This window comes from Corynebacterium sp. 122RC1 (genome assembly GCF_024580955.1).
GTDB classification, from domain to species: Bacteria; Actinomycetota; Actinomycetes; order Mycobacteriales; family Mycobacteriaceae; genus Corynebacterium; species Corynebacterium kozikiae.
This window is the reverse complement of record NZ_JANIKD010000011.1, coordinates 1-57,671: the sequence shown is the minus strand read 5'-3', so window position 1 is coordinate 57,671 and position 57,671 is coordinate 1. Positions and strand designations below refer to the sequence as shown.

49 protein-coding genes and 2 tRNA genes (1 of these 51 running past the window's edge) are annotated in these 57,671 nt (G+C 61.3%); 34 read left to right on the top strand and 17 right to left on the bottom strand.

Annotated features, from left to right (window positions below; genetic code table 11):
- Both NQ050_RS06770 and NQ050_RS06765 read right to left on the bottom strand, forming a co-directional pair.
- Window positions 1-509 carry the 5' portion of a DUF1542 domain-containing protein gene (locus tag NQ050_RS06770; RefSeq protein ID WP_257038550.1) on the bottom strand. Its footprint begins 322 nt before the window's first position, so the window shows 509 of its 831 coding nt (coding positions 1-509); the start codon lies at window positions 507-509; the stop codon falls past the left edge of the window.
- A 172-nt stretch (window positions 510-681) separates the two neighbouring features.
- Window positions 682-906 carry a hypothetical protein gene (locus tag NQ050_RS06765; protein ID WP_257038549.1) on the bottom strand — a complete coding sequence of 75 codons (225 nt, stop codon included), beginning with the start codon at window positions 904-906 and terminating at the stop codon, window positions 682-684.
- A 241-nt stretch (window positions 907-1,147) separates the two neighbouring features.
- Here NQ050_RS06765 and NQ050_RS06760 point away from each other — a divergent pair.
- The 7 genes from NQ050_RS06760 to clpX all read left to right on the top strand — a co-directional run bounded on the left by NQ050_RS06760 (window position 1,148) and on the right by clpX (window position 9,131).
- A tRNA-Gly gene (locus tag NQ050_RS06760) sits at window positions 1,148-1,219 on the top strand.
- A 494-nt stretch (window positions 1,220-1,713) separates the two neighbouring features.
- Window positions 1,714-1,787: transfer RNA gene (locus tag NQ050_RS06755), tRNA-Pro, on the top strand.
- Between the two features lie 89 nt (window positions 1,788-1,876).
- Window positions 1,877-3,265 carry a trigger factor gene (gene tig, locus NQ050_RS06750; protein ID WP_257038548.1) on the top strand — a complete coding sequence of 463 codons (1,389 nt, stop codon included), beginning with the start codon at window positions 1,877-1,879 and terminating at the stop codon, window positions 3,263-3,265.
- Between the two features lie 321 nt (window positions 3,266-3,586).
- Window positions 3,587-4,183 (top strand): ATP-dependent Clp protease proteolytic subunit, encoded by a 597-nt coding sequence (locus tag NQ050_RS06745; protein WP_257038547.1) that lies wholly within the window; start codon window positions 3,587-3,589, stop codon window positions 4,181-4,183.
- Between the two features lie 31 nt (window positions 4,184-4,214).
- Window positions 4,215-4,829: an ATP-dependent Clp protease proteolytic subunit gene (locus NQ050_RS06740; RefSeq protein ID WP_257038546.1), complete on the top strand. Its 615-nt coding sequence runs from the start codon at window positions 4,215-4,217 to the stop codon at window positions 4,827-4,829.
- Window positions 4,830-5,207: 378 nt separating this feature from the next.
- Window positions 5,208-7,655: an aminodeoxychorismate/anthranilate synthase gene (locus NQ050_RS11245; protein WP_257038545.1), complete on the top strand. Its 2,448-nt coding sequence runs from the start codon at window positions 5,208-5,210 to the stop codon at window positions 7,653-7,655.
- Window positions 7,656-7,850: 195 nt separating this feature from the next.
- Window positions 7,851-9,131, top strand: a complete 1,281-nt coding sequence (clpX, locus tag NQ050_RS06730; protein WP_257038576.1) for an ATP-dependent Clp protease ATP-binding subunit ClpX — start codon at window positions 7,851-7,853, stop codon at window positions 9,129-9,131.
- Window positions 9,132-9,230: 99 nt separating this feature from the next.
- On the opposite strand, the gene NQ050_RS06725 is transcribed toward clpX, so the two are convergent.
- Complete coding sequence (locus tag NQ050_RS06725; protein WP_257038575.1) at window positions 9,231-9,956, bottom strand: TetR family transcriptional regulator; 726 nt, start codon at window positions 9,954-9,956, stop codon at window positions 9,231-9,233.
- A gap of 891 nt (window positions 9,957-10,847) precedes the next feature.
- Here NQ050_RS06725 and NQ050_RS06720 point away from each other — a divergent pair.
- The 5 genes from NQ050_RS06720 (at window position 10,848) to NQ050_RS06700 (ending at window position 18,071) form a co-directional block, all read left to right on the top strand.
- A complete protein-coding gene (locus NQ050_RS06720; RefSeq protein WP_257038544.1) occupies window positions 10,848-11,825 on the top strand; it encodes a malate dehydrogenase in 978 nt (325 codons plus the stop codon).
- A 246-nt stretch (window positions 11,826-12,071) separates the two neighbouring features.
- Entirely contained in the window at window positions 12,072-14,753 is a 2,682-nt protein-coding gene (locus NQ050_RS06715; protein ID WP_257038543.1) for a valine--tRNA ligase, read from the top strand.
- Between the two features lie 48 nt (window positions 14,754-14,801).
- Window positions 14,802-16,229 carry a folylpolyglutamate synthase/dihydrofolate synthase family protein gene (locus tag NQ050_RS06710; RefSeq protein WP_257038574.1) on the top strand — a complete coding sequence of 476 codons (1,428 nt, stop codon included), beginning with the start codon at window positions 14,802-14,804 and terminating at the stop codon, window positions 16,227-16,229.
- Window positions 16,226-16,660 carry a DUF4233 domain-containing protein gene (locus NQ050_RS06705; protein WP_257038542.1) on the top strand — a complete coding sequence of 145 codons (435 nt, stop codon included), beginning with the start codon at window positions 16,226-16,228 and terminating at the stop codon, window positions 16,658-16,660. The genes NQ050_RS06710 and NQ050_RS06705 overlap by 4 nt, the downstream gene beginning before the upstream one ends.
- 253 nt (window positions 16,661-16,913) lie before the next feature.
- Window positions 16,914-18,071: an MFS transporter gene (locus NQ050_RS06700; RefSeq protein WP_257038541.1), complete on the top strand. Its 1,158-nt coding sequence runs from the start codon at window positions 16,914-16,916 to the stop codon at window positions 18,069-18,071.
- A 70-nt stretch (window positions 18,072-18,141) separates the two neighbouring features.
- On the opposite strand, the gene NQ050_RS06695 is transcribed toward NQ050_RS06700, so the two are convergent.
- Window positions 18,142-19,065 (bottom strand): pirin family protein, encoded by a 924-nt coding sequence (locus NQ050_RS06695; protein ID WP_257038540.1) that lies wholly within the window; start codon window positions 19,063-19,065, stop codon window positions 18,142-18,144.
- A 106-nt stretch (window positions 19,066-19,171) separates the two neighbouring features.
- Between NQ050_RS06695 and NQ050_RS06690 the strand changes: the two genes are divergently transcribed.
- From NQ050_RS06690 to NQ050_RS06625, 14 genes are all read left to right on the top strand, one after another.
- Window positions 19,172-19,333 (top strand): hypothetical protein, encoded by a 162-nt coding sequence (locus NQ050_RS06690; protein WP_257038538.1) that lies wholly within the window; start codon window positions 19,172-19,174, stop codon window positions 19,331-19,333.
- Window positions 19,334-19,418: 85 nt separating this feature from the next.
- A complete protein-coding gene (ndk, locus tag NQ050_RS06685) occupies window positions 19,419-19,829 on the top strand; it encodes a nucleoside-diphosphate kinase (RefSeq protein ID WP_257038536.1) in 411 nt (136 codons plus the stop codon).
- Window positions 19,830-20,236: 407 nt separating this feature from the next.
- A complete protein-coding gene (locus tag NQ050_RS06680) occupies window positions 20,237-23,902 on the top strand; it encodes a translation initiation factor IF-2 N-terminal domain-containing protein (protein WP_257038535.1) in 3,666 nt (1,221 codons plus the stop codon).
- Window positions 23,903-24,179: 277 nt separating this feature from the next.
- A complete protein-coding gene (gene rplU, locus NQ050_RS06675; RefSeq protein WP_257038533.1) occupies window positions 24,180-24,485 on the top strand; it encodes a 50S ribosomal protein L21 in 306 nt (101 codons plus the stop codon).
- A gap of 42 nt (window positions 24,486-24,527) precedes the next feature.
- A complete protein-coding gene (gene rpmA / locus NQ050_RS06670) occupies window positions 24,528-24,800 on the top strand; it encodes a 50S ribosomal protein L27 (protein ID WP_257038532.1) in 273 nt (90 codons plus the stop codon).
- Window positions 24,801-24,965: 165 nt separating this feature from the next.
- Window positions 24,966-26,483 carry a GTPase ObgE gene (gene obgE, locus NQ050_RS06665; RefSeq protein ID WP_257038531.1) on the top strand — a complete coding sequence of 506 codons (1,518 nt, stop codon included), beginning with the start codon at window positions 24,966-24,968 and terminating at the stop codon, window positions 26,481-26,483.
- A 210-nt stretch (window positions 26,484-26,693) separates the two neighbouring features.
- On the top strand, window positions 26,694-27,797 hold the full coding sequence (gene proB / locus NQ050_RS06660; protein ID WP_373456439.1) for a glutamate 5-kinase: 1,104 nt from the start codon (window positions 26,694-26,696) through the stop codon (window positions 27,795-27,797).
- A 169-nt stretch (window positions 27,798-27,966) separates the two neighbouring features.
- On the top strand, window positions 27,967-29,274 hold the full coding sequence (locus NQ050_RS06655; RefSeq protein ID WP_257038528.1) for a glutamate-5-semialdehyde dehydrogenase: 1,308 nt from the start codon (window positions 27,967-27,969) through the stop codon (window positions 29,272-29,274).
- Window positions 29,271-30,014: a nicotinate-nucleotide adenylyltransferase gene (gene nadD, locus NQ050_RS06650; protein WP_257038527.1), complete on the top strand. Its 744-nt coding sequence runs from the start codon at window positions 29,271-29,273 to the stop codon at window positions 30,012-30,014. The genes NQ050_RS06655 and nadD overlap by 4 nt, the downstream gene beginning before the upstream one ends.
- Window positions 30,015-30,246: 232 nt before the next feature.
- Window positions 30,247-30,705: a ribosome silencing factor gene (rsfS, locus tag NQ050_RS06645; protein ID WP_257038526.1), complete on the top strand. Its 459-nt coding sequence runs from the start codon at window positions 30,247-30,249 to the stop codon at window positions 30,703-30,705.
- Window positions 30,706-30,733: 28 nt separating this feature from the next.
- Window positions 30,734-31,405 (top strand): histidine phosphatase family protein, encoded by a 672-nt coding sequence (locus NQ050_RS06640; RefSeq protein ID WP_257038525.1) that lies wholly within the window; start codon window positions 30,734-30,736, stop codon window positions 31,403-31,405.
- A gap of 2 nt (window positions 31,406-31,407) precedes the next feature.
- Window positions 31,408-32,280: a DegV family protein gene (locus tag NQ050_RS06635; RefSeq protein ID WP_257038524.1), complete on the top strand. Its 873-nt coding sequence runs from the start codon at window positions 31,408-31,410 to the stop codon at window positions 32,278-32,280.
- A gap of 101 nt (window positions 32,281-32,381) precedes the next feature.
- Entirely contained in the window at window positions 32,382-33,020 is a 639-nt protein-coding gene (locus tag NQ050_RS06630; RefSeq protein ID WP_257038523.1) for a ComEA family DNA-binding protein, read from the top strand.
- A 13-nt stretch (window positions 33,021-33,033) separates the two neighbouring features.
- Window positions 33,034-34,407, top strand: a complete 1,374-nt coding sequence (locus NQ050_RS06625) for a ComEC/Rec2 family competence protein (RefSeq protein ID WP_257038522.1) — start codon at window positions 33,034-33,036, stop codon at window positions 34,405-34,407.
- A gap of 148 nt (window positions 34,408-34,555) precedes the next feature.
- Here the strand turns inward: NQ050_RS06625 and NQ050_RS06620 are convergent, their stop codons facing one another.
- The 3 genes from NQ050_RS06620 to NQ050_RS06610 all read right to left on the bottom strand — a co-directional run bounded on the left by NQ050_RS06620 (window position 34,556) and on the right by NQ050_RS06610 (window position 37,925).
- A complete protein-coding gene (locus NQ050_RS06620) occupies window positions 34,556-36,433 on the bottom strand; it encodes a cation-translocating P-type ATPase (protein WP_257038521.1) in 1,878 nt (625 codons plus the stop codon).
- 359 nt (window positions 36,434-36,792) lie between these two features.
- Window positions 36,793-37,029 carry a heavy-metal-associated domain-containing protein gene (locus NQ050_RS06615; protein WP_257038520.1) on the bottom strand — a complete coding sequence of 79 codons (237 nt, stop codon included), beginning with the start codon at window positions 37,027-37,029 and terminating at the stop codon, window positions 36,793-36,795.
- A gap of 155 nt (window positions 37,030-37,184) precedes the next feature.
- The gene (locus NQ050_RS06610) at window positions 37,185-37,925 is read right to left on the bottom strand and encodes a Crp/Fnr family transcriptional regulator (RefSeq protein WP_257038573.1); all 741 of its coding nucleotides are present in this window, start codon (window positions 37,923-37,925) and stop codon (window positions 37,185-37,187) included.
- A gap of 268 nt (window positions 37,926-38,193) precedes the next feature.
- Between NQ050_RS06610 and holA the strand changes: the two genes are divergently transcribed.
- The 3 genes from holA to NQ050_RS06595 are packed head-to-tail and all read left to right on the top strand — an operon-like array spanning window position 38,194 to window position 40,185.
- Window positions 38,194-39,132, top strand: coding sequence for a DNA polymerase III subunit delta (gene holA / locus NQ050_RS06605; protein WP_373456437.1), 939 nt, complete (start codon window positions 38,194-38,196; stop codon window positions 39,130-39,132).
- Between the two features lies 1 nt (window position 39,133).
- Window positions 39,134-39,529 carry an ankyrin repeat domain-containing protein gene (locus tag NQ050_RS06600; protein WP_373456440.1) on the top strand — a complete coding sequence of 132 codons (396 nt, stop codon included), beginning with the start codon at window positions 39,134-39,136 and terminating at the stop codon, window positions 39,527-39,529.
- Window positions 39,530-39,534: 5 nt separating this feature from the next.
- Window positions 39,535-40,185, top strand: coding sequence for a LysE family translocator (locus NQ050_RS06595; RefSeq protein WP_257038515.1), 651 nt, complete (start codon window positions 39,535-39,537; stop codon window positions 40,183-40,185).
- 78 nt (window positions 40,186-40,263) lie between these two features.
- Here the strand turns inward: NQ050_RS06595 and rpsT are convergent, their stop codons facing one another.
- Together rpsT and NQ050_RS06585 are read right to left on the bottom strand one after the other, a co-directional pair.
- A complete protein-coding gene (gene rpsT, locus NQ050_RS06590; RefSeq protein ID WP_257038514.1) occupies window positions 40,264-40,527 on the bottom strand; it encodes a 30S ribosomal protein S20 in 264 nt (87 codons plus the stop codon).
- A gap of 257 nt (window positions 40,528-40,784) precedes the next feature.
- Window positions 40,785-41,369, bottom strand: coding sequence for a type II toxin-antitoxin system PemK/MazF family toxin (locus tag NQ050_RS06585; protein ID WP_257038512.1), 585 nt, complete (start codon window positions 41,367-41,369; stop codon window positions 40,785-40,787).
- 207 nt (window positions 41,370-41,576) lie between these two features.
- Between NQ050_RS06585 and lepA the strand changes: the two genes are divergently transcribed.
- Window positions 41,577-43,424 carry a translation elongation factor 4 gene (lepA, locus tag NQ050_RS06580; protein WP_257038510.1) on the top strand — a complete coding sequence of 616 codons (1,848 nt, stop codon included), beginning with the start codon at window positions 41,577-41,579 and terminating at the stop codon, window positions 43,422-43,424.
- 29 nt (window positions 43,425-43,453) lie between these two features.
- Here lepA and NQ050_RS06575 read toward each other — a convergent pair whose 3' ends face one another.
- From NQ050_RS06575 to NQ050_RS06560, 4 genes are all read right to left on the bottom strand, one after another.
- The gene (locus NQ050_RS06575; protein WP_257038509.1) at window positions 43,454-44,191 is read right to left on the bottom strand and encodes a DUF2786 domain-containing protein; all 738 of its coding nucleotides are present in this window, start codon (window positions 44,189-44,191) and stop codon (window positions 43,454-43,456) included.
- A 128-nt stretch (window positions 44,192-44,319) separates the two neighbouring features.
- Window positions 44,320-45,258: an AEC family transporter gene (locus tag NQ050_RS06570; protein WP_257038507.1), complete on the bottom strand. Its 939-nt coding sequence runs from the start codon at window positions 45,256-45,258 to the stop codon at window positions 44,320-44,322.
- A 9-nt stretch (window positions 45,259-45,267) separates the two neighbouring features.
- Window positions 45,268-45,990: a YggS family pyridoxal phosphate-dependent enzyme gene (locus NQ050_RS06565; protein ID WP_257038506.1), complete on the bottom strand. Its 723-nt coding sequence runs from the start codon at window positions 45,988-45,990 to the stop codon at window positions 45,268-45,270.
- Window positions 45,991-46,219: 229 nt separating this feature from the next.
- Window positions 46,220-47,350 (bottom strand): ATP-binding protein, encoded by a 1,131-nt coding sequence (locus tag NQ050_RS06560; protein ID WP_257038505.1) that lies wholly within the window; start codon window positions 47,348-47,350, stop codon window positions 46,220-46,222.
- Window positions 47,351-47,521: 171 nt separating this feature from the next.
- Here NQ050_RS06560 and NQ050_RS06555 point away from each other — a divergent pair, with 171 nt between their 5' ends.
- A complete protein-coding gene (locus NQ050_RS06555) occupies window positions 47,522-48,847 on the top strand; it encodes an alpha/beta hydrolase (RefSeq protein ID WP_257038503.1) in 1,326 nt (441 codons plus the stop codon).
- A 334-nt stretch (window positions 48,848-49,181) separates the two neighbouring features.
- Complete coding sequence (locus NQ050_RS06550; protein ID WP_373456471.1) at window positions 49,182-50,090, top strand: bile acid:sodium symporter family protein; 909 nt, start codon at window positions 49,182-49,184, stop codon at window positions 50,088-50,090.
- On the opposite strand, the gene NQ050_RS06545 is transcribed toward NQ050_RS06550, so the two are convergent.
- From NQ050_RS06545 to NQ050_RS06530, 4 genes are read right to left on the bottom strand one after another with little or no spacing between them, the layout of a single operon-like run.
- Window positions 50,087-51,574 (bottom strand): ABC transporter ATP-binding protein, encoded by a 1,488-nt coding sequence (locus NQ050_RS06545; RefSeq protein WP_257038501.1) that lies wholly within the window; start codon window positions 51,572-51,574, stop codon window positions 50,087-50,089. The genes NQ050_RS06550 and NQ050_RS06545 overlap by 4 nt on opposite strands.
- Window positions 51,571-52,428: an ABC transporter permease gene (locus NQ050_RS06540; RefSeq protein WP_257038500.1), complete on the bottom strand. Its 858-nt coding sequence runs from the start codon at window positions 52,426-52,428 to the stop codon at window positions 51,571-51,573. Before NQ050_RS06540 ends, NQ050_RS06545 begins: the two co-directional genes overlap by 4 nt.
- Entirely contained in the window at window positions 52,425-53,471 is a 1,047-nt protein-coding gene (locus NQ050_RS06535) for an ABC transporter permease (RefSeq protein WP_373456438.1), read from the bottom strand. The genes NQ050_RS06540 and NQ050_RS06535 overlap by 4 nt, the downstream gene beginning before the upstream one ends.
- Entirely contained in the window at window positions 53,471-55,018 is a 1,548-nt protein-coding gene (locus NQ050_RS06530; RefSeq protein ID WP_257038499.1) for an ABC transporter substrate-binding protein, read from the bottom strand. Before NQ050_RS06530 ends, NQ050_RS06535 begins: the two co-directional genes overlap by 1 nt.
- Window positions 55,019-55,117: 99 nt before the next feature.
- Here NQ050_RS06530 and NQ050_RS06525 point away from each other — a divergent pair, with 99 nt between their 5' ends.
- Both NQ050_RS06525 and NQ050_RS06520 read left to right on the top strand, forming a co-directional pair.
- Window positions 55,118-55,621 (top strand): hypothetical protein, encoded by a 504-nt coding sequence (locus tag NQ050_RS06525; RefSeq protein ID WP_257038497.1) that lies wholly within the window; start codon window positions 55,118-55,120, stop codon window positions 55,619-55,621.
- A 92-nt stretch (window positions 55,622-55,713) separates the two neighbouring features.
- The gene (locus NQ050_RS06520) at window positions 55,714-57,627 is read left to right on the top strand and encodes a BCCT family transporter (RefSeq protein WP_257038496.1); all 1,914 of its coding nucleotides are present in this window, start codon (window positions 55,714-55,716) and stop codon (window positions 57,625-57,627) included.
- Window positions 57,628-57,671: the final 44 nt, after the last annotated feature.

Genomic DNA, 57,671 nt, shown 5'->3' with positions numbered 1-57,671 from the left:
CAGCCTGCAGGGACGGGGCGCCCCGCCACCATGCCGCCTGGGTAGTAGTTCGGGGTCTGTGAGGTGGCGTGCGGGGACGCGGAGACTTGGCGCCCTTCCACATCAATGGTGCGGGATTCGGTCACTTTGCCGGCTTGGCGCTGGCCCTCAAGAGGTGGGATTTCGGGGCCGATTGGCATGCCCATGATTTCCCGGGCTGCATTGATGTAGTGCAGGCCTTCGAGTGCCGATTCGCGGGCAAGCTGAGCCTGGCGCACGGTCTGGGCGGTGGAGATTTGCGAGGACGCTGCGTTGTAGCGCTCGGAGGCGTCGGCGATGGCTTGGGTGGAGGCGGCGTCACTACCAGCCAGGCTCAATACCTGGGAGCCTAGGCGGTCGATCCAGCGGCGGGCGTCTGCGATTGCGTCTTCGAGTTGTGCGGTTTCTTGTTTCTTGGAATTGCCGCCTGCGCGGGACACCAAGAACACCAGACCGCCAACTACGAGGGCGATCAGTAGCAAGCCTTCCATGGCGCTTCATCCTTCATCTTGATATTGGGGAGGGTGGCAAATTGTGCCATCACAGTGCCTAACGGGCCGGCGAAAGAATTAGTTCCATCGAAAAAGTGCAGTGGCCAAGAGTTGAGCTGAACAACTCTTAGCCACTGCCTATAAAGGGCTTGATGTTTGAGCGCTTGTGTCTTTAGGACTGTGGTTGGAACTGCTTATTGCTGCGCGCATCCACCCACTGCTTTACCTCCTCGGAGTCCCACAACGTTAAGCCGTGGAACTTTCCAACGGGGGAGGGAGCTCGTCCGCGGCCGGCGTAACTGGTGAACGTGCCGCGAGCGGTGCCAGAGAATGCTGCACAATCGACGGCCGTCCAGAGTTCACGCCCAGTTTCTGAGTCAATGATTTTCGGCGTCATACCTTTCATTCTAAAGGTGAGGGGGTGGTGCAGCACACTTTGCGCAAGGTGAAAAGCCAGAATCGGGGGTAGGGAAAGCCGTGATAGTGGGTGTGCAATTGATTGCTTCTAGGGGTAATTGGACCGATTTAGTAGGTGTTCAGTAAGTGTCAAGAAGCAATCATGCCAACGCCGAAGCAAATGTCCGATTTGCTTTATAGCGGTGAGATTGTCTAAACTTGGTAAGTCGTCATTAGGGCATGGGAATGTCGTATAGTGGCTAATACCTCAGCCTTCCAAGCTGAAGACGCGGGTTCGATTCCCGTCATTCCCTCTGGTCAAAGGCTCGTCTCGTGGAAACGTGGCGGGCCTTTTGCGTTGCTTGGAATTGATTTCGTCTGTTTGTGTATCAGTTGGATTTTGCACCGATTGCGTGGATATGCCACATGTCAGATCTCCCGTGAAGCCTCTTGAGCTGCAACTTTGCTATGAAAAACTTTTTCAACGGGGGTAGCGCTTCTGTGTCCAAACGTGCCGTAAAGGGTGTGTCACCATCCTGACTCCCATTCTCAACCGACTCCGACAAGAGGTGAGAGCCGGAAGCAGACGCCGGGGCGTCGGTACGCGCAGCGTTGTCCTTGAATACCCTCACTGTGCTGCGGGTTTTGAATTCTTTTGCCGTCTCCGTATAGTTATCGCTCGGAAGGTGCCAAGGCCCTGGTCCCGAAGGCCCTTCCGGCAGTGTGATTACGGTTTGTTCAGAGCGCGTTTTTCCAAAACGGCTGGCAATATGTAAACTGCTTACGAGCCCCAACGAGGGATCGGAAACGGGACGTGGCGCAGTTTGGTAGCGCACCTGCTTTGGGAGCAGGGGGTCGCAGGTTCAAATCCTGTCGTCCCGACGAATGTCCCTCCACTTTGGAAAGTTTCTTTCAGGTGGAGGGATACGTCATTTCTACGCCAATTATTGATTAGACCAGGAGAAATACTCGTGAAGAGTTCTGTCGAGAAGCTGAACGATACCCGCGTGAAGCTCATCATCACCGTGCCTTTCGATGAGCTGCAGGGTGACATCAACAATGCGTACGCGGCCATCGCCCAGCAAGTCTCCATCCCAGGATTCCGCCGAGGCAAGGCTCCACGCCAGCTTATCGACGCCCGCTTCGGCCGCGGCGCCGTACTGGATCAGGTCATCAATGACATCCTCCCTTCGCGCTACCAGGCAGCCGTTGAGGAGAACAAGCTCGCCGTGATCGGCCAGCCGCAGATCGACGTCACCAAGTTGGAAGACAACGAGCTTGTTGAATTCACCGCTGAGGTAGACGTTCGCCCAGAGATCACCATCCCAGACTTCTCCAAGATCGCAGTTGAGGTGCCCGAGCTCAAGGCTGACGACGAGGCCGTAGACGCAGAGATCGACCGCCTCCGCGAGCGCTTCTCCGAACTGAAGGACACCAAGCGCAAGCTCAAGACTGGCGACTTCGCCATCATCAACCTCTCCGCTGCAATCGACGGCAAGGAGATCGAGGAGTCCAAGGCCGAGGGCCTTTCCTACCAGGTTGGTGCCGGTGACCTCATCGACGGCCTGGACACCGCCCTTCGCGGTCTGAAGACCGGCGAGTCCGCAGACTTCGAGGCTGAGCTGCAGTTCGGCGAGCACGCCGGCGAGAAGGCAACCGTCACCGTGACCGTTGAGCAGACCAAGGAGCGCAAGCTTCCTGAGCTCGATGACGACTTTGTGCAGGAAGCCTCCGAGTTTGACACCGTTGAGGAGCTGCGCGAATCCGTGACCGAGCAGGTCAAGGAGCAGGCAAAGGCTGACCAAGCTGCCGCCATCCGCGACGAGGTCCTCAAGGCTGCCCTCGAGCAGGCCGAGTTCCCACTCCCAGAAGGCCTGGTGGACGAGCAAGCTCACGCACAGCTCCACCAGATCTACGGCGAGCTGGCTCACAACGACGACCAGATCGACACCCTCCTCGCAGCCCAGGGCACCAACCGTGCTGATTTTGAGGCAGAGAACCGCGAGAACGCCGAGAAGGCCATCCGCAACCAGCTCTTCCTCGACGCTCTGGCCGAGCAGGAGGAGCCCGAGGTTTCCCAGCAGGAGCTCACTGACCACATCCTGTTCACCGCCCAGTCTTACGGCATGGACCCCAACACCTTCATCGCGCAGGTGTCCCAGTCCGGTCAGATCGCTCAGCTCTTCGCCGACGTCCGCCGCGGCAAGGCCCTGGCCATCGCCATCACCCGCACCTCCGTGAAGGACGAGGCCGGCAACAAGGTTGATCCAGCCGAGTACTTCGGTGAGGAAGAAGTGGAAGAGGGTACTGATTCCGCTGAGACCACTTCTGAGGCAACTTCTGAGACCAAGGAGTCTTAAACCTCAGATCTCCGCAAAGGAGCCCTTCGGGGCTCCTTTTTGCTTTTCGCGCTGGTTATGGTGCCCATGCTGCTCATGCTGCGGGGCGCTTGTGTGGGCGAGATTGTTGGGCGTGGCTTTGGGCCAACCGGGTGAACGTCGGCAGCGCGAACGCTGAGAGCGAACAGGGCGGTAGCCGGGAAGCTCTAGGCGGTAATCTGGGTTGCATTGATGGCAGGCGGGCAACCATGCTGTTGAGGAGTTTCGGCACCAGGCCAGGACCCCAACCCCAGCGATTGCCCGCAGTGCCATAGAAATCAACGGCAAATATTTAGGAGCACCATGACTGACAAGATCTTGATGCAGGCTGGCTCAGGTATGAACCTGAGCGACTCCGTGTATGAGCGCCTGTTGCGCGAACGCATTATTTTCCTGGGGACCCAGGTTGATGATGAGATCGCGAATAAGCTCTGCGCGCAGATCCTGCTGCTTTCCGCCGAGGATCCAACGCGTGACATTTCGCTTTACATCAACTCCCCAGGCGGCTCCGTGACTGCCGGCATGGCTATTTATGACACCATGCGTTACTCCCCATGTGACATCGCAACCTATGGCATGGGTTTGGCGGCGTCGATGGGCCAGTTCCTGCTCTCCGGCGGCACCAAAGGCAAACGCTATGCTCTGCCGCACGCTCGCATTATGATGCACCAGCCTTCCGCAGGCGTTGGCGGTACTGCGGCAGACATCGCCATTCAGGCTGAGCAGTTTGCGCAGACTAAGCGCGAGATGGCTGAGCTGATCGCTGAGCACACCGGTCAGACCTTCGAGCAGATCACCAAGGACTCCGACCGTGACCGCTGGTTCACCGCCCAGCAGGCCAAGGAGTATGGCATCGTTGACCACGTTATCGAGTCCGCTCGCGGCCCGCTGTCCAACTAAGCACACTGCCTAACCAGGAGGAACTCCCACAATGCAAATGCCATCCGCACGCTATGTGCTGCCATCCTTCATTGAGCAGTCTGCATACGGCACCAAAGAAACCAACCCTTACGCCAAGCTCTTCGAGGAGCGCATCATCTTCCTGGGCACCCAGGTGGATGACACCTCGGCAAACGACATCATGGCGCAGTTGCTCGTACTCGAGGGCCTCGACCCAGACCGCGACATCACCATGTACATCAATTCCCCAGGTGGCTCCTTCACCTCGCTCATGGCAATCTATGACACCATGCAGTACGTGCGTCCCGACGTGCGCACCGTCTGCCTCGGCCAGGCTGCTTCCGCCGCTGCGGTGCTGCTTGCCGCAGGTGCACCGGGCAAGCGCGCGGCCCTGCCAAATGCGCGCGTCCTGATCCACCAGCCTGCCACCCAGGGCACTCAAGGCCAGGTGTCTGACCTGGAGATTCAGGCGGCCGAAATCCAGCGTATGCGTACCTTGATGGAGCAAACGCTTTCCCGCCACACCGGCCGCAGCGCCGAGCAGATCGCCATTGACACCGACCGTGACAAGATCCTCACCGCCGAAGAGGCAGTGGAGTACGGCATCATTGACCAGGTGTTTGATTACCGCAAGCTCAACGGCTAACACTTCGGATGAGCTGGAGGCGCCTCGCACAGTGAGTTGTGCGAGGCGCCTTTGCGGGTTCCGGGCCAGTGGTGGGCGGGTGTGCAAGCGTTGGTCGATAGCTCAAAGTCGATAGGCCGTGGCGTTGGTCGATAGGGCGGCGGGTTTTGGGGAAAATCGGGTCCTATCGACTTTTAGCTATCTACCAACGCGCCCCTGACCCCAATTCCAACCCTTCACCTTCGCCAAATGTACGGGGTTGTAGTGGTGATCCGCACCAAACCTGACTGTTGAAGGATCGGGCGGGAAAGTTCGGCGCAGTCGGCATACAACAAGGCATGGCTCGACGGTTTACTCGGCATGGGAACACTTTAGACCACAGCCACTAAGGTGACTTGTGTGATCCTCGTTGTTGATAACCATGATTCTTTTACCTTTAACCTGGTGGAGCTTCTGCGGGGGCTGGGCGAGCAGCCACATGTGATTGCCAACAACGATCCTCTCCCAGACCTCAGCCGTTACACCGCCGCGATCCTCTCACCGGGGCCCGGCCGCCCGGAGCACCCCGAAGATATCGGCATCAGCACCGCCGTCCTCGCCTCCGGGATTCCCGTGCTGGGCGTCTGCCTGGGCTTTCAAGCGATCGCGCATTTCCATGGTGGCACGGTGGAGCTCGCCCCAACCCCGGTGCATGGCTTTGTGGATACCATCACGCACACGGGTTCGCCGCTGTTCGCCGGCATCCCGCAGAGTTACGAGGTGGTTCGCTACCACTCGCTCGTCGTGGGCCGCACAGACATGGAAGTGCTAGCCACCAACGGCGAAGGCATCATCATGGCTGGGGTGATCGGCAATCATTGGGGCGTGCAATTCCACCCCGAGTCGATCTGTTCCACATTCGGCGAGCAGCTCATTGCCAATTTCCTCGCGCTCGCCACCCCCACCTGGCACCGCGAGCGCCGCAACACCCACGCGGACCCGCTGAGTGTGTTCCGGGCGGCGTCGGAAGGCAAAGAAAACGCAGTGCTCCTGGAGTTCGGGGGAGAGGCGATCATCGCAGTTTCCGACGCCCCCAGCGTCACCTTGGACGCAGTGCAGGTGCGGGCGGCGAGGTCCGAGGCGGAGAGAGGAGTGGGGCCTGGTTGGTTTGGCTGTAAGGAATATGAGGGGAGCGAGCGCTTCTTCTATGCCGCAGAAGTGATCGTGATCCGTGAGAGTGAGGTGGAGCTGATCGCCACGCAGGCAGGGCCCTGGTTTACACAGGCCTGGGCAATGATCGATCACGTAGCGGGCACCAAGTTGGCGTTGGGGCATCTGCGCTTTGGCGCGCTGGAGATGCGGGACACGCATGAGCGCTACCTGGAGATGATCGAGCAATGCCAGGAGCTAATCCGCCAAGGGGAAACCTACGAGGTGTGCTTGACTACGCAACTATCCTGCACCGTTGAGGGCGACCCGCTGGCGGTGTACGCGAAACTGCGAAACGTCACCCCGGCACCGATGCGCAGCTTCCTCCGCCTGGGTGATTTCGCGGTGGCGAGCGTTTCACCCGAGCGTTACCTCAGTATTCGTTGTGGCGCTGGTGGTGGCGTTACTGGCCGAGTGATTTCCAGCGAGCCCATCAAGGGGACCCGGCCGCGCGGGAATACACCGGGAGAAGACGCGCGCCTCGCCGAAGATCTGGGCAGCAACCCCAAGGATCGGGCGGAGAACCTGATGGTGGTGGACTTGGTGCGCCATGACCTCGCGCAGGTGGGCCGCAACGTGCGCGTGCCCGAACTCTTCGCGGTACGCACCTTCCCAGGGGTGCACCAGCTGGTAAGCACCATCGAGGCAGACCTGGTGGCGCCCATCCAGCAGTCGGTGCGCGTGCCGTTTCCCGGTGGGTCCATGACCGGCGCGCCGAAACAGCGCACCATGGAGATCATCAACGAATTGGAATCCGGCCCGAGGGGTGTGTATTCGGGATGCATTGGCTGGGTGAGTGAGTTGGGAGAGGCAGACCTCGCCATGGCCATTCGCACCGCCGTCATTCACAATGGGCGCCTGAGCTACGGAGTGGGTGGGGCGATCATCGCGCTCTCGGAGCCAGCCAAGGAATACCAAGAGCTGCACACCAAGGCCCGCCCGCTGCTCGAACTCGTGGGCCAACCCTTCCCCGGAGTGGAGGTAGTGGAATCCTTCATTGTGCGAGAAGGGGCGGTGCAGGGCTGGGACCTGCACATTCAACGACTGCGACGCGGATGCGCCCTCATGGGCATTCCCATCGGTGAGGAAGCTGAGCAGGCGCTGCGCACGCTGCGGTTTCCCGAAGGCACCTGGTGGCCGCGGCTATCCATGAGCGCTGGCGGATTGCAGGTGACGCTGCGGGAAGTGCCACAATTGCGCGAGGAAACTGTGTTGGGAGCAGTGGAGTGCGAGATCGCACACCCCGAGGTGAAGGGGCCGGAGTTTGCATTGCTCACCAGGTTGCGTCGGAAAGGCGAGCAAGTGTTACTGCGGCGGCGCGCCGGGCTGGAGAGTCGAGGGGTGGAGCTGATCGCCGCGGAGACAACCTCCGGAAGCCTAGTTGCCTTTGACTCCCAGGGGATGGTGGTCATGGATGCGCCGCGGTTGGCGTCGGTGACCGAGGCCCTGGTGCGGGAGATCGCGCAGGCGATGGAAATCCCCGTGCGTGCGGAGGCGCTGACCCTTGGACAGTTGCAGCAAAAGGAGGTGTGGGTGCTGAATGCGGTGCATGGAATCACCCCTGCGCGCTGGGCCGACGGCACCCCGAATCCTGTGAATGCGCAGCGGCTTGCGCAGTTTCGGCGGCGCCTCGAACACTCCGGTTGGCAAGCCGTGTAAAGTACGTATGATTGCTTTGGGGTGATCACGAATAACACCGGGAACAAATCGTGCCTTGACGCGTTGCAGCGATGGAGCGCGTTGGGGAATGGGTATCCGGTGTGGCACAGCTTCGCCGTCCAGAACGCAACCGCGGCCCCAATAAGCCCAAGAAATGGCAGCACACCACACGCCAACAGTGGCAGAAAGATAGGCATAGCACACATGCAGGAAACCGCTGATCTGCTCAAATGCTCATTTTGTGGCAAGAGCCAGAAGCAGGTGAAAAAGCTCATCGCCGGTGGCGGCGTGTACATCTGCGACGAATGCATTGAGCTGTGCAACGAGATCATCGAGGAAGAGTTCTCCAAGGCGGAGCAAGAGACCAAAGATACCGGCACGAAGCTCCCCAAACCTTCAGAGATTTCGGCGTTCCTGGACACCTATGTGATTGGCCAAGAGGCGGCGAAGCGCACTCTCGCCGTTGCGGTGTACAACCACTACAAGCGCGTGCGCACTGAGGAGGCCCGCGCGGCGTCCGGCCGAAAGCCCAAAGAGGATGAGGCGGAGCTGCAGAAGTCCAACATTTTGCTGCTCGGCCCAACCGGCTCCGGCAAAACTTACCTCGCGCAAACTCTTGCGCGCCTGCTGGACGTGCCTTTCGCCATTGCTGACGCAACCAGCCTCACCGAAGCGGGCTATGTGGGTGAGGACGTGGAAAACATCCTGCTCAAACTGCTGCAGGCCGCAGATTTTGACGTTGCTCGTGCGCAGCGCGGCATCATCTACGTTGATGAGGTAGACAAGATCTCCCGCAAGTCTGACAACCCCTCTATCACTCGCGACGTTTCCGGCGAAGGCGTGCAGCAAGCCCTACTGAAAATCCTTGAGGGAACCGTGGCTTCTATCCCGCCGCAAGGTGGACGCAAGCACCCCAACCAGGAGTTCATCCAGCTGGATACCTCCAACATCCTGTTCATCGTGGCCGGCGCTTTCGCTGGCCTGGAGAAGGTGATCGAGGAGCGCCGCGGCAAGAAAGGCCTCGGCTTCGGTGCTGAGCTCACCACCAAGCAGGAGCGCGACGAGGTAGACATCTTCAAGGAAGTCCGCCCCGAGGACCTGGTGAAATTCGGCCTGATCCCAGAGTTCATCGGCCGCCTACCGATCGTTGCCACCGTTAGCAACCTGGACCAGGCATCGCTGGTGAAGGTGCTTACCGAACCGAAGAACTCCCTGGTGCGCCAGTACCAGCGCCTGTTTGAAATGGATGGCGTGGAGCTGGTCATCGAGCAAGATGCCCTCGAGGTAATCGCTGACCAAGCTCTTGAGCGTGGCACCGGCGCCCGTGGTCTTCGCGCCATCGTGGAGGAGCTGCTCCTGCCGGTGATGTATGACATCCCGGACCGTGAGGACGTCGCCCAGGTTGTGATCAATGCGGCCGTAGCCCGCGGCGAGGCCGAGCCGCAGCTCGTGGAGTTTGAAGAAAAGAGCGCGTAACCACGCCCCAAGGCTCCCGTAATTCACCAGGTGAAGGATGGGGCGCGGTGGGAGGGGCTGAAAAAGAGATCCTCCGGGCTTTCGCCCGGAGGATGACGTTTATTCAAATGGGTCCGCGCCGATTTCGTAGAAGCCGTCGCCGTCGTGAGATAGCGAATCCTCGGTGACGTCGCGGGTGACCAGATAGCTTACGCTTTCTGTGGACTTCAGGTTGCTGGTGAGAAACGCCAGGACGGTGTCCACCACCAGGCGCTTCATGCCCTCGGTGTTTTCCTCATCCATGTAGTCCATGCCGTAGAGGTGCATGGTGGTGTAGCGGGCGTTGATGCGGAAGTGCGCTAGGGAAGCGATCAGGGTGAAAATGTCTTGGGCGGCAATACCTGGGCGGAAGGCGCCTGAGTCCTGACCAACCATGAGCAGCTTGTCGAGCTGGAGGAACGTGGGGGACTGGTCGAGGAGCGAGTTGGCGTCGCTCATCGTGCCGTGGTGGTAGATGTTTTCGATAGCCAGCAGGCGGGCTGCCTGTGGATGATCTACGTAGCAACCGAACACTGCTTCCACAACCTTGCGGATGCCTTCCACTGGCACGTTGGAGTCAATTTGCATCTCCAATGCGGTGGGGCGCAGAAGCTGGATAGCACGGATGATGCACTGGTTATATAGGCCGCGCTTGTCCCCAAAGTGGTAGTGAATCATGCGCTTAGACATCCCAGATTCCCGCGCGATCTCCTCCAGACGCGTCTTTGCAAACCCCAAGGTGGCAAACGACTGCAGCGCGGTTTCCAACACTGCTTCCCGGGTTGCCTCAGAGGGTGCGTCATCCATGCCGGTCTGGGCACTGCCCTTGGCTCCAAACGCAGCAGAGGAATTCTCCTGCCCCTCAAAGTCAGCGGGGAACACGGATCCAGTCCCGGATTCGGACTCGGGGTTTGAGTTTGGGTCTACCCGTTGTTCTGAAAAGCGCACGGATCAATCAATCCTTTTCAATCAAGAGCTTTCTATCTTTGGTTGTTGCGGTGTGCTTGCCGGAGCTGAGGTAGGAACCTTAAGGGCTGCGTTGAGCGAAAAGCGTGAACTGCGAAACCCTTGTGACCTACCGTGTGAAGTTTTGATGGGAACATTCCCGGATTTGCTGCACGCTCGGTGGAGCGCGCAGTACCTTGATGGCCTTGACTTTGGAAAAAGAGGCGCAGGAACCACAACGCCAACCATAGACGAATTTTTGCCTTGCACCTACAAAGGGCATCTATCCGTGCCCCACTGGCGCCTTTTGGGGGTGAAGCGGCATGGAATTTCAGTAAAAAAGTCACAACACTTTTGGAAAAGTTTGTTTTGTGTCCGAATGAGAGGGGATTCACATGTGATTTTTCTCCTTATCGTTTCTACCTGCAAAAATGCATACTTGTGCGGCAAAGAAACGTGAGGCACGATACCCTAGGGGCAACGCTTTGACGCGGCTCACTCAGCAACATGGCGTGCGCTTTGTGCGGGCGTTTGCGTGAAAAACACCACACGCACACTTCCCCCAAAAGTGCATAAAAATTCGCGCAGTGAATACCTACACGGTGGCTCCCGAAGTGAACCTTGCAGGGAGCCGCAGTGAACTACGGTGGACCACGGTGGACTGCGGTGGACTGCGGTGAGCCACAGTGAAGCAGGAACTACATCAGCTAGGCGCCCACAATCCCGGGGGCCAGAACACACAAAGGTTGGAACATGACTGAAGTTGCCAAGAAGGTTGTTGTTACCGGCGCCGCCGGCCAGATTGCTTACTCCCTGCTGTGGCGTATTGCTAACGGTGACGTCTACGGCAAGAACGTTCCCGTCGAGCTTGAACTCCTTGAGATCCCCGCTGCCACCCAGGCTGCTGAGGGCGTGGCCATGGAGCTGCTGGACTCCGCATTCCCGCTGCTGCGCGGCATTAACGTGACTGACTCCGCAGACAAGGCTTTCGACGGCGCCAACGCTGCTTTCTTGGTCGGTGCGAAGCCGCGCGGCAAGGGCGAGGAGCGCGCTGACCTGTTGGCTGCGAACGGCAAGATCTTTGGTCCACAGGGCAAGGCAATCAACGACCATGCTGCGGACGACATCCGCGTGCTCGTGGTGGGCAACCCTGCGAACACCAACGCGCTGATCGCAATGCACGCAGCACCTGACGTACCAAATGAGCGCTTCAACGCCATGATGCGCCTGGATCACAACCGCGCGCTCAGCCAACTGGCCACCAAGCTTGGCCGCGCAACTACCGAGTTCGAGCAGGTTGTGGTGTGGGGTAACCACTCCGCAACCCAGTTCCCAGACATCACCTACGCCACTGTTGGCGGCGATAAGGTTGCTGACCTGGTGGATCAGGACTGGTACCTCAACGAGTTCATCCCACGCGTTGCAAAGCGCGGCGCTGAGATCATCGAGGTCCGCGGAAAGTCCTCCGCAGCTTCCGCAGCCTCTGCCGCTATCGACCACATGCATGACTGGATCAACGGCACCGAGCAGTGGGTCTCCGCGGCTATCCCATCCGACGGCTCCTACGGCATCCCAGAGGGCATCATCGTGGGTCTGCCAACTGTCTCCCGCGCTGGCCGCTGGGAAGTTGTCCAGGGCCTCGAGGTTTCCGACTTCCAGCGTGAGCGCATCGACGCCAACGTCAAGGAGCTCCAAGAAGAGCGCGAGGCCGTTGCTGACCTGCTGAAGTAGGCCAATCAGGCCGTGATTGGGCCTGTGAGCAATGGGGCGTCCCCTGAGGGGCGCCCCCTTTTTGCGTCGGTTGTGAAATCCTCGTATCCCAACGGCGCCGACGTGCTGGGCTTGGGCGCTTGGGCTTGGGTGCTGGGCTCCATCCCCAGGCCGCCCCATCACCGCCGAGCTCGATCCTGAGCCCGATCCCGACCCCACCGAACCTGAACCCGAACCTGATTTGCCCAGCCGGTTAAGATGGGACGCATGACTGTTGAAAACCGTGCGGATCGTTTGCCAGCTAGTTGGGACCCTCAGGCCCACGAGTCCACTTTGTATGAAAACTGGGTGGCCAAGGGCTATTTCCATGCTGACCCTACGAGCGAGAAGCCGGCTTTTTCCATTGTGCTCCCTCCGCCGAATGTGACGGGCCAGCTCCACATGGGCCATGCTTTGGACCACACGTTGATGGATGCGATTGCGCGCCGGAAGCGTATGCAGGGCTATGAGGTGCTGTGGTTGCCTGGTATGGATCACGCGGGTATTGCCACCCAAACCAAGGTGGAGGCGATGCTCAAGGAGACCGAGGGTAAGAGCCGTTGGGATTATGAGCGTGATGAGTTCATTGCCAAGGTGTGGCAGTGGAAGCAGGAGTACGGCGGCACCATCGGCAGCCAGATGCGCGCCATCGGTGATTCCGTGGATTGGGAGCGCGAGCGCTTCACCCTGGATGAGGGCCTTTCCCGTGCGGTGCAGACCATCTTCAAGATGCTTTATGACCGTGGGTTGATTTACCAGGCGAATCGCTTGGTGAACTGGTCGCCTGTCCTGGAGACCGCGGTGTCCGACATTGAGGTGGTCTACAAGGACGTTGAAGGTGAGCTGGTTTCTATCCGTTACGGCTCCCTCAACGATGATGAGCCCCACGTCATCGTGGCCACCACCCGCGTGGAGACAATGCTCGGCGACGTTGCGGTGGCTGTGCACCCTGAGGATGAGCGTTACAAGGACCTGGTGGGCACCACCTTGCCGCACCCGTTCCTGCCCGATCGGCAGATGGTTGTGGTCGCGGATGATTATGTGGACCCGGAGTTCGGCACGGGCGCCGTGAAGATCACCCCGGCGCATGACCCCAATGACTATGCCCTCGGCCTGCGTCACAACTTGGAAATGCCAACCATCATGGACTCCAAGGGCCGCATTGCAGGCACCGGCACCGAGTTTGACGGCATGGACCGCTTCGAGGCCCGCGTGAAGATCCGCGAGGCGCTGGCAGAGCAGGGCCGCATCGTTGCGGAAAAGCGCCCCTACGTGCACTCCGTCGGCCACTCCGAACGCTCCGGCGAGCCTATCGAGCCGCGACTTTCCCTGCAGTGGTGGGTCAAAGTTGAAGAGCTGGCAAAGATGTCCGGCGATGCCGTCCGCGAGGGCGACACGGTGATCCACCCCAAGGCCTCCGAGCCGCGCTACTTCGAGTGGGTGGACGATATGCATGACTGGTGCATTTCCCGCCAGTTGTGGTGGGGCCACCGCATCCCAATCTGGTACGGCCCGGACGGCGAAGTGGTGTGCGTTGGCCCGGACGAGCAGCCACCGGCGGGCTACACCCAGGACGAAGACGTGCTGGACACCTGGTTCTCCTCTGCGTTGTGGCCGTTTTCCACCATGGGCTGGCCGGATGCCACCCCTGAGCTGGAGAAGTTCTACCCCACGAGCGTACTGATGACGGGCTATGACATCCTCTTCTTCTGGGTTGCCCGCATGATGATGTTCGGCACGTTCGCGGCAAAGGAGACCCCTGAGCTGCTGGGGCAGGGCAATGACGGCCGCCCGCAGATTCCGTTTACCGACGTTTTCCTGCATGGCTTGGTCCGCGACGAGCACGGGCGAAAGATGAGTAAGTCCCTGGGCAATGGCATTGATCCCATGGACTGGGTGCGCGAATATGGCGCCGACGCCCTGCGTTTCACCTTGGCCCGCGGTGCGAACCCCGGCGTCGACCTGCCGGTGGGTCCAGATGCCGCACAGAGCTCGCGTAACTTTGCCACCAAGCTGTTCAACGCAACGAAGTTTGCACTGATGAACGGCGCGCACACGGGGCAGTTGCCGCCGCGGGAGGAGCTTACCGACGCCGACCGGTGGATCCTCGACCGTCTGGAGCAGGTGCGCGTGCAAGTGGATGACTACTTGGATCGCTACCAATTTGCCAAGGCTAACGAGGCTTTGTATCACTTCACCTGGGGCGAGTTCTGCGACTGGTACTTGGAGATCGCCAAGGTGCAGATCCCACGCGAAGGCCACAGCGCCACCGGTGCGAATACCCAGATTGTGCTGGGCAATGTGTTGGACACGGTATTGCGCCTGCTCCACCCCTCAATGCCATTCGTCACCGAGGTCTTGTGGACGGCGCTCACCGATGGAGAGTCGCTCAACCTTGCACAGTGGCCAGGCGTGGCCAATGGTGATGCAGACACCGAAGTGGATGAGGTTGCCGCGCGCCGCATGGAGGACCTGGAGAAGCTCGTCACCGAGATTCGCCGCTTCCGCTCGGACCAAGGCGTGAAGCCCTCCCAAAAAGTGCCCGCGAGCTTGGACTTTATTGCCTGCGATCTGGGCGCGCAGGAGGAGACCATCCGCTCGCTCGCGCGCATCGACGCCCCTGGTGCGGACTTTGCCGCGTCGGCAAGCATTGAAGTGCGCCTGAGCCAAGCAACCGTGACCATCGCACTGGACACCTCCGGCACCGTGGACAAGGAGGCTGAGCGCAAGCGCCTGGAGAAAGACCTCGCGGCGGCGAACAAGGAGCTGGAGACCACCGGCAAAAAGCTGGGCAACGAGTCCTTCCTGGCCAAAGCGCCGGAGGCCGTTGTGGCCAAGATCCGCGAGCGCCAGCAGGTTGCGCAAGAAGAGGTGGCGCGCATCAGCGCTCGCCTTGAGGAGCTGAGCTAAGTGGACCGCGTGCGGTTGAGTGAAGAAGGCCTCTCCCTGGATCTGGCAATGCCTACCGACGCCCCCGAGGCGGCACAGGAGGCGGTGTCTCGGGAGGTGACGTCGGAGGATTTAGCAGCGCTCGCCAAGGTTGAGGCGGAGCTGGATCAACGCTGGGCGGAGACCAAGATCGACCCTTCGCTAGAGCGGATTGAGCTGCTAATGGACCTGTTGGGCTCGCCAAACCGGGCGTTCCCCGCGATCCATGTGGCGGGGACAAACGGCAAGACGTCCACGGTTCGCATGATCGAGGCACTGCTGCGTGCTTTCCACCGGCGCACCGGCCGCACCACCAGCCCGCACCTGCAGTTGGTCACGGAGCGCATCGCCATCGATGGCCTGCCCATTCACCCGCGCGACTACGTGCGTACCTGGGAGGAAATCAAGCCCTACGTTGAGATGGTGGACGCCCGCAGCGACGTGGCGATGAGCAAATTCGAGGTGCTCACCGCCATGGCCTACGCGGCGTTTGCCGACGCCCCCGTGGACGTTGCCGTGGTTGAGGTGGGCATGGGTGGCAAGTGGGATGCCACAAATGTGATCAACGCCGATGTTTCCGTGATTACCCCAATTGGCCTGGATCACACCGACTACCTGGGGGACACCATCGAGCAGATCGCCGCGGAAAAGGCGGGCATCATCAAGTCGCGCTGGGATGCCGACGACCTACTCACCCCACCGGACAACGTGGCCATCATCGCTGAGCAAACCCCCGAGGCTATGCGTGTGGTCCTCGAGCAGGCCATCGCGGTGGATGCATCCGTGGCCCGAGCGGGCCAGGAGTTCGGCGTGGTAGAGGCCACCGTGGCCGTGGGGGGTCAGCAGCTGACGCTTCGCGGTTTGGGTGGTGAGTACACTGACATCTTCCTCCCGCTTTCCGGCGCGCACCAGGCTGCGAATGCCGCGGTGGCGCTTGCCGCAGTGGAGGCGTTTTTTGGCGCCGGTGCCGGCCGCCAGTTGGACCAAGACACCGTCCGTGCGGGCTTTGCACAGGTGAGCTCGCCGGGCCGCCTGGAGCGCGTGCGCACCGCACCCACGGTGTTCATTGATGCCGCCCATAACCCCCACGGCGCGAAGGCCTTGGGTGAGGCCCTGGAGCGCGACTTTGAGTTCACCAAGCTTATCGGCGTGGTTGGGGTACTTGGGGACAAAGATGCCCAAGGCATCCTGAACGCGCTTGAGCCGCACCTTGCGGACATCGTGTGCACCCAAACCTCCTCCCCGCGCGCCCTGGAGGCGGAAGCGCTGGCGGAATACGCCCGTGACATCTTTGGTGAGGAGCGCGTCCACGTGGAGCCCTACCTGCCTTCCGCCGTGGAGCTGGCTGTGGAGTTGGCCGAAGACACAGATGTTCAATCCGGCGCCGGCGTTGTCATCACCGGCTCTGTGGTGACAGCGGGCGAGGCCCGCACCCTATTTGGAAAGGAACCCGCATGAGCCATGGAAATAGTGCCCGCGACGAAGTGGAATACGGTCCACTCGGCCCGGGCCACGCTCCCGTCAAAGACCCAATGAAGGGCCTCGTTGGCGTGATGAGTGCCACCATGATGATGGAGGCGATCACCTTCTATCTGGTGCTCACGGTGATCCTGCGGGTGGAAAACGGCGCGCTGTGGACTCCACTGAACTGGGGTTACGTCACCGTGCTGGCCACCGTGATGCTGGTGATGAGCTTCCTGCAGCGCAAGCCCTGGGCAATCCCAGTGAACATCGCCCTACAGGTGTTCGCTCTTGGCGGGGTGTTCATCCACTCGTCAATGGCCGTCATGGCAATCCTGTTCATCGTGGTGTGGGTGTACCTGTTCTACCTGCGCCGCAACCTTATCGAGCGTATGAAGCGAGGGCTGCTTACCACCCAGCACATGTAGGCCAATTCGAGGCAGGCTTTCTTGCGCACACGGTAACAATCCCGAGTCCTTTGCGCATGATTGCACTGAAACGTGCTCTAAGTCACGTCCGGTGCGCGATAGTGGAACAATCCCTCAATACATGGGCTCCCGGGCAGCGCTGCACGTTGGTCTGCGCGGTGGGTCTTGGGCCCTGGGGCCTGGATATTGGGTCTTGGATCTTGGGCCGTGGATATTGGGGGACCGGTGTTGCCATGAGGGAAGGAGTTTGCCTGTGCGGGATCGCTCGCCTCAATCTGCAGCCTTGCTCCCCGTGTATGTGGGCGGGTTCGTGGGGCCGTTTTCAGCGCAAGCAACCTCTGCAATTCTGCCCACGGTGGCTACCACGTTTGGCATTGGCGTGCATCAGGCGGGCCTGGCAATCACTGTCTACTTGGTGCCTTTCGCGGTCCTCATGCTTATTAGCGCAAGGATCGTGCGCGGGTTCGAGCCCCGAAACGTGGTAAACCTTGCGTATGTGGTGACGTTCCTCGGCGCGCTCATCGCGCTGTTGAGCCCCTGGTGGCCCATGTTCCTGGTGGGCCTGGCGATTATGGGAACGGCAAACGCATTCACCATGCCATTGCTGCAAAACATCCTGCAGGCAATGGTGCCACCCCACCAGCTCGCACCCAGCCTGGGCACCTATGCGGCCGCCCAGGCTTTTGGCATGTTCACCTCGCCGCTGCTCGCCGGCTTTGCCGCCAAAGTGAATTGGCAACTCACCTACCTGGTGGTGATCGCCGCCGTGCTGTTTATCCTGTTCAAGGGCCTACCCAAGGTGGGCCCGGCAACTCCATCGGGTGAGCACGGATTGCCTGAACCCGAGTCAAAGGTCCCCGTACTGGGCACGATCATCCATATCCTGGCTACCTCGATTTGGGGCTTTTGTACCCTCGGCATCGGTGCTCTGGTGGGGCTGAACGCCGCGACGCGCTTCAACCTGGACACCGGGGCAACAGGCGCAGTGGTGATGTCCGGCGGGCTAGCCACCTTCATCCTGGGCCGGCCCAACGGTGTACTCATCAACCGGCTCGGGGCGAGGAGCACGCTGATTGTGAGTGCGGTGGGCTCCTCAGTAGGCATCTGGGGAATCGACCACGCTCCGAACGTCTGGGTTCTCGTAGCCATGTGGGCCATCGCGCTCGTCTCTGCGCAGGCAGCCATGCTGGCGGTGATCATCACGGTCCTTGGTGCGCCTGGCGGCAAATCGCTCAACGCTACCGTACAGGCCTTCCGCTTCTTCTCCTCAGCGGCGGCGCCGTTGGTGTTGCTCCCGCTCTATCTTTCCGGCGGGGACCAATCACACCTGGCGTTCAGTATTCCCGCGGTTTGTGTGCTGGTCGCGGGCGCCTTGGAAGCCTGCAACCCGGTGCTTCGCCGCCGAAAGTAGCGCGAAACCCCCAAAGCCACGGTGCTGGGTGGGGCCTTGGGGGCGTCGGAAATCACTGGAAATCCCTGCTTTAGCGCTTGCGATTGAACTTGCCGCCGCGCAGCTTGAGGCGGGCGTTCGGCATCACGGGTGCGGGCAGGGGATCAGGACCACCGCCGACGTAACCGTGTGTGGTGCCAAAGCGATCCCCGTGCGCCATCCACTCTTCGCGGTACAGTTCGATTTCCTCATGCGTGCGCCCAATGAAGTTCCACCACATGATGAACTCTTCCTCAAACGGAGTGCCGCCGAGCACCACAACGCGGGCGCGGTCCGGGCCGGGATTCTCCAGCACAACCTCGGTGGGGCCGGGGGCGATGTAGCCGAGGTCGTGGCGGTTGAGCTCGGTGCCACCTTGGCCGTCCACCAGCACCGGGCCGGCATCCACCAAAATGCCGTGCTCATAGGTGGGGTCCAGGTCCAGGGTGATCGAGGCACCCGGATCGATGCGAACCTCCGCGCCCAGCAGCGGGGTGTGGGTTTCCACCGGGGAAGTGACACCCAGCATGGAGCCCAGGAACACCAGGGCCTCGCCGCCTTCAACCTCGGTGGTTGGCGTATGGAACACATCGAGGCGGCGTTCCATGTGGCGTGCGTGTTCCGGCAGTACCACCCAAAGCTGTACTCCGTGGAGGCGCTCGGACTGGGATACTTCGGAGTGGCAGATGCCGGAGCCGGCGGTCATGATGACGAGGTCGCCGGGGCGGACCATTTCATGGCGATCACCGGAATCGTCATGCTTGATGGAACCCTCCAGCAACCAACTCACGGTTTGTAGCCCCGTGTGGGGGTGTGGTGGGACGTCCATCTTGGTCTCCTCCGGGCCATAATGGTCCGCAAAACACCAAGCGCCGATCGTTGCGCGGTCGCGGTGAGGCAACGTGCGCTGCACATCCATTGCTCGCTGGCCACCCAAAGGAACGGTGCGCGGGCTGATAATCTCCACTGCAGTCATACCCACCATTGTTCCACCAAGCTCGGAATGTTGTGGCGGAGGTGTTGGGGTGGGGGTGTTTGCTTGGCGTTGCTGGGATTGCTTCGTGCGCGTGATTGGAGGAGCCGTGAACAAACTTTGGATGCTCTACGCTGGTTTTGCCGTGCTCTTTTTGGTGTTGAGCGTGGCTACCGTGCTCACCGGCAGGCCACTGTGGTGGATTGGGTTGTTTCTTTCCTCCGCGATCGGGTGTGCGGTGTGGGCATTTCTCATCCGACGCATGCGCTAGGCGCCAGTGCTTCGGGGGTGCGGCGGGGGATATACGGGGTTTGGGGGAGGGGTGCGGGAAGTGGGATGCGTTAGAGTAAGAAACTATGACTGAACGCACACTCATTCTCATTAAGCCAGACGGTGTTGAGCGCGGCCTCATCGGTGAAATCATCGCCCGGATTGAACGCAAGGGCCTGAAGTTTGCCGCCCTTGACCTGCGCCTCACCGACCGCGAGACCGCTGAGAAGCACTACGCCGAGCACGCTGACAAGCCATTCTTCGGCGAGCTGGTTGAGTTCATCACCTCCGCACCACTGATCGCTGGCGTTGTTGAGGGGCCACGCGCAATCGAGGCATGGCGCCAGCTCGCCGGCGGCACCGACCCTGTCTCCAAGGCGACCCCAGGCACCATCCGTGGTGACTTTGCACTCGAGGTAGCAGAAAACGTGGTTCACGGTTCTGACTCCCCAGAGTCCGCTGAGCGCGAGATCTCTATCTGGTTCCCTAACCTCTAAGAACGTAATCGCTGGTGGTGCACCACCACGGTAGTGTTTCAGCCTCCTGAGCTTGCATTATTGCGGCTCGGGAGGTTTTTGGCGTCTGTGCCCTTTGCTGTGCCCTGCGTTGTGCCCCACAACTGGCCCGTTTAAAAATTTTCCCTAAGAGAATGCGCAATTACCTCAGGTGCAGGGGCTCATGGGCGGTTGTTTGTGCCACAATAGAAGGCAGCGTGCGCGCCTCAGGCTGCGGACACGCGAACAGACTTAACCAGAACAACTCAATAACCTGCACAAACGCGCCTGTGTGGCGGCGGTGACCAATGCTTGCATTTCAAGCACGCTCGTTGAGAGCCCCAATTTTTGGCAGCCAGCGCCCGGGTGTAAGCAAGTTTGCGAGGCAGAAACTTCAAAGGAGAGATGCAGTGGCTGCATCAACCAATACACGTCGTCGTGCCGTGCGGAAGGGGCCCCAAACCCCTGAAACCCAAACCCCTGAAACTGGGACTGCTGAAGTCGCCGCTGTCCCAGCAGACGCCCCCGCCAAGAAGACCGCTGCGAAGAAGACCGCTGCAAAAAAGTCCGCCGCGAAAAAGACCGCAGCAAAGAAGGCAACGAAAGCAGCGAAACCCAGCGCCGCTACATCAGCCATATCCATTGACCGCGGCGAGTTTGGCACCAAGACCCGCGTCTACCAAGCTGCGAAAATGCTCAATTTGAGCTCCAAGGAACTCCTGGCCACACTCGCCGAGCTTGGCATCACCAAGGCGGCTACCTCCTCACTCGACCTCGCCGAGGTCCACCGCCTCATCGACTTCCTCGAATCCGGCAAACCTACAACAAGCACAGAGGCTCCTGAAGCCGCCGAAGCAACCGCAACCCCCAAATCATCCGAATCACCCGAGGCACCCGAGGCGCCCAAGGCCAAGACCAAGAAGAAGGCCGCCAAGCGTGCCGCAAAAGCTCCCGCTGCTGAAACGGGTTCCGACGCCGCCAGCGCCGCAGATGAGGACGCCCAACTGCGGCATCGGGTGGAAAAGAATGTAGAAAACGAGATCAGCCAGATCGAGCAGAAGGTTGAGCGCGAGCTCGCCCAGCGCACCGAAAGCACCGAAAGCACCGAAAGCACTGAAAGTGCCGAAAGCGCAGACGCCGTGGAGACGAGTGCAGTGGAGGTGGTGGCCTCGTCGGAACGCATTGCTTCTGAGGAGGAGGCGCAACTGCGGCATCGGGTGGAAAAGAACGTGGAAAATGAGATCCACCAGATTGAGGAGAAGGTCGAGCGCGAGCTTGCCGAGCGTGCGGGCAGCCAGGAAGCTGCGGGGGAGCCTTTTGCGCTGGCGGTCGAGGAAGAGCTGGACGCGGAGCCGCTTGAGGACGTCACTCCAGAGATCACTCTTGCGCCGGTAGCGGAGCAAGTTGCGCAGCCGGTGTTTGCCACCCCGCTGTTTGTAGCGCCTGATCTGGAGGCGATCGCCGAGAACTGGGAGGGCGAAGACACCGAGGACGCTGAGTTTGCCGGTGGCGCTGGGGACGCTGAGGACACCGAAGATACTGAGGAAAAGGCAACGCGGGGGCGGCGTCGGGGCAAGCGTGGCACCGGTAGGGGAAGGGGCCGCGGCCGCGATCGCTCGGATTCAGAAGTCACCTCCGATGAAGAAGATGCCGAAGACGAGGATTCCCTGATCTCCGAGCCGAAGGCAATCCGCGGATCGACTCGCTTGGAGGCACAGCGTCGGCGCCGGGCGGAAATGCGTGAAGAGCAACGCAAGAAGCGCCACATCGTTTCCGAGGCCGAGTTCTTGGCGCGCCGCGAGTCCGTGACCCGCACGATGGTGGTGCGGGAGCGCGAACGCCTGGATGCGCCGGGATCCGTCACGCAGGTTGGTGTGCTGGAAGATGACATGCTGGTGGAGCACTTTGTCACCTCGGACACGCAGGCGTCCATGGTGGGCAACATCTACCTCGGACGTGTGCAAAACGTGCTGCCAAGCATGGAGGCGGCGTTTATTGACATCGGCAAGGGCCGCAACGGCGTGCTTTATGCCGGTGAAGTGGACTGGCGCGCCAAGGGCCTTGGTGGGCGCAACCGCAAGATTGAACAGGCCCTCAAGCCCGGGGACGCCGTCCTGGTGCAGGTGAGCAAAGACCCCATTGGCCACAAGGGCGCGCGCCTGACCACCCAGATTTCCCTGGCCGGGCGCTACCTGGTGTATGTGCCGGGCGGGCGCACCGCGGGTATTTCCCGCAAACTGCCGGCGCCGGAACGCAACCGCCTAAAGAGCATCCTCAAAGAGGTGGTGCCGCAGGACGGTGGCGTGATCATCCGCACCGCTGCGGAAGGCGTGCCCGCTGAAGCGATTGCCGCGGACGTGCAGCGCCTGCATACCCAGTGGGAGCAGATCCAAGAGCGTACCAAGGAGCAAAAAGAGGCTAAGTCAGCCAAGCCGCAAACGCTGTACGAAGAGCCAAACATGCTGGTGAAGGTGGTTCGGGACATCTTCAATGAAGATTTCACCACCTTGGTGATCGATGGTCGCCGCGCCTGGAACACCGTGCACGCCTACGTCTCCTCCGTGGCCCCTGAGCTGGTGGATCGCCTGGTGCGCTACGACCGCGATGAGCACGACGGCGTGGATGCCTTCGAGGAATACCGCGTGGAAGAGCAGCTCAAGAAGGCGCTTTCCCGCAAGGTGTGGCTACCCTCCGGCGGCACGCTGGTGATCGACCGCACCGAGGCCATGACCGTCATTGACGTCAATACCGGCAAGTTCACCGGTGCCGGCGGCAACCTGGAAGAAACGGTGACCCGCAACAACCTGGAGGCCGCTGAGGAAATCGTGCGCCAGATGCGCCTGCGTGACCTGGGCGGCATGATTGTGGTGGACTTCATTGACATGGTGCTGCCTGAAAACCAGGACCTCGTGCTGCGCCGCCTCACCGAGGCGTTGGGCCGCGACCGAACCCGCCACCAGATCTCCGAGGTTACCTCCCTGGGCCTGGTGCAGATGACCCGTAAGCGCCTGGGCACCGGCCTTTTGGAAACCTTTGCCACCGAGTGTGAGCACTGCCAGGGCCGCGGCGTGATTATCCACGACGATCCGGTGGAGCATCGCGACCCAGAAGCCAAGGTCAGGGAGCATAAACGACGTCCAGCTCCAGCGCATGACCCCGCGCAACACCCTGCCGCTGTGGCCATGCATGAGCACCAGCAGCACCAGCAGACGAGCAAACGCACGAGCGATGAGGAGCTCGCCGAGGCCGTGTTGGGCAGCGAGTTGTTCACGGAGGAAGAGCCGCAGGACTTGGAAGAGCGGCAGGTTGAGGCTGCCCAGGCCACTCAGCCTGAGAGTGACGAGTCTGAATCCGGTGTGCGGAGGACCAGGCGACGTCGCTCCCGCCGAAGCACCCGCGAGCAGACCCCGCAGGCCGCAGACGTGCTGGACATCGTGGATGCCGCCTTGGAGCGTGCGGAGGAGGAAGAACCGGACGAGCCATCCGGGCGCGACCACCTGCCGATTGGGGCCGCGGACAAGAACCTACAGCCCACCACCTATGAGGAGGCCAAAGCCGCTTTCGACTCCTCGCCGCGCCGGCGCCGCAAGGTGCGCGGAAACTCGGTGTCCGACGTGGAGCCAAAGCCGGAGGACTTCCAGAAACCAGCTTCCGAACCAGCTTCCGAAACGGTGGGCGAGCAGCTTTCGGCAGAGGTGGCCGAACGCGAGCCCGCCGCAGGTAAGGGCCGCCGACGCCGCCGCGTGAGCACCGCTGCGAAGAAGCCAAAGGTTGAGGTTGGGTCTGAGCTTGCGGCCCAGGACGCTACCGACGACAACCTGGCAGCACCCCAAAGCGCTCCCGCGAGCTCGGGGCGCGAACGAGGCCGACGCCGCGCCGTCCGCAAGACAAGCCGCAGCAGCCAGGGCTCAAGCCTGAAACAGGGCACTGCAGACAGCACTGCCGCCACCGCCACTGATGATGGGGCCGCTCCCGCGGACCGCAAAGCGAAGGAAGCCACAGCGCCCCGCGCCACGGGGAGCGCTCGGGGATCGCGTGCGGCAGGGGGTCGTCGGCGGGCAGTGCGGCGCAGCTAATGCCGTGAGTAGCCTGCAGTCGGATCCTTGCGCGGGAGCTGCGCGTGAGGGCCGCTGGCAAAGTTTTGCCCCGTAGGGCTGGTTTGTCTTTTCCAACCTTACGGGGTAGTCTTTGAAAGTCGCTGTTTTCACCTGCGTGTGCCCCGCCATGTGCGGAAGGCGCTGCGAGTGAGAACGCCAAACTTTTTCTTTTCAGTAATCATCAATCAAATGTTTCAGGTAAACGGTGCGTTGTTGCCGGACCTGAGCCGAGTAACAGATAAGGGGTAGCCCTCGTATGTACGCGATCGTCAAGACCGGCGGCAAGCAGTACAAGGTTGCCGAAGGTGACCTCGTCAAGGTCGAGAAGATCGAGGGTGAGCCAGGTTCGTCCGTGGCTCTCACCCCGGTTCTGCTCGTGGATGGCGCAAACGTAACTTCCAAGGCTGAAGAGCTCGCTAAGGTGAGCGTTGCAGCCGAGATCGTCGAGCACACCAAGGGCCCGAAGATCAAGATCCTGAAGTACAAGAACAAGACCGGCTACAAGAAGCGCCAGGGTCACCGTCAGAAGCTGACCGTGGTCAAGGTCACCGGCATCAAGTAAGGCTCACCGGGCCGCAATTTTCCTGTAAGGAGGGAAACCGAAATGGCACACAAGAAGGGTGCATCTAGCTCCAACAACGGTCGCGATTCCGAGGCAAAGCGCCTTGGCGTGAAGCGATTCGGTGGCCAGAAGGTCAACGCCGGCGAGATCCTCGTTCGCCAGCGTGGCACCAAGTTCCACCCAGGCGAGAACGTCGGTCGCGGTGGCGACGACACTCTGTTCGCCCTCAAGGCAGGCGCTGTGGAGTTCACCACCAAGCGCAACCGCCGCACGGTCAACATCGTGGAAAACGTTGTGGAGACCGCAAGCGCATAAGCTGCACAACTTGAAAACCGACCCGGCCGTTGCACACCCGCACGGCCGGGTCGATTTCATTCCACTCACATTCCACTAGGCTGAAAACACCTGAAAACACCTGAAAACATTCAGCCTTCGCGCAATATCGCACTCCAAAATTTTCGGCCCTAGGAGGCACAACCAATGGCACGTTTCATCGACCGCGTGGTCTTGCACCTCAAAGCAGGCGACGGTGGCAACGGCTGCGCCTCCATCCACCGTGAAAAGTTCAAGCCCCTCGGCGGCCCGGATGGCGGCAACGGCGGCCACGGCGGAGACATCATCCTCGAAGTCTCCTCCCAGGTCCACACCCTGCTTGACCTGCACTACCGCCCCCACATCAAAGCCGGGCGCGGCGCCAACGGCGCAGGTGATCACCGTAACGGCGCACGCGGCGAAGACCTCGTGCTCGAGGTGCCCCCTGGAACAGTAGTCCTCTCCGAGACCGGTGAGACACTGGCCGACCTTACGAGCGTCGGCATGCGATTCGTCGCCGCCGAAGGTGGCTACGGTGGCCTCGGCAACGCAGCGCTCGCGTCCAAGGCACGCAAGGCGCCGGGCTTCGCGCTCAAAGGGGAGCCAGGCGAGGAACACGATGTGGTGCTGGAGCTAAAATCCATGGCCGACGTTGGCCTGGTTGGCTTCCCCTCCGCCGGCAAATCCTCGCTGATTTCCGTGCTCAGCGCCGCCCGCCCCAAGATCGGCGACTACCCATTCACCACCCTGCAACCCAACCTCGGCGTGGTGGAAGTGGGAAACGAGACTTTCACCATCGCAGACGTCCCCGGGTTGATCCCCGGTGCTTCAGAGGGCAAGGGCCTGGGCCTGGACTTCCTGCGTCACATTGAGCGCACCGCCGTGCTGGCGCACATCGTGGACACCGCCTCCTTGGAACCCGGCCGCGACCCGGCAAGTGATATTGAAGCGTTGGAAAACGAGCTCGCCGCGTACCAATCCGCGCTGGATGAAGACACCGGCCTGGGTGACCTCATGAAGCGCCCGCGCATCATCGTGCTCAACAAAGCCGACGTCCCAGAGGCCCTCGAGCTCGCCGAGTTTGTGAAAGCTGACCTGGAGGAGCAATTCGGGTGGCCGGTGTTTATCATCTCAGCGGTTGCCCGCAAAGGCCTGGACCCGCTGCGCTACAAGCTTCTGGAACTGGTCCAGGAGCACCGCGCAGCGCAACCTGCGGCCGCGGTGGAGGAGCGGGTGATCGTGCGGCCAAAGGCAGTAGATGCGAGGTCGAAGAAGAACCGCAAAGACTTTGAGATCAAGGCCGATCCTGAGATCGAGGGTGGCTTTGTGGTGCTCGGCGAGAAGCCGGAGCGCTGGATCATCCAGACGGACTTTGAAAATGACGAAGCCGTGGGCTACCTCGCGGACCGCCTGGCCCGCATGGGCGTGGAGGAAGAACTTTTCAAGATGGGTGCTCGCGCCGGCTGTACCGTGACCATTGGCCCCGTGACCTTTGAGTGGGAGCCCACCACCGCCGCAGGCGTGGACCCCACCCTCACTGGCCGCGGCACCGACATCCGCCTGGAGCACACCGGCCGTATGTCCGCCGAGGAACGCAAGCGCGCCTCCCAGGTGCGCCGCGGTTTGATCGACGAATACGACTACGGCGATGGCCAAGTAGCAGATCGCGAACGCTGGAACGGCTAGCCACAGCTCCGAGAGGCCGTGAAGCGGCGGTGATTTCCGGTTTATCGCTGGCCCGGATGGTGAATACAATGGTGCCTTATGGAAACCCAGTCCACGCATTCGCCCGCAGCCTCAGATTCCGCGAGCATTCTGCCGGCGGCGCCCTACACCGGTGCCGCCCAACAGCCTCAACCTGAGTTTGCGCAGGGCGAACCGCAGTTTGCCTCCCCAATCCGCGAGGTGATTGCCGGCGCGAAGAGGGTAGTGGTGAAAATCGGTTCCTCCTCACTTACGGATGAAAACTTTGCCGTGAGCCAGGAGGCGATTGACAACATCGTGGACGCCCTACAAGCCCGCATGGCGCGTGGCTCCGACGTCATCGTGGTCTCCTCAGGCGCGGTCGCCTCTGGGATGGCCCCACTGGGACTCAGCAAGCGCCCCACCGACCTTGCCACGAAGCAGGCGGCGGCGTCGGTAGGGCAGGTCTACCTTGCGAATTCCTGGGGCCGCAGCTTCGCTCGATACGGGCGTGTGATCGGCCAGGTGCTGCTCACGGCTTCCGACGCCGGCGCGCGGGATCGTGCACGCAATGCTCAACGAACCATCGATAAGTTGCGGCAACTGCGGGCGGTGCCCATCGTCAACGAAAATGACACGGTGGCAACCTCCGAAATGCACTTTGGGGATAACGACAGGCTCGCGGCGATCGTAGCCCACCTCACCTATGCCGATGCCCTCATCCTGCTGTCTGACGTAGACGGGCTCTACGACAAGAACCCAAACGCCGCGGACGCCAAGTTCGTTCCGGAAGTCCGCGATGGCAACGACCTCAAGGGTGTTGTTGCAGGTGAAGGCGGTGCGGTTGGTACTGGTGGCATGGCCTCCAAAGTCTCAGCGGCGCGCCTGGCTTCACGCGGCGGTATCCCGGTGCTGCTCACCAGCGCGGAAAACATCGGCGCGGCCTTGGACCACGCAGGGGTGGGAACGGTGTTCCACCCGAAGGAAAACCGCCTCTCCGCGTGGAAGTTCTGGGTCCTCTATGCCGCCGACGTGGGCGGGCGCCTCCGGATTGACCAAGGTGCGGTACAGGCGGTAACTTCCGGCGGAAACTCCCTGCTTGCGGTGGGTATCACCGAGGTAGTTGGCGACTTCCACTCAGGGGAAATCGTGGAAATCTGTGGCCCTGAAGGCGAGCTCATTGGCCGCGGGGAAGTGGCCTATGATTCGGAGACGCTCGTGGGGATGCTCGGTAAGCAGACCTCCGAGCTGCCGGAGGGCATGCAGCGCCCGGTGGTCCACGCGGACTACCTCTCTGATTACGCGTCGAGGGCTTGAGCTGTCGGGAGTCGCCGCGGCGTTGGCGTGGGCCTTTGTGCCCGCGTTGGCGTTTGCGTCCGCGTGTCGGGGCGAGGGGCTATGCTAGCCAGAAACGTTTAGCAACACATCAACCATTAACGCTCCGCGCGCGCTGCGTGAGAGCCCGTGAAGAAAACTGCGATACAACATGGCAACCGATTCCAACACCACTACGTCCACCGAAGCCGCTTCTGCCGTAGCCGCCTCTGAGCGCGAACAGGTGCTTGCCCTCGCCCGGGCAGCCAAGAGCGTTGCCCCAGCGATTGCAAAGCTGCCAGACGGGCAAAAAGCCGAGGTGCTGATTGCCTGCGGAAATACCCTCATCGAGCGCACTGCAGAGATTTTGGCAGCCAATGCTGAGGACCTCACTGCCGCCAAGGCTTCAGGCATTCAGGAACACCTGATTGACCGCCTCGCGCTTGATGAGCAGCGCGTGGCCGGCATTGCGGGCGGTTTGTTCCAGGTGGCGGCACTCACCGACCCTGTTGGCGAGGTAGTTTCCGGCCACGTGATGCCAAACGGCATCCAGATGCGCCAGGTCCGCGTGCCACTCGGCGTGATTGGCATGGTGTATGAAGCCCGCCCCAACGTCACCGTGGATGCCTTCGGTTTGGCGTTGAAGTCGGGCAATGTGGTGCTCCTGCGTGGTTCCAAGTCAGCGAAGCGTTCCAACGCCAAGCTCGTGGACATTCTCCAAGAAGTCCTCCAAGAACACGGCCTGCCCCGTGAAGCTGTGCAGCTCTTGCCCTGCGAAACTCACGACTCCGTGCAGGACCTCATCACCGCCCGCGGCCTAGTAGATGTGGTGATCCCTCGCGGCGGCGCGGGGCTCATCAACGCGGTGGTCACCGGCGCCACCGTACCCACCATTGAAACTGGAACCGGCAACTGCCACCTCTACATTGACCGCGACGCCGACCTCGAGCTTGCCATCAATATCCTCATTAACGGCAAAACCCGCAGGCCATCGGTGTGCAACACCACGGAGACGGTGCTTCTCGACGCCGCCCTGCCGCCTGCTTCCGTTGCGGCGGTGCTGGCGGCCTTGCGCCAGGCAGGGGTGACCATCCATGGCGACGCTGCCCAGTTGGGCGATGTGGACGTCGTTGAGCTCACGCAGTGGGACCTGGAAAACGAGTACCTTTCCCTGGACATCGCTGCCGTGAAGGTGGATGGCATCGACGCCGCGCTGGAGCACATCCGCACCTACAGCACCGGCCACACTGAGGCGATTGCCACTAACAACATTGTGACCGCGCAGCGCTTTGCCGATGAAGTGGATGCCGCAGCGGTGATGATTAACGCTTCCACTGCATTTACCGACGGTGAGCAGTACGGAATGGGCGCAGAGATCGGCGTATCTACCCAGAAACTACACGCGCGCGGACCATTTGCCCTGGCGGAACTCACTTCAACCAAGTGGATTTTGCAGGGCACCGGGCAGGTTCGTCCGTGACCGCGCAGTCCGTCACTGAGGGTGGGGCAGCAGCCCAGAAATCCGCCCAGCGTATTGGCATTATGGGCGGCACCTTTGACCCGATCCACCATGGCCACCTGGTTGCCGCGAGTGAGGTGGCGGCGAAGTTTGACATGGACCTGGTGGTCTTCGTACCCACCGGCCAGCCTTACCAAAAGGCGGACCGCGTCGTCTCGGAGGCGGAGGACCGCTACCTCATGACCGTGATCGCTACCGCCTCCAACCCGCGGTTCAGCGTGAGCCGTGTGGACATTGACCGCCCTGGTCCCACCTACACGGTGGACACGCTGCGTGATCTCCGCCAGCAATTCCCAGACGCCGAGCTGTTTTTTATCACCGGTGCGGATGCTTTGCAGTCCATCCTTTCGTGGCGGGATTGGGAGAAGGCGCTGCAACTCGCGGAGTTCGTTGGGGTGACCCGCCCCGGCTATGAACTGGTAGACAAGGTGGTCCCGGAGGAATACCAGGACCGCGTGCACCTCATTGAGATCCCGGCGATGGCGATCAGTTCCACTGGTTGCAGACAGCGAGCCCATGAGGGGCTGCCGGTGTGGTACTTGGTGCCGGATGGGGTGGTGCAGTACATCGGCAAGCGCCGCCTGTATAGCCCTTGCGGTTCAGATGCCCGCAGAGATCCAACCCCAGCGATCACTCGTGGGGCTCAAGGGCCTGGCGAAGCTGAAACGCCTGAAGGGGCTAGCGCGGCTGGCAACGCGTAGGACTGTTCGTTCTCCAGTGAGTTCATCCTGCGTCCGGCGTGCCGTCCTGTTTGGTGGTCGTGCAGTTTCGTGGAACACTGGGTAAGGATTGCTTTCACCCTGTTTCCGCCTGATGTTGGCTTGTCCACACTGAGGTTGCGGGCGTGCGCCTTGGGTGAAAAGCGCATGTGCTGGCGCACGATCCTCAGCGGACTGGCTGGGGGAGCAAAACGGAACAAAGAAGAGGATTGTCTTGGCTGCAACACAAGAAACTATTGAATTTGCATCTGCGGCGGCGTTGGCTGCGCAGGAGAAGTTGGCTACCAATATCGCGGTGATCGACGTCTCCGATGTTATGGCGATCAGCGAGGTGTTCGTCCTTGCTTCCGCAGATAACGAACGCCAGGTGCGTGCGATCGTTGAAGAGATCGAGGACGCACTCACCGCCCTGGGCCAGGAGCCGAAGCGCCGCGAGGGCAACCGCGAAAACCGCTGGGTGCTGCTGGATTACGGCATGCTGATCATCCACGTTCAGCGCAATGTGGAGCGTGATTTCTACGGTTTGGACCGCCTGTACCGCGACTGCCCCCTCATCGAGGTTGAGGGCGTGGAAACCCAGGAGCGCCCGGCAGCGTGGGCTGAGGATGTGGACGTGCGCCAGGTGGAGTCTTTGGACGAGATTCCTCTGGCTCAGCAGGAGCCGGAAGAATAACCACGGGTCACACAAAGAGGGGCTGGCAATGACGAGGCGACTCATCCTTTTGCGGCACGGCCAAACCGAGTACAACGCCACTGGCCGCATGCAGGGGCATCTGGATACGCATCTTTCCGACGTAGGCATCCAGCAAGCCAAGGCCGTAGCAAAGGTCCTGGCTGACTTCGGCGTGGGGCGGATCGTGAGTTCGGATCTGACCCGCGCAAAAGACACCGCCGAAGTGATTGCCGAACAGTTGGCACTTCCCATCACCACGGATGCCCGGTTGCGGGAAACCAACCTGGGTGACTGGCAGGGAAAGAGCCACGGCGAGGTGGATGTTGCCCACCCTGGTGCGCGTGCTGTGTGGCGCCATGATGCCTCCTGGGCGCCACCGCAGGGGGAGTCCCGCCTGGACGTTGCCCGCCGTGCTCGGGCTGTGATTGATGAGCAAATGCGCAGCTACGAGAGCTGGGATGATGAAACCCTGCTGATAGTGGCTCACGGCGGCACGATTTCCGCCTTAACCTCCAATTTGTTGGGCTTGGACGTGTCCCAATACCCACTGCTGTCCGGTTTGGGGAACACCTGCTGGTCCCAACTCACCGGGCGTCCCGTGTTTGACCGAGAAGACCCACACGCACCGATGCGTTTTACCGCGGAGGATCCGCAGCCTGCGCAGTGGTACCTGGATGCTTGGAACCGCGGAGTGCTCTAACCATGGCGGTTCGGGTGGTGGTTGATTCTTCTGCAGGACTTCCGCAGCGAATCGTTGAGGACTTAGACATCACGGTGCTTGACCTGCACCTGATGCGGGATGCCCAGGAGGAGAGCACCTCTGGGCTGTCCGCGTTGGAGCTGGCAGCCGGCTATGCGCGCCAATTGGAACGCGGCGCGGTTGATGGGGTGGACCAGGGTGTGGTTGCCCTGCACATCTCCAAGTTCCTTTCCTCCACCTGGAATGCGGGGGTCACTGCCTCCGCGGTGTTCGATGACGCGGTGGAGGTCATTGACACCCAAAATGTGGGCATGGCGGTTGGTGCCGCCGCGATGGCAAGCGCACGGATCGCCGCCCAGGGCGGTTCCTTGGCGGAGTGCGCGGACATGGCGCGGGACACCCTGGCCCGCTCAGAAACCTGGCTGTACCTGCACCGTATCGATGAAATCCGCCGCTCCGGGCGGATCACCGCCGCCACCGCGGTAGTGTCCACAGCGCTGGCCACCAAGCCAATCATGCGGATCAACGAGGGTCGTTTGGAGCTCGCCGCGCGTACTCGAACCCAGGCAAAGGCCTTTGCCCGCTTGGTGGACCTGGTGCTCACTCGCGCCGGGGGCAGCCCAGCCTTTGTAGCCATCCAGCAGTGTGAGGCCCTCGAGGCAGCCCACACCCTTGAGGAGCAATTGCGCGCCGCCCTGCCGGTGGATTCCACGATCATGATCACTGAGATGGCGGAGATCCTCGCCGTACACTGTGGCCCTGGCTCCCTGGGTGTTTCCGCAGTGTTTCGTGACCACCCCCATGAGCAACCTGCAGCAGATCCCCAAGCAGAGCCGCGGGAGGCGTCCGGCGCTGGGGGCGTCGGTACGCCCTAGTTTTTCGCGTTTTCCACAGCCGAGCCCGCGAAACGTGAGTTTTCCACAAGCGCTGTTGGGCGTGCTTGTTGGTGGGGTGGGCGTGCGGCAGCATCGGCGGCATGGGACACGCAATTTCACGTTTAGAATCCGTTGCCACCAACGAACTCAAGGTGGCCCTCCCCACGCACAGGTTCGGCATTTCCGCACGTCAGGGGGTTGCCGGTGCGGCTTTAGCAGCGGCCGTGTGTGCATTGTTGTGGTTCAAGCAACCCGACCCGCCGCCGCCAATCCACCAACCCAGCACCGCACCGGTGGCAGCCGCAACACCCAGTGAACTGGTGGTTTCCATTCAAGGTGCCGTGGAGCGGCCCGGGCTCTATACCTTCGCGCCAGGTGCGCGCATTGCAGACGCCCTCAGTGCCGCTGTCCCCACCGGGGACACCATGGGGCTCAACCATGCGCAACTGCTTGCCGACGCCACCCAGATCATCATTCCCGACCCGGGCGCCGGTGGCGTTGCGGAGCCGAGTTCGAGTTCGGGTTCGAGTTCGGGGACGTGGATGGGGGAGGGGGTGTCATTGAATCAGGCCTCGGTGGAGGAGCTGATGACCCTGCCTGGGGTGGGGCAGAAGACGGCACAGGCGATTGTGGATTACCGCGATCAGATTGGGGCGTTTCAGTCGATAGAGCAGCTCCAGGAAGTCAAGGGGATTGGCCCGGCGAAGTTCGCCGCCATCGCCGCCGAGGTGCGGTTGTGAGCGAGGTGCGGTTGTGAGTGAACTGCGTTTGCTCCCCGCGGCGCTGTGCTGTTGGTGCGGCACGTTCCTGGCGGTGCACCTGGGGCAGTGGTGGGTGTTGCTGTTCAGCGCGGCGGTGGGGGTGGTGCTTGCGGTGAAGTCACCGGCTCAAGGCATTTTCACCGCGGCGTGGGGCCTGAGTGCTCAAGCACAAGGGGTGTTATACGCGCAGCGGGCGGCGCTGCAGCGTGACGTGGTGGAGGGCCGGGTGTATGCACTCAGGGAGAAGTGGATTCAGGTTGGTGGGGCGCGTGTGCAACTCCCCGAAGGGGCGGAACTGGATGTGGAGTTCGGTCAGATGCTGCGCGTTGAGGGCAGCGGCACCCTGGAGTGGTTCCGGGCACGGCGCATTGAGCCAATTGAGTTGCACAGCATCTGGAACACCCCCTACGCCCTTGCCGCGGAGATCCGCGCGGAGTTCCACCACAGTGCGCTGGGGCTGCTCGATTCTCCGGCGCGCGGGCTGATACCGGCGATGACCTTGGGTGATACTTCCCTTCAAACCGCCGAGGAACAGCAGTGGTACCTGGACACGGGGCTGGCACACTTGAGCGCGGTGTCCGGTGGCAACGTTGCCATTGTGGCCGGTTGCGTGGTGGTGCTTGCCGCGCTGCTTCGCGCGCCTCCGCGGTGGCAGACCATGTGCGCGCTGCTGACGCTCGGCATGTATGTGCTGGTAGTGGGGCCCGAGCCCTCAGTGCTGCGCGCGGGGATCATGGGAAGCGTGGGATTGGTGGCGGTGCTCGCGAATACCCGCACCCCGCCGATGCATGCGCTGTGTATCGCGGTGATCGCCATGATGGTGTTGCAACCGCAGATGGCAACGTCTTACGGCTTTGCGCTCTCAGCCGCAGCAACCGCGGGAATCGTGGCATTGAGCCCGATCCTCGCCGGGTTTTTCATGCACCCGAAGATCCCGGAGGTGGGCAGCAGGGCAATTGCGGTGACACTCGCCGCACAACTTTCCACGGCACCGCTTCTTGCCGCAATGTCGGGGCAACTCTCCCTCGCGGCGGTAGGGGCAAACCTCCTGGCCGCGCCGGTGGTGCCACTGATTACCGTCCTCGGTCTGGTGGCTGCGATTCTCGGCGTGCTGCCCTTTGGGCTGGAGTGGGTGCCGTTGGCATTGGCTCAGCCTGCCGCGTGGTGGATCGGGCAGGTGGCGCGCATCGGGGCGCAGATCCCGGGGGCGGTGGTTGATGTGCCAGAAACCGCGCCCGTGGCGTGGGTGGCCCTCGGGTGTTGTTGGACGTTCTACCTCCTCGCCCGCGCCAAGTTGGCGGGTCTGGGCTGGTTCAGTGTTGGGTTGGTAGTGGTGATGCTTTGGATAGGCATGGGCGCGGGGTAGCAGCGCCGCGCACCGTCCGCGGTGGCACCATCTAGTGGCACGATAGTGTGCGTGCAGCTACATGAGATCGGGGATCTGGTGCACAGCGAAAGCCCCACCGGGAAGACCTGGAGGAAAACCGGCGGGGCTGGCTGTGGCGAATGTGTTGTTAGGCGCTCAGCGTCTCCTTCGCGGCGTCAGCAGTACTGACGTCTGCCTTGTCCTTGTCCTCCTTCAGGGTGGGGCGCAGCAGCAGCATGGCGATCGCGATGACGATCAGGACGCTAGCTTCGTGGACGAGCATGCCAATCGACATGGTCACCCCACCGAGCAGCACACCGGCCAACAGGATCGCCACGGTGGCTAGGGCAATGGCGATATTGACCCGCATGGTGCGTACCGTGCGCTGGGCCAGACCCAGGGCGTACGGCAGGCGGGGGAGCTTGTCGGCCATCAGGGCGATGTCGGCTGTCTCGATGGCGGCAGGTGAGCCAGCAGCCCCCATCGCCACGCCGATGTCGGCCTGAGCGAGTGCCGGGGTGTCGTTGACACCGTCGCCAATCATGGCCACGGTGCGGCCCTGGGCCTGCAGGTCCTTGACGATAGTGAGCTTGTCCTCGGGCATGAGTTCGGCCCGGACCTCGTCGACCCCGAGTTCGGCGGCGACGTTGCGGGCCACCCGCTTCGCGTCACCGGTGGCCATGATCACGCGCACACCCTTGTCATGCAGCGATTGGATAGCGGCCGGTGCGTCGTCACGGATGGTGTCGGCCACGGCGACGATGCCGATGGCGCGTCCGTCGACACCGACGTACATGGCGGTCTTGCCCTGGTCATTGAGTTCAAGGATGCGGGTGGTATCCAGGGCGTGGTCGAGCAGGTCGGCGGAACCGACGGCGACGGTATGGTCGTCGACCTTTGCGATGATGCCCTTGCCGGTGACCGGTTTGGCCTTCTCGACCATTTCGATGGTCAGTCCCTTGTTCTCCGCGCCGCGGATGATCGCATTGGCCAGGGGGTGCTCGGAGGCTGTTTCGGCACGGGCGGCCAGGGTGAGCACCTCATCGTCCGAGTAGGCCGGGTCGAGGACGTCGACGTTGGTCAGCTCGGGGCGGCCGTTGGTCAGGGTGCCGGTCTTGTCGACGACCACGGTGTCGACCTTCGCGGAGGTCTCCAGGTATTCGCCACCCTTGATGAGCACCCCGTCCTTAGCGGAGCGTCCGATACCGGCGACAATCGAGACCGGGATGGAGATGACCAGTGCCCCGGGGCAGGCGATGACCAGCAGGGTCAAGGCCAGTTCCACATTGAGGGTGATCAGGCCAACGGCGAGGGCGGCGACCATCACACCGGGGGTGTAGTATTTCGAGAATTTTTCCAGGAACGTCTGGGTCTTGGCCTTATCGTCCTGGGCGTCTTCCACGCGGTGGATGATCTTGGCCAGTGTGGAGTCCGAGCCGATGCCAATCGCCTCGATGCGCAGCACCCCGGAGCGCAGCCAAGTACCGGCGAAAACCTCCGAGCCCTCGGCCTTCTCGGCGGGTACGGATTCCCCGGTGATAGTGGCCTCGTCGACACCGCCGTGACCGGAGAGCACGCGTCCATCGACGGGGATCTGCTCGCCGTTCTTCACGAGCACGACGTCACCGGGGGCCAGTTCCCAGATCTCAACGGTTTCGGGCTCACCGTCGCGCAGCACGGTGGCGGTCTCGGGGGCAGCGTCCACAAGGTCCGACAGTGCCTTGCGGGTGCGGTTCATCGTGGCCTTCTCCAGGGTCTTGCCCAGGGCGAAGAGGAAGGTGACGGCGGCGGATTCCCAGTAGTTGTTGATGAACAGCGCGCCGATGGCGGCGACGATGACCAGCAGGTCAATCGAGATCATCCTAATGTGCAGGGCCTGGACGGCGGAGACGGCGATCTGCCAGCCGGCGACCACCGCGGCGGCGATCATGAATCCGTCTGACAGCCACCCAACGGGGGTGAGCCAGGACAGGATAATCAACAGTCCTGAGACGGCGACCACGCCCCAGGTTTTCCAGGTCTTCATGATGGGTCTCCTTTACCTTTGAGGTTCTTTTTCCTTTGACACTCATGAAGTTAAGACGATTCCGGAGAAACTTCCTTGACCTGGATCAATCACGCACAGATCTCCGACCTGACGAGGTAGAGCAGAAGAACATGCCACTTGGCCTGTCGACGCTAGGAACCCACCAGCACCGTACGGTGCTGGTGGGTTCCTAGCGTGGAGATGACGCGGTGCCGATCATGCTCCTTTCCTGGGTACTCGGATAAGGGGGTGTTTCGTAGGCCGAGGGTTTGGCGGTACAGCCGGCGTCCATGAGAGGGCCGGTGTGAGTGCTCAGCCATTCCCGGATCGGGTGGCGGCCTTGTGGGGTCGGGAGTGCGTCAGATCGCCGACGGCTTGGCGGTGTAACCGACCTCGGCTACCGCGGTGACCAGGTCACGTACGGAGACCTTCTGTGGGTCGTGGCTGACCAGGATGCGTCCGGAGGAGAACTTCACCTCCGCATTCTCCACGCCCTCCAAACCATTCAGCTTGTTTTCGATCTTGGCGACACAGCTCGGACAGGTGAACTCATCTGAGCGCAAGGTGGTGTTCTTCAGTGTGGCCGGGGCGGTCATCGTAACCAGCTCCTTTCATCTTTTATCGTCATGTTCCTGTGCTTGCACCCTTGAAGATACGGTCCTTTCCGGGGTAATTCCTTGACCTGGATCAAACAACGAAAAATCTCTCCTACCATGAAATTGTCCTGGAAAAGAGAGAGGGATGTGGGCGTTTAGAGGCCGGCGACCAGGTCGGCCAGGGCCTGGCGGTTGGTAATGGCGATCCATTCGCGGCCGGAGTCAATGACACCGGTTTTCTTCATCCGCGCCATTGCCCGGGAGGCTGACTCGACGGTGGTGCCGGCCATGCCGGCCACGTCGTCGCGGCGTAGGCGGACCTGCAGCAGGCTGGATCCGTCTTGTCGGATTTGCCCGAGCTTGGCGTCCAGGTGTTGGAGGGTGGCGGCCACGCGCTGCTCGACAGTCGAGGTGGTCTGTGCGGTCTCGCGTTCCCGGGACCGGACCAATTGGTCCTGCTGCATCCGTATGATCGCCAACGCCATTTGCGGGTAGGCGTCCACGACCTCGGCCAGGGCCTCGGCGGGCAGGAAGAGCGCGCAGGTGGTCTCAATCGCCCAGGCGGAGTCGGTGGCTGGGGAGCTATGGGTGTGCAGTGGGCCGATGACATCCCCAGGGGCGGCGATGTCGACGGTGATTTCTCGGCCATCGATGGTGTCCCGGGTGATCCGGGCCCGACCGGCGGCGACCATATAGCTGCCCTGGGCCTGCTCGCCGGCTAGGAGGATGGGATCACCTGCGGCCCAGGCCCAGGAGGTCAGATGCTGGTCGAGTTCCCTGTGTTGTTGCGGGTTCAGCATCTTGGTCAGCGGGGAACGGGCCATGACCTGCATGCGCACGTCCAGGGAGCACTGGTGGGGTTGGGCGCAGTTGTGGCGGACGGGATTGCGGGCCATAAGCCCCATGCTATCAAGCCCGGAGAGCAATGACCGCGGAGGCGGAGGAACAAAAGCCTCCGACACAACCGACAGTCACGCCCCCTTGGCACTCGCTGCCTGAGGAGTGGACATCGCGCGCGTCAAGCTCGCAAGCCCGGGGTGGTTTGTTGCTTGGTTGGTAACTGTGATGCTCTGGATCGGCAAGGGCGCGAGCTAGCGGCGGTATGGGGCGAGCGGCGCGGGGCAGGCGGCCGCAGTAGCTGCTTCTTGTGGCACGATAGTGTGCGTGCAGGTTCATTTGATCGTCGGTGAAAACGAGTTCCTCGCCGAACGCGCGCGTGAGGCAGTGGTGGCGCAGGTTCGCGCTGAGCAGTCCCCAGACGTGGTTGTGTCCACCCTGCGCGCCGGGGACGTCACTGAGCACGAGCTCATTGACTTGTTTAGCCCTTCCTTGTTTGGTGAGGACCGCCTGGTGGTGCTCACCAACACCGAGGATGCTGGCAAAGAACCGGCAGCGCTCATCCTCGATGCCGCTATGAACCCCGCGCCTGGGATCACGCTGATCATTTCCCACTCTGGGGGTGGGCGCCAAAAGCAGTTGGCAACCAAGCTGCGCAAGATCGCCACGGTCCATGAGGTAGCCAACCTCAAGCCAAGCGAGCGTCCACGGTGGGTCACCGATGAGTTCCGACGCCACGGTGTGCGCGTCACACCGGACGTTGTGCAAGCGGTGTTGGAGGGTGTGGGCTCTGACCTCCGGGAGCTTGCCAGTGCAATCAGCCAGTTGGTGGCGGATAACGCCGGCAACGTTACGGAAGCAGCCGTGCGTGAGTACTACGTTGGCGTGGCGGAGGTTTCCGGCTTTGACATCGCGGACCTCGCCTGCAGCGGCCAAACCCAGCGGGCCGTTGCAAGCACCCGCAGGGCCCTGCAATTAGGGACGTCCCCGGTGGCGCTTGCCGCGGCGTTGAGTATGAAAGTCAGCGCGATCGCCCGCCTTTATTCCACCATGCGCGTGGATGCTCATGCCCTGGCTGGCCAGTTGGGGATGGCGCCCTTCGTGGTGGAAAAGACCGCTAAAATTGCCCGCCGCTGGTCAAGCAGTGCTGTGAGTGAAGCGGTGATCGTGATGGCGGACCTCGATGCCACGGTAAAAGGCCAAGGCGGTGACCCCGAATACGCCATTGAGCAGGCCGTGGCCCGCATTAGCCAACTTGCTGGTTAGAATAATTCAGGTGACGAACGAACTCCCCGAAGACGTACAAGCCTTAGTAACCAAAATTTTCGCGCTGTCCCGCGACCCACAGGCGGCCGAAGAACTCGCCAGTTACATCGACGCCGGCGTTGACGTCAACCTCACCAACCAAGACGGCAACACCTTGCTCATGCTTGCTGCATACAACGGCAACGAGCCCGCTGTGCGTGCACTCATCGAGCGCGGTGCCGACGTCAACCGGGTCAACGACCGAGGTCAAACCCCAATAGCCGGCGTGCTGTTTAAGAAAGAATTGGAGATCGCCCGTATCCTCGTCCAAGCCGGTGCGGACCTGGATGCAGGGCACCCAACCGCGCGGGACACTGCGGCGTTGTTCGGCGTAGACATCTCGGACCTCAGCGCGTAGCGGCAATGGGGTTGCATCAGCTCGGCACCATTTTGCTGCTCAACCTCGCCGGAATGCTCACCCCCGGCCCTGATATCTTCCTCATCACGCGTCTGGCTACCCGCTCCCGGATCCGTGGCCTCGCCGCGGCGGCGGGGATTGCAACCGGCCTGGTGGTTTGGGTGTCACTCACCGTGTTCGGCGCTGCTACATTGCTGACTGCATACCCGGACATTTTGGGCTGGGTGCAAATAGTAGGTGGCGCGTGGATTGTGTGGATGGGCATTGGGATGCTGCGCAGCGCGCGGGTCCAGTTTGCGATGGGTATCCCCGTTGCCAGCGAGGCGCAGATCTCTGAGATCTTCGGCACGGCGTGGGCATGCTACCGCCAGGGGCTGTTTACCAACTTGTCCAACCCCAAGGTGGTGCTGTACTTCGCCGCAATCATTGCCCCCTTGATGCCGCCGGAACCGAGCATTGCGGTGGCGCTGCTGGTGGTGGCGGCCATTTGTGCGTCGGCATTCGCAGGCTTCTCGCTCATCGCTCTGCTGATAAGTACAAATGTGTTGCGCCGCAGGTTCATGGCATTTGGCCCTTGGCTGGATCTCATAGCCGGCGTGTTCTTCTGCATTGCGGGCGTGGCGCTGGTACTCAACGGTATCGCGGAGCTGCACTAGCGCACATCAGGGAAAACAAAAACTCCACCGTTTCCCATGAGGGGAATCCGGTGGAGTTTTCAGCAACCAGCGTGGGTGTTAGCCGAGCTTGTTGAAAGCGGTTGCCATGCGGGACTTCTTGTTCGCCGCGTTGTTGCGGTGGAACACGCCCTTGGTCACAGCCTTGTCCAGAGCGCGGGAAGCAACGCGGAGCTGGGTTTCAGCAGCGGCTTTGTCGCCGGCCTCAACAGCCTCGCGGAACTTGCGGATCTCGGTGCGAACTGCAGAACGAACTGCCTGGTTACGCTGACGAGCCTTCTCGTTGGTGAGAATGCGCTTCTTCTGAGACTTGATGTTTGCCATGAAAAATACCTCTTGTGATATTGGTGTTGCCCAGCAGGGATGGCTCCCCAACAAGCACCTTTTGCAAAACAAAAGGCGTGCACCCACGGGCCCAAGGTCCTGCCCGCGTGGCTGCACACGCTTGATGCTTGGAACAACTGCAAATGTTGCTTGGAAAACACTACCAGAGCAGCACCTGAAACACCAAGTAGCGGTGGAGCCGCGAAGTAACCTGAGCAACTGGCACCTTGGCTGCGTCGGTAGTGCTTGGGGAGGTGCTAGAGCCAGCCGAAGTCTGTGCGCAGGCGGTTAGCGATTCGCTCGAAGCGGTGCTGGGGGAGTACCGCGCCTTCGCGGCGGATGGAGTACTCAGGGACCTGCACTACGCGGTCCACGCGAACCCAGGACTGGCGACCCTCCCCGTCCCAGGGGCCGGCGCCGATGTCGATCCAATTGTATTCCTCCCCGTGGTCGGGGTCGGTGCTGGTGACAAGGCCCAATACGTGCTCGCCGGTGCGGCCAATCACTACCATGGCGCGCTCGGTGAGTTCCTTCGTGCGGGAGTCGATGGGCGCCCAGAACCACACCACCTCGCCGGGGTCCACTTTGCCGTCCATGTCTGGGGCATAGACGATGTCGCGGGAAAGGGTTTGGGCATCGCAGACGATGCAGGCGTTTTCCAGGGCGCGGGCGGCGTCTTCGGAGGGGTTGCTGAGCCCCAGGCGTTCGCTGATGCGATCAAGCCCAATGGTGGCGGAGGTTTCCTCGTGCTTGCGGAAGAAATTGCGCAGCTTGTCCATGCCGCTGGCGTCCGTTTTGCTGCGGCGGCGAGTGAGGTGCAACCGGTTGGTGTGTGTGCCCATGGATTCGTCCTAAAGGAGGGGAGGATCCTGATCTACCTTCAACTGTGGAAATATCCCTCGATTCTAGCCCTAAAAATTGCCTCAGGAAATGAAAATGAATTGAAAATGCGTGCCCTGGGCGTGGGCAGTGGAGATGCGTTGGTTCAATTCTGCAATGTGGCATGGGATATGGTGGGGGAGACGTATAGCAGGTGTAAAGGAAGTTCATTGTCAGAGAAGTTTGCGGAAAAGACGTTCACGGATCCCTCCAAGATCCGCAATTTCTGCATCATTGCGCACATTGACCACGGCAAGTCCACCCTGGCGGACAGGATCTTGCAGTTGTCAAACGTGGTGGACGCGCGTGATATGCGTGACCAATACCTGGACAACATGGACATCGAGCGTGAGCGCGGCATCACCATTAAGGCGCAAAATGTGCGCTTGCCGTGGGTGCCCCGTTCCGGGCCTTTTAAGGGTGAACAGATCGTGATGCAGATGATCGACACCCCAGGCCACGTGGACTTCACCTATGAAGTTTCCCGGGCACTAGAAGCCTGTGAGGGCGCAATCCTGCTGGTGGACGCCGCGCAGGGCATTGAGGCGCAAACCCTGGCCAACCTGTACCTGGCAATGGAAAACGATCTTGAGATCATTCCCGTGCTCAACAAGATTGATCTGCCTGCCGCCGACCCGGAGAAGTATTCCCTGGAGATCGCCCACATCATTGGCTGCGAGCCGGAGGATGTGCTGCGGGTGTCCGGCAAAACTGGTGAGGGCGTAGAGGCCCTGTTGGACAAGGTTGCCGAGCTGGTTCCCGCCCCCACCACAGAGCAGCCCATGGAGGCGCCGGCACGCGCGATGATTTTTGACTCGGTGTATGACACCTACCGCGGTGTTGTGACCTACATCCGCATGATTGACGGCAAGCTCACCCCACGCCAAAAGATCAAGATGATGAGCTCCGGCGCGGTGCACGAGCTACTGGAAATCGGCATTGTTTCACCAACGCCGAAAAAGTGCGATGGCCTGGGCCCCGGTGAGGTGGGCTACCTGATCACCGGCGTGAAGGACGTACGCCAGTCCAAGGTGGGCGATACCGTCACCTGGGCCACCAAAGGCGCCGAGGAGCCGCTGCAGGGCTACGAGGAACCAAAGCCCATGGTGTACTCCGGCTTGTTCCCAATTTCCCAGGCCGACTTCCCAGACTTGCGCGATGCCCTGGAAAAACTCCAGCTCAATGACGCATCCCTCACCTACGAACCTGAGACCTCCGTGGCTTTGGGCTTCGGTTTCCGCTGTGGCTTCTTGGGCCTGCTGCACATGGAAATCACCCGCGACCGTTTGGAGCGCGAGTTCGATCTTGACCTCATCTCCACCGCACCTTCGGTGAGTTACCGCGTGGTTGCCGAGGACGGCTCCGAAACCCATGTGCACAACCCTTCGGACTGGCCTGGCGGCAAGCTGCGAGAGGTGTGGGAGCCGGTGGTGAAAACCACCATCATCGTCCCTTCGGAGTTCGTGGGCACCACCATGGAGCTGTGCCAATCCAAGCGCGGCCAGATGGGCGGCATGGACTACCTCTCCGAGGACCGCGTGGAGCTGCGCTACACCATGCCGCTCGGCGAGATCATCTTTGACTTCTTTGATGCCCTGAAGTCCCGCACCAAGGGTTACGCCTCCTTGAACTATGAGGAGGCCGGGGAGCAGGAGGCCAACCTGGTGAAGGTGGACATCCTACTCAACGGCGACCCCGTGGATGCCTTCTCTGCGATCGTCCACCGCGATTCCGCGCAGTGGTACGGCAACAAGATGACCAAGAAGCTCAAGGAACTGATCCCACGCCAGCAGTTTGAGGTCCCCATCCAGGCGGCCATTGGTTCCAAGGTCATTGCCCGCGAAAACATCCGGGCGATGCGCAAGGACGTGCTGGCAAAGTGCTATGGCGGCGACATCTCCCGTAAGCGCAAGCTGCTGGAAAAGCAGAAGGAAGGCAAGAAGCGCATGAAGTCCTTGGGTTCGGTTTCCGTACCTCAGGAGGCCTTTGTGGCAGCGCTTTCCACCGACGAAGATTAGCCTCTTCCGCCACCGGCCCCTTTCCGCCTCTAGCGGCCTTCGAGCGCGAATTGCCGCGGCGGCACCCGCTGCTGCCCAAGGTCTTGACGGTCCCCGGTTTCTTTCCCATGCCGGAAGGCGTGGGAATCCACCATGTCCACGCCCTTATTTGGGGCAACGTAACTCTCCGGGAAACACTCGTGGGCAGCTTGTTGGGCCTGCTCAAGATCGCTTTGCAGCACTAGCTCCCCGGAGCGACCTCCGCGGGCAAAGTGCTCTGTGTAGGCGTGCTCGATCGCCTGTAGCCGGGTGCCGATGGTGTGGGTGAACCCGATCATCCAGGAGCGCTTTGCTCTGCGCGTGTAGCCACCGTTCGGGAAGTCCCGGTGCCTGCGGTATTCCTGGGCACCGGTGAGCATGGTTGGGTTGAGCAGCTCAAACAGTGTTTGTACGCGGAAAAGATGCTGCGGCAGTCCGAACACGCTCACCACGTTGATCCGTTGCTTTCCAGCCATGGTGTGGCACACCACCACGCAGTGCAAACTCATGGCGATCACCGCGAGCAGCCGGCACTGCAAGTCTGTGTAGGCGCCGTACAGATATTGGTGGTGCGCCTGGGCACCCCTTGGTTGTTCTTCCTCTAGTTGGCTTACTTCTACGCCGTATTTGGCCATGAGTTCAAAGGCCTTTTCCTGAAACACCGCACCTTCTGGTGTCCCCTCCTGGTCGGCCGCCTGGCGTAGCAGCTTCGCAACTTTTTCTTTGATGTCTGCGATATGCATTTTCATCCCCCTGTATAGGCTTTGACGTGCACTTTTTGTGCACAGCCCGCAGTGTAGCAAGGGGGTCGGACACGCCCCTTTTTCTTTCCACAGCCCACCCGTGACGTTCCTCGGACCTGTGGAAAAGTGTCTTCCTACGCCCCAAACACCAAAGCGATCACCAGCATGGCGGGCAGCGCGAGGAAGGTGGTCAGCAGGATGGAGTCGCGGGCAACCACCTCGCCGCGCTGATAGGTGGCAGCATAGTTGTAGATGTTTTGTGCCGTGGGCAGCGCAGAGAGGATTACTGCTGCATACAACTCTGCGCCGGAGAGCTCAAACAGCCAGCCAATGAGGAACGCAACCAGCGGCATGCCTGCCGTTTTCAGCCAGGTAGCGGTGAGTGCTGCGGTGCGCTGGGCTGCGTCGGAAAGCGGCGACGCTGCGTGCAATGAAGCACCGAAGGACATCAGAATCACAGGGATCGAGGCGCCGCCCAGCAATGTAATTGGTTCCATGATGATGCTCGGCACCTGCGCCTGGGTGATGCACACGGCAAAGCCCGCGAAGGAACCCAGCACGATTGGGTTCACGATTGACTTGCCGATGGTGGCGAGCATTTGTAGCGCTTGGGAACGCCCGGCTTTGGACTGTGCGGGCTCTTGGCTGAGTGCCAGGATGAGCGGGGTGAGCACCACCATTTGCACCACGAGCAGCGGGGCAACATAGGCCGCGGAGCCTAGTACATAGATTCCCACGGGAAGCCCAATGTTGTTGGAGTTCACATAGCTGGAGGCGGCTGCACCGAAGACGGTTGAGGCGCGGTCGGCGGGAAACCACGCTCGGGAAGCGGCTACGAAAATGACCACCGTCACCAGGGAGGCAAGGGTGGTCACCGCGATGACCGGGGAAAATAGCTCCTCAGGGCGAGATTGCGCAACTACCGTAAACACGAGTGCCGGTGTTGCTGCGTAAAAGGACACGCGGTTGAGGACCAGGCGCTCACTCGCCTTAATCACCTGCGTGCGCGCCAGTGCGTAGCCCACCGCAATGATGAAGAAAATGATGGCAAAGCCGTGAAGGACACCGATCACAGGGGCAGCCTACTTAGGTTCGTGTGCGGAAGGTGAGTTTGGGTAGTTGCGCGCTCCAAAGATTGCGGAGCCGACGCGCACGCTTGTGGCTCCTTCCTCAACAGCCCATTGGTAATCACCGGACATCCCCATGGAGAGTTCCGCGCCGGGCAGGGTGGAATCACGCAGTTCACGCAGGGCTTGGAAGGCAGGGCGGACTACAGCAGGGTCCGTAGATGCGGCGGCCATGGTCATCAGGCCACGCACGTTGAGGCGGTCGAAGGGCGCGAGGGCTTCCAAAAATTGCCCGAGCTCACCTGCGGCGATCCCACCCTTTTGCTCCTCAAGTGAGGTGTTTACCTGAATGAATACATCCAAGGTGCGGTCAAAGCCGTCGAGGCGGCGTTGGAGGGCTTCGGCAACCTTGAGGGAATCGAGGGCGTGGAACTCGTGTGCATACTGCGCAATTTCGCGGGCTTTGTTGCGCTGCAGATGTCCGATGGCGCACCAGTGCACCTGCGCATCGCGGATGGCTTGGGCTTTTTCCGCGAGCTCTTGGGGTTTGTTCTCACCCAAGATGGTGATCCCCGCCGCCACGGCTGCTCGGACCTGCTCAATGGGGTGCGTTTTACTCACCGCAATCAGGCGCACTTCTTGGGGATCACGCCCCGCCCGTTCGGCGGCTTCGGCGATATGCTCCAACACGGCCTGGTAGTTCTGTGCGTATGTACGGGTGAGTTCTTCAGCCAACATGGTGGACATTCTACCGCTCCGCAAAGCGAGCACGGTCTGGGCATCGGGGCAGCCGGGGCGGTCGGGATGGTTGGGGTAGCCAGGGCGGTTGAGACTTTCGAGAATTTCGAGATTTTTGAGATTTTTGAGAAAACAAGAACCCAAGCCCCTAAACCCAAGCCCTTAGCCCCAAGCTCCCCATGCAGTAAGCGGCTCAAGCGCACCGTGCATGCCGGTATTCCAGGCGAAGCTAGTCAACCCTCCCCAGGGTGTCTGTGTTGTTGAGATATTCCCTCAGGTAGGGGAGGGTGAACCTGACCAGTCCGGTGCCGGCACTTTCAATGAGATCAGCGGCAATGAGTTTTTCCCTGGTGTCCGAAACTCCCTGCGGGCGTTTGCCTACAGTTGCCGCGATTGTGGAAATTGGAACGGCATCGTGGTCATGTTTGGCCATCGCGTCCAGGAATTGGCGCTGTGCTGGTGAAATGTTTCTTAGGGCCGGGCCGTGGACTTGCGTACCCATATTGCTCACGGTGGTGCGTTCCACTGCTGCAACGTCGGCTGCGGATACCTCAACTGCTCCTCTTCTGTGTGCTTGATTCCAGGCCAGTGCCCCAACAAGCTGCACCAGGAATGGATATCCCTTAGAAATTCGCACTCCCATGTCCACAGCCTCTGGGCTGAATGTTATCCCCGAGTCAAACGCAGTGGCCCGGAACCCTTCTGCTGCATTTTTGGGCGAAAATTCACCTAGGCTAAAACGCTGCGCACGCCTCATGAACGTGGTTCCTGGCAGTTGCAAGAGCTTTTCAATTCCTTGTGGAAGGCCCGTCATTACCAGGGCGATTTCCTGCTCGTCGCGCAGCAAGTCCTGGAATGCCACCGCGAGCTCGGTGAGTTCTGTAGGGTTGGCGTCTTGCACCTCGTCGACGGTGATGAGCACACCTGCTTCAGTAAGCAGCGCCAGCAGGTCGCGCAATCGGGTATTAAGGCTGGGTTTGTACGTTTCCGCCTGGGAGACATCGAAACCAACAGATCCCACAGAGCTCAGTCCCACGCTGGAAAGACGGCGCTGCTTCGGTGGATCAAGGTCGGCGATCGTCTTGGGGATCGTGGTTTCTACAAGTTCCTTGATGAAACTATTTCTTCCCGACGTCCGCAGTACTACCCATCCCTGCTGCTCAGCAATATCCTCTAGCTCGTTCAGGAGCGCAGTTTTTCCAATACCGCGGTTGCCACTGATGAGCATGCTTCGCCCAAAAGCACCTGGTCCAATTTCAAGCGCAGTCCGGAAATTCTCCAGTACATCAGCGCGGCCCACCCAGTACAGGGGAGCGATGCCAAAGGTTGGGCGGAAAGGATTCCTCAATTGCACAGTCATAGACTCAGTGTAGCCTGCTCGAGACTTTCGAGATTTTTGAGATTTTTGAGAACGCCGAGAATCTTTAGAACCCCAACTTCCACGCCCACGCTGACCACGGTGCCCACCCTGGCCGCGGTGGCTACGGTGGCTAAGGTGTCCACGTCACACCCACTGACTACACTGTTCGCTATGAACGCCACCCGACTTCGCACTGAAACTTCACGCCAGTTCGGCATGACCATCCGCGAGCATTTCCTGGAGGTCCCCTGGGATCACTTCAGCACACCCAACACCCCCAACTCCAACGAGCCCGCAGCGCAAGACACGTTTACGCTCTACGCCCGTGAGCTCGTTCCCAAGGGGGGCGAGGATCTTCCCGCGGTTGTGTACCTCCAAGGCGGCCCCGGGTTCCCCGCGCCGCGGCCCTTCGGGGCAAGCGGCATTATCGGCGCGGCGCTGCAGCATTACAGGGTGATTTTGCTGGACCAGCGAGGCACCGGCCGCTCCAACCGCATCGACGCCACCAACGCCTCCGCCCACTTCCAGCACCTGCACCTCCTGCGTCAGGAGCACATTGTGGAGGACGCCGAAGCTCTTCGTAAGGCCTTAGGCCTGGAAAAGTGGAGTCTGCTGGGTCAGTCTTTCGGCGGCTTCTGCATCACCTCCTACCTTTCTCGGCACCCTGAATCCGTGGAGCGCGCCTACCTCACTGGGGGACTGCCGGCGCTGGAAGCGTCGGTAGACGAGGTGTACCGCACCACCTTTGCCAAGCTGCGCAAACGCAACCTGGACTTCTATCAGCAGTTCCCCTGGGCGCAGGAGCGCCTGCGTGAGATCTGCCATCACCTGGAGCTTTCCGACGAGCGCCTGGCCAGCGGGGAGCGGCTGAGCGCGCGCCGCTTGCGCACCCTGGGGATCGGTCTTGGCCGAGGTGAGGGATTTGCGCACCTGGCTTACCTGTTGGAGGAGCCATTCCATACCGTCGCGGGCGAAAAGCGCCTCAAGGGTGACTTCCTTAGTCAAGTCAGCGCGGAACTCAGTTTCGCTGGCGGGCCGCTGTATGCAGTGATTCATGAGTCGATTTATGGCGGTGTAGCTGGCCAGGCCGCCACTGAGTGGGCGGCGCAGCGCATCCGCGAGGAAATCCCCGGATTCGAGGAGCAACTTGATCCGCGCACGGCGGAGCCCTTCTTCTTTACCGGTGAGCACATCTTCCCATGGCAATTCGAAGAAGACCCCGCATTGCAGGTGTTTGCGGATGCCGCCGAACAGCTCGCGCACCGCGAGTGGGAGCAGTCTCCGTACCACACGGAAACCTTGGCGTCTGCCCCCGTGACTGCCGCCGCGGCGGTGTATTTGGATGACATCTTTGTGCCCTTCGAGTACTCCATGCAGACCGCCCAAACCTACCTTGACCTGCGCCCACATGTGACTAACAAGTTCCAACACGATGGCATCCGGCATGACGGCGCCGGGATCTTCACTGAGCTGCATACCCTCATTGAGGATCACTGATTTGACCGAGGTGGGGCGAGCCGTGTTGGATGGTGTGCTGCAGCGCACAATCCGCGCGGTTGAGATGTAGACCTCACCAACGCCATCCGCCTTGCATACCTGGCCACCCACACCAGCATTGCAAGGGCGCCCCGTTGGAGAGGAAATCTAATCACGAAAGGGCACCCAAGACGTGTCTCAGCACACCGCGGGAAGTGGCCTTCCCCCACAATCAGCAGGGACCGGAACAGGCACCGGAACAGGGCAAGAGCACCAGCAAGCCAGCACGAAGAACAGTCTTTTTGAAGTGCTGGGTTTCCCAGCGTTCATCATTATCGGCTCCGCAATTGCGTTCATGTTCCCAGCGCCGTTCCAGCCGTTGAGCCAGTACATCACGTACTTCCTGATGATCATCATGTTCGGCATGGGCCTGACCTTGACCATCCCGGACTTTAAGGCGGTTGCAAAGCGCCCAATCCCAATCCTCATCGGTGTGGTGGCGCAGTTCGTGATCATGCCGCTGCTCGCCGTGGTTGTGGCCAAACTGCTGGGGCTCAACCCCGCGTTGGCGGTGGGTCTGCTGATGCTCGGTTCTGTGCCTGGCGGCACCTCCTCAAACGTGATTGCCTTCCTGTGCCGTGGTGATGTTGCTCTTTCTGTTGCCATGACTTCTGTCTCCACCCTCATCTCCCCGATCATGACTCCGCTGCTCATGCTGGCACTGGCTGACACCCGCACTGAGGTCAATGGTTGGGGTATGGCCTGGACGCTGTGCCAAACCGTGCTGCTGCCCGTGATCGGCGGCTTGGCAATTCGCTTCATCGCCAACAGCTTCATCGAGCGCATCCTGCCCGTGCTGCCATGGATTTCCATCTTGGGCATTGGCGGCGTGGTGTTCGGTGCGGTTGCCAACAACGCAGAGCGCCTGGCTACCGTGGGAATGATCGTGTTCGTTGCCGTGATCCTGCACAACGTGGGCGGATACGCCCTGGGCTATCTCACAGGCAAGCTCACCGGTCAGTCCACCGCCGCAAAGCGCACTCTTGCGGTGGAGGTGGGCACGCAGTCGGCAGGCCTTTCCTCCGGCATGGCGGCCAAGTTCTTCAGCCCTGAAGCCGCCCTGCCAGGTGCGGTGGCAGCGGTGATTCACAATATTTCAGGTGCGGTTTACGTTGCCATTTGCCGCAAGATGGATGAGCGCGGCCCTCGTCTGACAGCAGCACCGCAGGTGGCGGTGGGGGAGAAGGCCGCACACACGGCTTAACGCCTGACTTCAGGAACCCTCGGCACGGCCTCAATCAGGCTGCGGGTGTACGGGCTTTGCGGGTTGGTGAAAATCTCCTCGCAGGGCCCGTATTCCACTATTTGACCCTGGTTCATCACGGCCACGGTGCTGCACACCGAACGCACCACATGCAGATCATGGGACACAAAAATCATGGTCAGCCCATGTTCCGCCACGAGTTTGTCCATGAGGGAAAGCACCTTCTTGCGCACGGACACATCCAGCGCACTTACCGGCTCATCGGCCAGTAGCACGTCGGGGTTTCCCAGCAATGCGCGCGCGATGGAAATGCGCTGGCGCTGACCACCGGAAAACTCGTGTGGGAAGCGTTCGAGCATGTCTTCCGCCAGCCCCACCTCGTGCAGTGCCTGCGCCAGGCGCGCGTCGCTAAGCTGCCCCGCCTTCGGCCCCGCGCCTTCTTGGAGGATAGAGCGCACGTTCATACGTGGATCCAGTGAGCCCCTGGGGTCTTGGAACACCATGCGCGTGGTGGCGGCTACAGAAACGCGCCCTGAAGTGGGCGTTTCCAGCCCAGCGATCATCTTGAGCAGCGTGGTTTTGCCGCTGCCGGACCCACCCACGATGCCCAGACGCTCGCCGCGCGTCACCTTCAGACTCAGCGAATCCACGGCGCGGGTGGGGGCGCGGAAACGATGCGGATACACCTTGGATACAGCGTCCACCTCCACCAGCACCTCAGGGCTCGGGGTGTGCAGGCGGGCATGCGGCAGTTCCGACGCCTCTAGCAGGCGCTGCGTGTACGGGTGAGCAGGAGCGGCAAGGATGCTCGTGGTGTCACCGGATTCCACAATCTTGCCTTCTTGCAGCACCACAATGCGCTGGCACGTGTGCGCCACGAGTCCGAGGTCATGCGTGATGAATAGCAAGGCAGTGGCGCGGGATTGAACCTGGGCCAAAATGAGTTCCACGATGGCGCGCTGGCTGGTGACGTCCAGGGCGGTGGTGGGTTCGTCGCAGATCAACAGGTCGGGTTCGTGGGCAAGGGCCATCGCAATGAGTACCCGTTGCCGCTGTCCACCGGAGAGCTCATGGGGAAAGCGCCTACCGTGCGCCGGGGTGAGCCCCACCTGCTCGAGCATTTCTGGAACGCGGGCCTTTGCTGCATTGCGCGGCACACCATGGACCGTGAGCGCTTTGGCGATCTGCCGCTCCACCCTCATGAGAGGATCGAGGGCGCTCATCGGCTCCTGGAAGACCATCGCGATCTTCTTGCCGCGTACCTCACACATGCCGCGTTCACTGAGCGCGCGCAAATCCTGTTCATGTAGGCGGATCTCGCCTGTAGAATCCACCAGGCGCAGAATGGACAGCGCGGTCATGGTTTTGCCAGAGCCGGACTCGCCGATCAGACCCACCCGCTCGCCAGCGTTGATGTGGAGTGAGACGTCATCCAGAATGTCGGGGATGCGCAAATGTTCTACGCGAAGTGTGCTGCTGGTCATTTGGGCGTCCTCTCTGGAGTCTGCTTGGCGGTCTGTGGATCGCTGACTTTGCGCAGGGCATCGCCAAAGAGGTTGAAGCCCAGCACCGTCAGCGCAATTGCCAAGCCCGGCCACAGTGCGAGCCCCGGTGCGCTTGCCAGCGAGGCCTGCGCGGATTGCAGCATCCTGCCCCAGGAAGGGTCTGGTGGTGGGGTGCCTAGGCCGAGGAAGCTCAGGGCTGCTTCAGCGAGTATGGCCAGGGCAAAGGCCACGGAGGCTTGCACAATGATGAAGTTGCGGCAGTTGGGCAGCACGTGGTGCCAGGCGATGTGCCAGCTCGAGTGCCCGGCATCGCGGGCAGCGGCGATGAAATCTTGGCTCATGATTTGCAAGGTGGAGGCCCTGGCAACGCGCGCGAAGCTGGGAATGTTGGCCACGCCGATTGCCACCATCGCTGTAGTGGTGGTGGCGCCGAAAGCCGCTGTTGCCACAATGGCCAGCAGGAGTGCGGGGAACGCAAGGAGGATGTCCGCGCCTCGCATGATGACGGTCTCCAAGACGCCGCGGCGCATTCCCGCCGCGATGCCAAGGGGCACGCCGACGAGGGCAGCCACCGCCACCGCGACCACGCCCACCAGCAGGGAGATGCGGGAACCCACCATGATTTGCGAGGCCACGTCGCGTCCAAAGCGGTCCGTACCCAGCCAGTGTGCAACGCTCGGGCCCTGGAGGCGTTCGGTAGGGATGGCGTGCAGCGGATCAAAAGGAGTCCAGACCAGGGAGATGAGCGCCGTGGCGATCACCAGCACGATAATGGCCAGGCCGATCATTCCTCCTGCGCCGAGTGCCTTCAGTTGTGTTCGTGTGTGCTTCATGCGCGTGCCTCCACCTGTGAGCCCGGTGCTTCACTTTCACCGGCAGCAGCCTTGGGTGCTGCCCCTTCTGCAGCCCGCGAACCTGGCCGCGAGCCAGCCCGCGAGCCTGCTGCCTGCGCACGCGTGCGCGGGTCTACCACCAGGTAGGCAAAGTCCACCAATGCGTTCATGAGGATGGTGAACCCCACCAACACCATGGTGATGGTCTGCACGGTGGGCAGGTCGCGCGCGGAAACCGCATTGAGCAGCATGGTGCCCAGCCCAGGTAGTACAAACACTCGCTCTATCACCACGGCGCCAATGAGCAGCGAGGTCAACTGCAGCCCAGTCACTGTGAGCACTGGCAGGGCGGCGTTTCGCAGCCCATGGCTCAAAATTGCTCCCCAGCTTGTTTGCCCCATCGCGCGGGCGGTGCGCATGAAGTCTTGATGCAGCACATCCTGGATGGCGGAGGCAACGTAGCGGGTCATGATCGCCGCCTGCACGATGCCGAGGCTCACCACCGGCAGGATCAGGCGCGCGAGAAACCCACTGAAGTCCTGTGTGGGCACCGCCCACCCGTTCGGCGGCAGCCACCCGAGGCGCACCGCGAACACCGCCACCAGCAAAATGGCGGCAAGGAAGCTGGGCACCGCGATGCCCACTTGGCTGAGCGCCATAATCCACGCCGATCCGCGCTTCGCAGCCCACAGCCCCAGCGGCACCGCCAGGAGCAGAGCAAACAGGATCGAACTGCTCACAAGGATGAGGCTTACCTGCAGCCGGTCCCACACGATCGGCGAAATATCGGTGCCAGAGGTAATGGACACCCCAAAGTTACCCGTGAGCAGCCCTCCAATCCAGGTGAAGTACTGCTCCCACAGCGGCCGGTCTAGGCCCATCTGCGCGCTGAGTTCAGCAACACCCTCAGGGGTGGCGCTTACGCCCAAAGCGATCTCCGCCGGGTTGCCAGGAGCGATGCGCAGCAGCACGAACACCGCGATGCTCGCAACGAGCAGCGTGAGGGCGTACTTCGCCACAATTTGTATGATCCTGCTCGCCATTAGGGGTTTACCTCCCGCTTGGTGATCTCCGCGAGTCGCATGCCGTCGGCCACTAAATTGGTGGGCACCCCGCGAACTCCCTTGTGCACGATTACCACGTTTGGCAGGTTGTACAACGTGTTCGCACCCGCCTGCTCCACAATCCGGCCTACCGCCTGCTGCATGGTGGGCACATATTGCTCCGGCGCAACCGAATCTGCCTGTGCCAACAGTTCTTGGGCGGTGGCGTCCTGGAAACCGAGGTAATAATCCGGGGTGCCAAAAAGCGTGCCGACGTCCCGCGCCTCCACATGGGCCACGATGGACATGTCATAGTCCTTTTGCGTCAGCACCTTGGCAATCCACACCGCGGGGAACTCCACTGTTTCCAGTTGGACTTCAAAACCGATGTCGCGCAATTGGGAGTACAACAACTCAGACGCAGTGGTTGCATAGGTACGTGAAGGCACGGAGATGGTGATCGGGGTGCCCACCGCGCCGGCTTCCTCCATGAGGGCGCGGGCGCGCGCCGGGTCAAAGGGGTACTCGGCGTTCTGTGCCACTTGGGGATCAAACCAGGGGTCGGTTGGGGAGACTGGTGCGCCGCCGGTGTCAGTCCCGTAGCCTTCCCAGGTGGTAGCCATGATTGCTTGGCGGTCCACGCCGTACATCACAGCCTGGCGCACCCGGAGGTCATTGAATGGGGCGCGGGTGTTGTTCATGGACAAGATCACCTCGCCGTTGGTGGTGCCAACGGCCACCTCGAGGGTGTCCACTTGGCTCAGGCCGTCCAGGAGCTCGGGGGCCTGTACGTCGATGGCGGCGTCAATGTCACCCACGCGCACCGCATTGGCCAGGGCAACTTGGTCGCCAAAGTAGCGCAGGACTGCGCGTTGGTTGGCTGGTGCTTCACCCCAATAGTCCTCCCTCGCGTTGAGGGAGAGGGAAGTGCCCACGGCCCAGGCGTCCACCTCGTAGGGGCCAGTGCCCACGGGGGTGGTGGCCAGGTTGTCTACCCCGTTTGGGGTCATCATTGCACCTATAAGCGTGCCCATGCGCCACAGCCAAGAGTTCGATCGTTCTGCTAAGTCCACCTGCAGGGTGTAGGTATCCACCGCTTCCACAGCAACCACGTTGGCCATGCCCTTCTTCAGGCCGTTGGTCCACGCGTCGCTCAGCACCCGCTCGATGGAGAACTTCGCGGTGTCCGCGTTGAAAGCATCACCGTTGGAGAAGGTCACGCCCTGGCGCAGGTGGAAGGTGTATCTCCTGCCGTCTGGGGAGATGTCCCAGCTTGTGGCAAGGAGCGGCTGGATTTCGCCGTCTTGATCAATGCGCACCAACCCCTCGTACACATTGCCCATGAGGGCCTGAGGAATCGCGGCGCCGGACGTGGTGGTGAAGTCCAGGGAGGCGGGGGCGGCGGACAATCCCAGGGTGATCACGTCCGCGGCAGCTACAGTATCAACGGTCTGGGAGGCCGTGTAGCCCGCCTGGCAGGCGGTCAGGGTTCCGGCCATCGACGCCGCCAAAGCAACCTTGGTGGCAAGCCGTTTTGAATGCAACATGCACACAATGTAGTTGTTTTGCCCCGGGATGCCAACCCTTCCACAACCGCAGGCTAATGCTTATCGTGCACTTTGGGTGAGGTAGGATCCCAAGGTGTTATGAGCATTGAAGTTCGCACCTCGCCGGCAGCAATTGCGCGGTCCAAAGCCACTGTTTTGTGCATCGCATTTATTGTTGTCATGGCGCCGCTCGCATGGATGTTTCTTGCCGCGCGAAGCGGCAACGGCGGCGTGCTGGACACCTTGTTTACCTTTGCAGGTGTGCTCCCTTTGGTTGGCATTGCCATTGCGGTGATCTCATGGATAGTGCTGACTATCAAACGCCGTAAGCCGGTGCTGAAGATCGATGAACACGTGCGCATCCTGCACTCTGGCGTGCGCTTTCCCACTGAGCAACTGCGGGAGCTTCACCTATATTCGGAGCACGGCCGCTCGTACATGCGCCTGTTGCCCGAGCATGCGTTGGGGGAGCGCACGGGCCTTGCCCCGTACACCGTGGAGTTTCCGCAGGGCGCAGTGCCGCGTCCCTATGAGGTGGCGCAGGCGCTCGTCGTCAAGCATCCCGGGATCAGGGTGGACAAGATTGGGATCACCAAAGCCTAGGAACTGAGTGCTGAGTGTTCCAGAAGTGGGCACTTTTAGGTTGACTCCGCTAAAATTCTTTGGGTTTTTGTTCCCTATCTGGAATTGGATTTATGTCTTCCCCGAGTAGCTCGGATCAACAAAGCGAAAAGAATTCGGAAACCAGCAGCCCCGCGGGCGGGAGGGTGCTGATCGAAGAGGAACCTCAAGGGCGCAAGAAGGCGCTGTTCGGGATTCAGTCGGACCCCTTTATATTCTTGGCCTCGCTGGGGTTCATCGTGGCTTTCGTGGTGATTACGTCGATTTTGGGATCGACGGCGCGTGATGCCTTCACCAGCATTGCCGGCGGTTTGCTGCGCTACACAGGTTGGCTCTACATCGCCGGCGTTTCGGTGACCTTCATTTTCTTGCTGGCCATATTCGTGTCTCGGTACGGCCGGCTGCGCTTGGGTGATGACGACGATGACCCCGAGCACTCCCTCATCGCCTGGTTCTGCATGCTGTTCGCCGGCGGCATCGGTGCGGTGCTCATGTTCTGGGGTGTGGCGGAGCCGCTGAACCATGCGGTGAACCCGCCGATGCAAGACACCGAGCCGATGAGCCAGGAGGCGATGCGCGAGGCCTTCGCGTTCACCTTCTACCACTTTGGCATCCACATGTGGGCAATCATGTCCCTGCCCGGTCTGGCGCTCGGCTACTTCATTTACAAGCGCAAGTTGCCGCCGCGTGTGAGCTCGGTGTTTGCCCCTGTGCTCGGCTCGAAGGTGTACTCCACCCCTGGCAAGTTGATCGACGTCCTCTCCATCATCGGCACCGTGTTCGGCATCGCCGTGTCCGTGGGCCTGGGCGTGCTGCAGATCAACGCTGGTCTGAACCGCCTCTTCGGCGTGCCTGAGGTGAGTTGGGCACAGTTGGTGATTCTCCTGGTCATTACCGTGATCGCGGGGTTCTCCGTGGCATCCGGTTTGGACCGTGGCATCAAGATTCTTTCCAACATCAACATCGCCTTAGCCGTGTTGGTGATGCTGTTCGTGGTGATCGCCGGACCTACGCTGACCTTGCTGCGCTTCGTGGCGGAATCCTTTGGGCTTTACGCTGAGCGTCTGCCGGAGATCATGTTCTGGACTGATTCCTTTGGCAACAACCCTGGCTGGCAGGGCAAGTGGACCGTGTTCTACTGGGCGTGGTCCATCTGCTGGTCGCCATATGTTGGCATGTTCGTGGCCCGCATTTCCCGAGGGCGCACAGTTCGCGAATACATCGGTGGCGTGTTGGCGCTGCCCACGATTTTCACCGTGGTGTGGTTCGCGATCTTCGGCCGCGCAGGCTTGGAAATTGAGCTGGAAAACCCAGGGCGCCTTTCCATTCCGGTGGTTGAGCAGGGCGACGTCCCCTTCGCACTGTTTGGCTTCTTTGAGGAGTACCCCTTCACGATGCCAATGTCCATCCTGGCGCTGATCGTGGTGGTGGTGTTCTTTGTGACGTCCATGGACTCCGCTGGCATGGTCACGGACATGTTCGCCACCGGCGAGGAGGAACTCACCCCTACCTGGTACCGCATCCTGTGGACCGTGGCCATCGGCGCCGTGGCCGGTTCGCTGCTGGTGCTCAGCCCTGAAACGGGAATTGCCACGTTGCAGGAAGTGGTGATCATTGTTGCCTTCCCGTTCTTCCTCACCCAACTCGTCATGATGTATTCCCTTGTGAAAGGCATGACCGACGACTCCGCGGCGCAGCGCCGCGTGGAAACTCGCCGTTGGGAGAAAACGGACACCGCAGAAAAGCTGGAAGCCCATGAGGCGCTTCCTGCGCCGGGGTATGACGAAGAAGGCAATGAGCTCCCAGTGGTTGCCCTCGAACAGGACGAAGATGGCAACATCGTGATCCCCGGCAACGTGGTGATCGAAGGCGACCTCGGCGTTGCCGGCGACGTGGTGGATCCAGAAGAGGTAGACCTCGGAGGCCTCAGCCAAGGACAGGTGAAGATCGTGGAGCAGTCCTCGCCGAAATCCCGCGAGGACCTGTAGACCCCCTCGTTCCCCGCGGGCAGGCGGGGGAGGGGGTCTACAGG

Bases quoted from the DNA above. Each gene is read 5' to 3' on its own strand.
- rpsT (WP_257038514.1), bottom strand. From the start codon at position 40,527: ATGGCAAACATCAAGTCTCAGAAGAAGCGCATTCTCACCAACGAGAAG.
- NQ050_RS06705 (WP_257038542.1), top strand. From the start codon at position 16,226: ATGAGCCATGGAAATAGTGCCCGCGACGAAGTGGAATACGGTCCACTC.
- NQ050_RS06715 (WP_257038543.1), top strand. From the start codon at position 12,072: ATGACTGTTGAAAACCGTGCGGATCGTTTGCCAGCTAGTTGGGACCCT.
- NQ050_RS06525 (WP_257038497.1), top strand. From the start codon at position 55,118: ATGAGCATTGAAGTTCGCACCTCGCCGGCAGCAATTGCGCGGTCCAAA.
- NQ050_RS06520 (WP_257038496.1), top strand. From the start codon at position 55,714: ATGTCTTCCCCGAGTAGCTCGGATCAACAAAGCGAAAAGAATTCGGAA.
- NQ050_RS06545 (WP_257038501.1), bottom strand. From the start codon at position 51,574: ATGACCAGCAGCACACTTCGCGTAGAACATTTGCGCATCCCCGACATT.
- NQ050_RS06565 (WP_257038506.1), bottom strand. From the start codon at position 45,990: ATGTTGGCTGAAGAACTCACCCGTACATACGCACAGAACTACCAGGCC.
- NQ050_RS06615 (WP_257038520.1), bottom strand. From the start codon at position 37,029: ATGACCGCCCCGGCCACACTGAAGAACACCACCTTGCGCTCAGATGAG.
- NQ050_RS06555 (WP_257038503.1), top strand. From the start codon at position 47,522: ATGAACGCCACCCGACTTCGCACTGAAACTTCACGCCAGTTCGGCATG.
- NQ050_RS06530 (WP_257038499.1), bottom strand. From the start codon at position 55,018: ATGTTGCATTCAAAACGGCTTGCCACCAAGGTTGCTTTGGCGGCGTCG.
- rpmA (WP_257038532.1), top strand. From the start codon at position 24,528: ATGGCACACAAGAAGGGTGCATCTAGCTCCAACAACGGTCGCGATTCC.
- NQ050_RS06630 (WP_257038523.1), top strand. From the start codon at position 32,382: ATGGGACACGCAATTTCACGTTTAGAATCCGTTGCCACCAACGAACTC.
- NQ050_RS06610 (WP_257038573.1), bottom strand. From the start codon at position 37,925: ATGGCCCGCAATCCCGTCCGCCACAACTGCGCCCAACCCCACCAGTGC.
- NQ050_RS06595 (WP_257038515.1), top strand. From the start codon at position 39,535: ATGGGGTTGCATCAGCTCGGCACCATTTTGCTGCTCAACCTCGCCGGA.
- NQ050_RS06710 (WP_257038574.1), top strand. From the start codon at position 14,802: ATGCCTACCGACGCCCCCGAGGCGGCACAGGAGGCGGTGTCTCGGGAG.
- NQ050_RS06655 (WP_257038528.1), top strand. From the start codon at position 27,967: ATGGCAACCGATTCCAACACCACTACGTCCACCGAAGCCGCTTCTGCC.
- NQ050_RS06765 (WP_257038549.1), bottom strand. From the start codon at position 906: ATGACGCCGAAAATCATTGACTCAGAAACTGGGCGTGAACTCTGGACG.
- NQ050_RS06745 (WP_257038547.1), top strand. From the start codon at position 3,587: ATGACTGACAAGATCTTGATGCAGGCTGGCTCAGGTATGAACCTGAGC.
- obgE (WP_257038531.1), top strand. From the start codon at position 24,966: ATGGCACGTTTCATCGACCGCGTGGTCTTGCACCTCAAAGCAGGCGAC.
- NQ050_RS06725 (WP_257038575.1), bottom strand. From the start codon at position 9,956: ATGGATGACGCACCCTCTGAGGCAACCCGGGAAGCAGTGTTGGAAACC.
- NQ050_RS06720 (WP_257038544.1), top strand. From the start codon at position 10,848: ATGACTGAAGTTGCCAAGAAGGTTGTTGTTACCGGCGCCGCCGGCCAG.
- NQ050_RS06540 (WP_257038500.1), bottom strand. From the start codon at position 52,428: ATGAAGCACACACGAACACAACTGAAGGCACTCGGCGCAGGAGGAATG.
- ndk (WP_257038536.1), top strand. From the start codon at position 19,419: ATGACTGAACGCACACTCATTCTCATTAAGCCAGACGGTGTTGAGCGC.
- NQ050_RS06535 (WP_373456438.1), bottom strand. From the start codon at position 53,471: ATGGCGAGCAGGATCATACAAATTGTGGCGAAGTACGCCCTCACGCTG.
- NQ050_RS06585 (WP_257038512.1), bottom strand. From the start codon at position 41,369: ATGGGCACACACACCAACCGGTTGCACCTCACTCGCCGCCGCAGCAAA.
- NQ050_RS06635 (WP_257038524.1), top strand. From the start codon at position 31,408: ATGGCGGTTCGGGTGGTGGTTGATTCTTCTGCAGGACTTCCGCAGCGA.
- NQ050_RS06695 (WP_257038540.1), bottom strand. From the start codon at position 19,065: ATGACTGCAGTGGAGATTATCAGCCCGCGCACCGTTCCTTTGGGTGGC.
- NQ050_RS06740 (WP_257038546.1), top strand. From the start codon at position 4,215: ATGCAAATGCCATCCGCACGCTATGTGCTGCCATCCTTCATTGAGCAG.
- NQ050_RS06550 (WP_373456471.1), top strand. From the start codon at position 49,182: ATGTTCCCAGCGCCGTTCCAGCCGTTGAGCCAGTACATCACGTACTTC.
- NQ050_RS06640 (WP_257038525.1), top strand. From the start codon at position 30,734: ATGACGAGGCGACTCATCCTTTTGCGGCACGGCCAAACCGAGTACAAC.
- NQ050_RS06575 (WP_257038509.1), bottom strand. From the start codon at position 44,191: ATGAAAATGCATATCGCAGACATCAAAGAAAAAGTTGCGAAGCTGCTA.
- NQ050_RS06560 (WP_257038505.1), bottom strand. From the start codon at position 47,350: ATGACTGTGCAATTGAGGAATCCTTTCCGCCCAACCTTTGGCATCGCT.
- NQ050_RS06620 (WP_257038521.1), bottom strand. From the start codon at position 36,433: ATGAAGACCTGGAAAACCTGGGGCGTGGTCGCCGTCTCAGGACTGTTG.
- rplU (WP_257038533.1), top strand. From the start codon at position 24,180: ATGTACGCGATCGTCAAGACCGGCGGCAAGCAGTACAAGGTTGCCGAA.